The following is a 56,406-nucleotide window of genomic DNA, read 5'->3' as shown; positions in this document are numbered from 1 at the left end:
CTCGTCGGGGACGGCCGTCAGCGCTTCCAGGCGGACCGCCTCCGCCGGGTCCAGGCAGCGTTCGGCGAGGCCCATCACTCCGCTGAAGCTCCAGGGGTAACTGCCCGCGTCGCGCGCGATGTTCAAGGCGTCCACCACGGCGCGGCCCAGTGGTCCGGCCCACGGCACCGCGCAGACGCCGAGCAGCTGGAACGCCTCGGACAGGCCGTGCGCCGCGATGAAGCCGGCCACCCAGTCGGCCCGTTCGGCGGCGGGCAGCGAGGCGAGCAGTTTGGCGCGTTCCGCGAGCGACACGGCGCCCGGTCCCGCCGCGTCGGGAGACGCGGGGGCGCCGAGCAGCGCTCTGGACCAGACCGCGTCCCGTTGCCGTACCGCCGCACGGCACCATGCCGCGTGCAGTTCGCTCCGCCAGTCGTCCGCCACCGGGAGTGCCACGATCTCGGCGGGCGTGCGGTTGCCGAGCCGGGGCTGCCAGGTGGCGAGCGGGGCCGCGTCGACCAACTGACCGAGCCACCAGGAGCGTTCGCCGCGGCCGGTGGGGGGTTTCGGCGTGACGCCGTCCCGCTCCATGCCCGCGTCGCACTCGTGCGGGGCCTCGACGGTGAGCGTCGGCGTGTCCGATGTGTGGTCGAGGGCCACGCAGGAGGCCGCGCGTGCGGACATCCGGCCGGCCAGGGCGGAGCCGGGGAGCGCGGAGAGCAGCTCCGCCGCGGTGGAGCGGACGTTGCGACTGCGGTCGGTGAGGGCCTGCTCCAGGAACGGCTCGTCCTCCGCCGACAGGCCGGTGCGCAGCGAGTCCAGGAACATCAGACGGTCCTCCGCCCGCTCCGTCGACCAGGTGGAGGTGAGCAGGTCACGGGCGGTACGGGCGTCGTGGGCGCGCAGCGCCGTGAGGAGGGCGACGCGCTCGGCGAAGAGGCCCTCCTCCCAGAGCCGGCGGATTTCGAGCTCGTCGTCGGCGGAGGGGAGCGTCACGCCGCCGCCGGGGGTCGCACGGAGTGCGAACTTCCAGTCGGAGTTCAGGCGGGCCAGCCACAGGGCTCGCGGGCCGGCGAAGGTGAGGGCCTGGGGGCGGAGGTCCGTGCGACCGCGTGCCGCGTTCAGGAGGGCGGGCAGCAGTTCGGGCGGCGCGCCGTATCCCCGGGAGTTGGCCAGGGCCAGCCACTGGGGGAGGAGCTCCATCAGGTCCGGCGCCGCGCCCCGGCGGCCGCCGCTGCCGGTTCCGGGCTGGTCGGTGAGGAGCGTCGCCAGCCTGCGCCTTGCGGCGGACGGCACCGGTGGCCTCGGGTCGTCCGCCACCGGTTCGGGCGGGGCGGCGGCCGGAGCCGGGCGCAGTCCGGCCCTGCGGCGCACCGTCTGCACCGCCGCCGCGTCCAGGAGGGCGATCGGCGCCTCCTTGCCGGGCGGGTGCAGTGCGGCCGGAAGGGCGCGCCGGTCGGTGCCCAGCAGCGCCGTTGTCACCAGGTCGTCCCATGACGGGCGGGGGGCGGGGGCGGCGGGTGTGGTGGTCATGTCCGTCTGTCTCCTGGGGTGCGTTCCTCAGAGTTGCCTGTCCTGGGGCTTCGTGTGGCAGGAGGGTCTGCCCTGGGCGAGAGCGTGCCTGCGCCGGGGCGCAGGCGGGGGTCAAAGGCAGGCCCTCAGCACAGCGACACCGTCCCTTCCGACTCCTTCGGCCAGGCCGCCAACGGGGTGAAGCCCTGGTGACCGCACTCGCCGAACACGGTCAGCGGTGCGCCTCCGGAGACGGCTACCAGGCGCCACAGGCCCGGCCTCGACAGGGCGGACGGCGTCAGCGGCAGCGCCGAGCCGCCTCCGGCGTCCGCCAGTTGCCAGGACCCCTCGGCCTGGGTCGGTATCACCTCGGAGAGCGTGACCGGCCACGAGTCCAGCCACGGGTCCCCGCGCAATGCCTCGCCGTACCTGGCGGCTGCCTCGTCCGTCCGTACGCCCGGTGGGCGGTGCGGGGTGGGCGCCGGCGCCGTGAACTGTTCGCCCAGGTCCGCGCGGAGTTGCCCCGCGCCCGGATAGCCGGTCACCTCGGCGTCGAGCGCGAGGCCGACGGGGAGGGCGAGGTCGGGCGCGCGGCCCGCCGCCCCGTAGGAGAGGAGGAGCGCGGTGCGGCCGGATTCCGTGCCGTACAGCCAGATGCGGCGAGTGGTGAGTCTGCTGTCCGCCGTGTCGTACTGCGCGAGGACCAGCCAGCGGTCCCGCACCGGTGGGCCCTCCGGCCGGGCGGGCAGGCCCACACGGGAACGGACCGTCGCGGCCAGCTCGGCCGGCAGCCGGTCGCGGTGGAGCCAGCCCTGGTCGAGGAGGTGGAGCAGCGCGCACTCCTCCAGGAGACGCACCGGCCAGCCAGGACCGGACGACGGTATGGCCCCCAACTCCCTTACCCGCGCCGCCAGCCCCGGGGCCTGGGCGTCGACCATGCGGGCCGCTGTCTCCTCCCACAGTCCGTACCCCGCCTGCTCCGCCGACGCGGTGCCGCCGCGGAGCAGGTCGGACAGGCGCTGCTCCAGCTCCGTCACGCCCGCGGTGATCCGTGCGGCTCGCTTCTCCGCCCTTCTGCGTGCCGCCTCCGGGTCGGCGGGGGCGGTGGGCGCCGGGGCGGAACTCCGGTCGGCCTCCGCTCTCTTACGGCGTGCGGCCAGCCATTCCCCGGCCCAGGCCGGCGGTTCGGCGTTCTCCGGAACCGTGCCGTCCGCCCCCGCCCAGATCAGCAGCAGTCCCAGCGCGTGCTTGCACGGGAACTTGCGGCTCGGACAACTGCATTTGTACGCCGGGCCCGTCGCGTCCGCCAGGTCGACGACCGTCTGATACGGCTTGCTGCCACTGCCCTTGCACAGCCCCCACACCGTCCCCTCGTCGGTACTGCCCGCCTCCGACCATGGGCCGGCGACGCCGAGTTTGCTCCCCGCCTTGCGTGACGGAGCGTCAGGAGCCAGTGCCAGCACCTGATCCGCCGTCCAGCGCACCCCCTGCTGAGTCATGTCTCGAAGGTAGGCGCTGCCACTGACAATCGACCTTGCCATCGGTATCCGGGCAGGTCAGAGCCGTGCGGCGGTCGATTGTCAGTGGCGTGGTGCACGGTGGAGACACATCCGGGCCAGATGCGCCCGGACGAGCTGGAGGGGGATCGCTCCATGACCGTTTCCGTCGACGGTGCGCAGGCCTTGCGGCCGCACGCCGAGAACGCCTTCGCCGCCGAACTGGCCGCGCTCGCCGCGCAGGACGACCGGCCGAGGCCGCAGCGGTGGAAGCTCTCGCCGTGGGCCGTCGCGACGTACCTGCTCGGCGGCACCCTGCCGGACGGCACAGTGATCACGCCGAAGTACGTGGGCCCGCGCCGCCTCGTCGAGGTCGCCGTCACCACGCTCGCCACCGACCGCGCCCTGCTGCTGCTCGGCGTGCCAGGCACCGCCAAGACATGGGTGTCCGAGCACCTCGCCGCCGCCGTCAGCGGCGACTCGACGCTGCTCGTGCAGGGCACGGCGGGCACACCGGAGGAAGCGATCCGGTACGGCTGGAACTACGCCCAGCTGCTCGCGCACGGCCCCAGCCGCGACGCGCTCGTGCCCAGCCCCGTCATGCGGGCGATGGCCGAGGGCATGACGGCGCGCGTCGAGGAACTGACCCGCATCCCGGCCGACGTGCAGGACACGCTGATCACGATCCTGTCGGAGAAGACGCTGCCGATCCCGGAGCTCGGCCAGGAGGTCCAGGCCGTCCGCGGCTTCAACCTCATCGCCACCGCCAACGACCGCGACCGCGGTGTCAACGACCTGTCGAGCGCCCTGCGCCGCCGCTTCAACACCGTCGTCCTGCCGCTGCCGGAGAGCGCGGACGCCGAGGTCGACATCGTCGCGCGCCGGGTCGACCAGATCGGCCGCTCCCTCGACCTGCCGACCGGCCCGGAGGGCATCGACGAGATACGCCGCGTCGTCACCGTCTTCCGCGAACTGCGCGACGGTGTCACGGCGGACGGGCGTACGAAGCTGAAGTCGCCCAGCGGCACGCTGTCCACCGCCGAGGCCATCTCCGTCGTCACCAACGGGCTCGCGCTGTCGACCCACTTCGGAGACGGCGTGCTGCGCGCCGGTGACGTGGCGGCCGGCATCCTCGGCGCCGTCGTGCGCGATCCCGCGGCGGACCGGGTGATCTGGCAGGAGTACCTGGAAGCGGTCGTGCGGGAACGCGACGGCTGGAAGGACTTCTACCGCGCGTGCCGCGAGGTGAGCGCATGACCAACGCGGGGTCGCGGGAACCGCTGCTGCTCGGGGTGCGGCACCACGGGCCGGGCTCCGCGCGCGCGGTGCGGGCCGCGCTGGAGGAGGCACGGCCGGACGTCGTCCTCGTGGAGGGGCCCCCGGAGGCCGACGGACTGGTGGGGCTCGCCGCCGACGAGGGGATGCGGCCGCCCGTCGCGCTGCTCGCGCACGTGGTGGGCGAGCCTGGCCGTTCCGCGTTCTGGCCGCTCGCGGAGTTCTCCCCGGAATGGGTCGCCATCCGGTGGGCGCTCGCGCAGGGGGTGCCGGTGCGCTTCATCGACCTCCCGGCGGCGCACTCGCTCGCCCTGCGTGCGGAGGAGGAGGCGGAGGAGGGCGATGGCGATGGCGATGGCGATGGCGGTGGTGAGGGGAGGGGCGTCGAAAAGGAGGGCGAGGAGGAGGGCGGTGGGGGTGATGTGCGGATCGATCCCATCGCCGTGCTCGCAGCGACCGCGGGGTACGACGACCCCGAGCGCTGGTGGGAGGACGTGGTCGAGCACCGGGGGACAGGGGATGACGCGTTCGCTCCGTTCGAGGCGCTGAGCGAGGCGATGGAAGCCCTGCGCGAGGCCTACGGGGACGGCGGGCACGGCCGTGACCTGGTGCGCGAGGCGTACATGCGGATCCAGGTGCGGGCCGCGGGCAAGGAGTTCGGCGCCGGGCGGGTCGCCGTGGTGTGCGGGGCCTGGCACGTCCCGGCGCTGCGCCGCAGGACCACCGTGGCCGCCGACCGGGCGCTGCTCAAGGGGCTTCCCAAGGTGAAGGCCGAGATGACGTGGGTGCCCTGGACCCACCGCAGGCTCTCCCGCGCCAGCGGGTACGGCGCGGGGATCGACTCCCCCGGGTGGTACGGCCACCTGTTCGGCGCACCCGACCGGCCCCTCGAACGCTGGATGACGAAGGTCGCGGGGCTGCTGCGCGACGAGGACCGGCTCGTCTCGTCCGCGCACGTCATCGAAGCGGTACGGCTCGCCGACACGCTGGCCGCGATGCGGGGCAGGCCACTGGCCGGGCTCACCGAGACGACCGACGCGGTGCGGGCGGTGATGTGCGAGGGGTCCGACGTGCCGCTCGGCCTCGTGCACGACAAGCTCGTCGTCGGGGACGTGCTGGGGGAGGTGCCGGAGGCGGCGCCCGCGGTGCCGTTGCAGCGGGACCTGACGCGGCTCCAGCGCAGGCTGCGCCTGGCGCCGGAGGCGTTGGAGCGGGAGCTTGAGCTCGACCTCCGCAAGGAGAACGACGCCGCGCGCAGCAGGCTGCTGCACCGGTTGCGGCTGCTCGGCATCGGCTGGGGCGAGCCGATGGTGTCCCGGGGGAGCACGGGGACGTTCCGCGAGACGTGGCGGCTGCGGTGGGAGCCGGAGCTGTCCGTGCGGGTCGCGGAGGCCGGGGTGTGGGGGACCACGGTTCTGGGCGCGGCCACGGGCAAGGCCTCGTCCGACGCCGTAGAGGCGCGGGCCCTCGCCGAGGTCACCGCGCTCGCCGAGCGGTGCCTGTTGGCGGAGTTGCCGGACGCGTTGCCCGTGGTGATGCGGGTCCTCGCGGACCGGGCCGCGCTCGACACGGATGTCGGGCACCTCGCGCAGGCCCTGCCCGCGCTCGTACGGTCCCTCAGGTACGGGGACGTCCGGGGGACCGGTACGGAGGCTCTCGGCGAAGTGGCCCTCGGCCTCGCCGAGCGCATCTTCGTCGGCTTGCCGCCCGCGTGCGCGGGGCTCGACGCGGACGCGGCTCTGGAGATGCGGGGGCACGTCGACGCGGTGCACCAAGCGGTGGGCCTGCTGGGGGAGTTGGCGCCACCGGCTTCGGCACCACCGGCTTCGGCACCGTCGGCTCGGGACGGTGTGCGCGCCCGGTGGGTTTCCGTGTTGCGCGTGCTGGCGCAACGCGAGGGCCTCGCCGGGATCGTTCGGGGGCGGTGCGTGCGGCTGCTCCTGGACGGCGGGGAGTTGGGGGACGAGGAGGTGGCCCGGCTCATGGGGCTCGCGCTCTCCCGGGGAAACGCGCCCGCGGAAGGCGCCGCCTGGATCGAGGGGTTCGTCGGGGGCGGCACCGGCGGCGGAATGCTGCTGGTGCACGACGAGCGGCTGCTCGGCCTTGTCGACGACTGGCTGTGCGGGGTGTCGGACGGCGCCTTCACCGACGTACTGCCGTTGCTGCGGCGCACCTTCTCGGCGTACGAGCCGGGAGTGCGGCGGACGTTGGGGGAACTGGTGCGGCGCGGGCCGGTGGCGGCGAACGCGGCGGCGCCGAGCGGCGCCGGCGGCATACCCGGCTACGCCGCGGAGCTCGACCCCACGCGCGCGGACGCCGTCGTGCCGCTCGTGCACCTGCTGCTCGGCCTCTCGGTCGTGCCGCACGGGGAAGCGGAAGCGGAGGGAGAGGCGGCGGGAGGGGGCCGTGCCGACAGCGGCGGTACCCGTCGCGGTCGCGACGGTGGCCGTGCCGGTCGCCGTGGGGATGAGTTCGAGGGGGTGGCGTGATGGCTGAGGTGAATGAGGAGCGGCTGCGGCGGTGGCGGCTCGTGCTGGGGGGTGACGGCGCTGACGGGACGGGGTGCGCGCTCGGTGGCCGGGACGCGGCGATGGACGGGGCGCTGACCGCGCTGTACGGCGGGGCGGGTGAGAAGGACGGCCGGGGGCGGGACCGTTCGGCGGGGCTCGGGGCGTCGGCGCCGTCCGTGGCGCGCTGGCTCGGGGACATCCGGACGTACTTCCCCTCCTCCGTCGTCCAGGTGATGCAGCGCGACGCGATCGACCGTCTCGGACTCTCCGCGCTGCTCCTCGAACCGGAGATGCTGGAGGCCGTCGAGGCCGACGTGCACCTGGTGGGCACGTTGCTCTCGCTCAACAAGGCGATGCCCGAGACGACCAAGGAGACCGCGCGTGCCGTCGTGCGCAAGGTCGTCGAGGAGCTGGAGAAGCGGCTCGCGACCCGCACCCGTTCCGCCCTCACCGGAGCGCTCGACCGCAGCGCCCGCGTCAGCAGGCCGCGCCACCACGACATCGACTGGAACCGCACGATCGCGGTCAACCTCAAGAACTACCTGCCGGAGTACCGGACGATCGTCCCCGAGCGGCTCATCGGGTACGGGCGGGCGTCCAGGTCGGTGAAGAAGGAGGTCATCCTCTGCATCGACCAGTCCGGGTCGATGGCCGCCTCCGTCGTCTACGCCTCCGTGTTCGGCGCCGTGCTCGGGTCCATGAGGTCGCTCGACACCCGGCTCGTCGTCTTCGACACGAACGTCGTCGACCTGACCGACCAGCTCGACGACCCGGTCGACGTCCTCTTCGGTACGCAGCTGGGCGGCGGCACGGACATCAACCGGGCGCTCGCGTACTGCCAGTCGCAGATCACCCGGCCCGCCGACACCGTCGTCGTCCTCATCAGCGACCTCTACGAAGGGGGCATCCGCGATGAGATGCTGAAGCGGGTCGCGGCGATGAAGGCGTCCGGAGTGCAGTTCGTGACGCTGCTCGCGCTCTCCGACGAGGGGACACCGGCCTACGACCGCGAGCACGCGGCGGCGCTGGCCGCGCTGGACGCACCCGCCTTCGCCTGTACCCCGGACCTCTTCCCGGAGGTGATGGCGGCGGCGATCGAGAAGCGCCCCCTGCCCATACCGGACACGGTCACCTGATCGCGGGAGCAACCGGAGCGAACAAGAGGTGTCCGACGCCACAGAGACCGCCCGGTCACCACGGCTGCCGCGGATTTTGCCGCGGTGACCACGCGACCTGTGACCGTCATCACCGCCCAAATGTGACCTGCGATTTAGGGAGGCACGGCCCACGGCGATAACCTGCGAGACGGACATGCCGCGTACCGGACTCCGTCCTACGCCTCCCTTGTGACAGCGCAGTCACGTTGCCCTCCGCGGCACGCCCACGCAGACAGCTGACACCAAAGCAGCGAGATCGCAGCGAGATCACGGATTAGGGACGGACGCGCGTGGACCTGTTCGAGTACCAGGCGAGGGACCTCTTCGCCAAGCACGGTGTACCGGTGCTGGCCGGTGAAGTCATCGACACGCCTGAGGCGGCGCGCGAGGCCACCGAGCGACTGGGCGGCAAGTCGGTCGTCAAGGCGCAGGTGAAGGTCGGTGGCCGCGGCAAGGCCGGCGGCGTGAAGCTGGCGGCGAACCCGGACGAGGCCGTCGCTCGCGCGACGGACATCCTCGGCATGGACATCAAGGGCCACACGGTCCACAAGGTGATGATCGCCGAGCTGTCTCCGGAGATCGAGGCGGAGTACTACGTCTCGTACCTCCTCGACCGCACCAACCGCACCTTCCTGGCCATGGCGTCGGTGCAGGGCGGCATGGACATCGAGGAGGTCGCGGAGAAGACCCCCGAGGCCCTCGCGAAGGTCCCGGTCAACGCCGTCGAGGGCGTGAACATCGAGAAGGCCCGCGAGATCGTGGCCAAGGCGAAGTTCCCGGCCGAGGTGGCCGAGGGCGTCGCCGAGGCGATGGTGACCCTGTGGGAGACCTTCGTCGCCGAGGACGCGCTCCTCGTGGAGGTCAACCCCCTCGTCAAGACCAAGGACGGCCGCATCCTGGCCCTGGACGGCAAGGTCTCGCTCGACGAGAACGCCGACTTCCGCCAGGCCGACCACGAGGCCCTCGAGGACAAGGACGCAGCCAACCCGCTCGAGGCTGCCGCCAAGGCCAAGAACCTCAACTACGTCAAGCTCGACGGCGAGGTCGGCATCATCGGTAACGGTGCCGGTCTGGTCATGTCGACCCTGGACGTCGTCGCGTACGCCGGTGAGGCGCACGGCGGCGTGAAGCCCGCCAACTTCCTCGACATCGGTGGCGGCGCCTCCGCCGAGGTCATGGCGAACGGCCTGGAGATCATCCTCGGCGACTCGGACGTCAAGTCCGTCTTCGTCAACGTCTTCGGTGGCATCACCGCGTGCGACGAGGTCGCCAACGGCATCGTGCAGGCCCTGGAACTGCTCGCCTCCAAGGGCGAGAAGGTCGAGAAGCCGCTGGTCGTGCGCCTCGACGGCAACAACGCGGAGCTGGGTCGCAAGATCCTGAGCGACGCCAACCACCCGCTCGTGCAGCGCGTGGACACCATGGACGGCGCGGCCGACAAGGCCGCCGAGCTCGCGGCCGCGAAGTAAGGGACGAGGGACAGAACAGCCATGGCTATCTTCCTCAACAAGGACAGCAAGGTCATCGTCCAGGGCATGACCGGTGCCACGGGCATGAAGCACACCAAGCTCATGCTGGGTGACGGCACCAACATCGTCGGCGGCGTGAACCCGCGCAAGGCCGGCACCTCCGTCGACTTCGACGGCACCGAGGTCCCGGTCTTCGGCTCCGTCAAGGAGGCCATGGAGAAGACGGGCGCCAACGTCTCCGTCCTCTTCGTGCCGCCGGCCTTCTCCAAGGCCGCCGTCGTCGAGGCGATCGACGCCGAGATCCCCCTCGCCGTCGTCATCACCGAGGGCATCGCCGTCCACGACTCCGCCGCCTTCTGGGCGTACGCGAAGTCGAAGGGCAACAAGACCCGCATCATCGGCCCGAACTGCCCCGGTCTCATCACCCCGGGCCAGTCGAACGCCGGCATCATCCCGGGCGACATCACGAAGCCGGGCCGCATCGGCCTGGTCTCGAAGTCCGGCACGCTGACGTACCAGATGATGTACGAGCTCCGTGACATTGGCTTCTCCTCGGCCGTCGGCATCGGTGGCGACCCCGTCATCGGTACGACGCACATCGACGCCCTGGAGGCGTTCGAGGCCGACCCCGAGACCGACCTGATCGTCATGATCGGCGAGATCGGCGGCGACGCGGAGGAGCGCGCGGCGGACTACATCAAGGCCAACGTGACGAAGCCGGTCGTCGGCTACGTCGCCGGCTTCACCGCGCCCGAGGGCAAGACCATGGGCCACGCCGGCGCCATCGTCTCCGGCTCCTCCGGCACGGCCGCCGCCAAGAAGGAGGCCCTTGAGGCCGCGGGCGTCAAGGTCGGCAAGACGCCGACCGAGACGGCCAAGCTCGCGCGAGCGATCCTCGCGGGCTGAGGTCGCCTCGGCAGTATCTGAAAGCGGGCCCGCACCTTTGGTTGAGGTGCGGGCCCGCTTTTTGTGCTCTGCGGGAGAGTGCTCTGCGGGAGAGCAGGGGCTTGTCGCGCAGTTCCCCGCGCCCCTGAATCAGTCCGGCCGGGGAGCCAGGCGTTCGGGGCCCGTGGACAGTTCTGCCCGGAGTTTGTCGCGCAGGAAGTGGTCCTCGGGGGTGAACGGGCCCGGGCCCATCCGCGGGGGTACGCCGCTGATGGCGGTGCCGGGGGCCAGCGGGGGCTCGTAGTGGGTGGGGGCGTTCCGCAGGGCCAGCGCCGTCGCGCCGACGATCAGGGCCGTGAAACCGATGGCCGCGCGCGTCCAGAACTGGACGTGGTACTCGCTGCCGGCGCGGATGCGCTCGGCCTTGGGCAGCCGCAGCCGCTCGCCCCTGCCGATCTCGCCGAGGCGCCGGTGCAGTACGTCGGGGTCGGCCAGGTCGGGCAGCCGTTCGCTGATCCTCTCGCGCGCGTGCAGCACACGGTTCGCGGTGGCGGGCGTGCTCGCCTCCGTCTCGGCCGCCGTCTCGGGCAGGTCGAGGCCGACGCCGTCGTACAGCATCAGGGCGCGGCGCTGCACGGGCGGCAGGCTCAGGAGCACCTTCAGCAGGGCGCGGTCGTCCTCCGTCGCGGGCGGCGCGTCCGGGTGGCGGCGGCCGGGGCGGTAGCGGTGCCAGGGGGCCATCGCGTACTCGTACGCCGCCGCGCGCACCCAGCCCGCCGGGTCAGGGTCCAGGGCGACATCGGGCCAGCGCTGCCACGCCAGTTGGAAGGCCCGCTCCACCGACTCCTGCGCGAGGTCCCGCCGTCCGGTGAGCGCGTACGCCTGGCGTACGAGGCCGGGGGCGCAGTGGGCGCAGAGGGCGTCGAAGGCCTGGGCCGGGGTGAGGTCGACGGGGCCGGCGGGTTCGGGGACGGTCGGCCGTTCCGGATGCGGGAGGGCGTGACCGGCCACGGCGGGGGCGGCGGGCGCCACGGGTGTCGGGGCCTCGGGTTTCGCCGCGCGCTTGGCCGCGGGCTGCGGTCTCGACCGCGACTTCGCGCCGTCGGCGGCTCTCGCCCATCCGGGCACGCGGCCCCGTTCGGGCGGGGGAGGGTGGGGTGGTCCCGACCGTCGTGACATGGATGGCGAGGACGGTGAGGACGGGGAGAGCGGCGAGGACGGGGAGAGCGGCGAAGGTCTGTCGCGGGGTGGGGCGGGTGCGGCGGGGCCGGTCGTGGCCGGGGCCTTCTCCGGTGCCCCGGCCGGTACCGTGGCCGGCCTCTTGGCCGCCGGTGCCACCGGTGCCGCTGCCGGTACCGCCGGTGCCGCCGCCTGTGGCTTCTCCCGGGTGTCGGCGCATGCCTTCTCGCGGGTCTGCTGCTCCTCCGCGGTGGCGGCCGCGTTCAGGAGCCTCGCGTACGTCTCACGCTTGCGGCCCTGCGGGTCCGTGCGGCCCGTCTCCCAGGAGCGCACTGTTTCGCGGGTGACGCCGATCCGCGTCGCGACGTCGGACTGGCTCAGCGACTTCGCCTCGCGCAGCCTGCGGCGTTCCTTGGGGGACGGCAGAGGCGTGGCAGGGCTCTGGGGCATGTCGGACTCTCCGCACCGTGGGCCGACGTACGGCGACCGGGAGCTGGGCACAGCCGACTCGCCGTACGAAAAAGTACATAAACGTATATTGGGCGACACATCCAATATTCGCCTGTTACGCGGAGAAAGCGCGTGTCGTTGGGACCATGGCCGCGTGACGCAGACGACGGATCCCCACGCCTCAATGCCGCCCGTCAAGCCGCTGCGCGAGCGGGCCCACGATCATTCACCCGGCCTGGCCACCTGCATGCTGAGCGGAGCCCTCGCCGCGTGCCTCGGGCTCGGCGCGTCCGCCGTTCTGGTGCTGACGCTCTGGATCACGTCGCCGTACCCGGACAACGGCCCGTCCGGCGCGCTGCACGTCGCGGCGGGGCTGTGGCTGCTGGCGCACGGCACGGAGCTGATCAGGGCGGACACGCTCTCGGGAGCGCCCGCGCCGGTCGGCGTGACCCCGTTGCTGCTTGCCGCGCTGCCCTGCTGGCTGCTGCACCGGGCGGGGCGGGAGGCGGCGGCCCCGGAAGAGCTCGGGCACGCGGTACGGACGGCGTGGAGCGGGGTGGCGGCCGGTTATCTGCTGGTCGGTACGGCCGCCGCGCTGTACGCGACGGGCGGTGAGCTGCGGCCCGGCTGGTTCAGTGCCGTCTTCCACCTCCCGGCGCTCGCGGTGAGCGCGGCAGGGGTCGGGGTGTGGACGGCCCGTGGCCGCCCGCACGGGCCGCTGCCGGCGTCCCTCGGGCGAGTACGGAACGTTCCCGACGAGGCGCGCGGCACGTTCGCCGCGGGCTTTGTCGTACGCGGTCGGGCGGTGGCCGTCGCACGGGCCGGGGCGGCGGGCGCGGCGGCGCTCGTCGGGGGCGGGGCGCTGCTCGTCGCGGTGTCGCTCGTGTTGCACGCCGGGTTGATGCATATGTCGTTCGCGCAGGTCGCGGACGTGTGGTCGGGACGTCTCGCGGTGCTCGTGCTGGCCCTCGCGCTGGCGCCGAACGCCGCGGTGTGGGGCGCGGCCTACGGCCTCGGCCCCGGCTTCGTGCTCGGTACCGGAACCGTCGTCGGCCCGCTCGCCGCGGAGGCGGCGCCGGCGCGGCTGCCGTCGTTTCCGCTGCTGGCGGCGGTGCCGTCGGCGGGTCCCGGCACGCCGCTGAGCTGGGCGGCCATGGTGGTCCCCGTGGCGGCCGGGCTCACCGTGGCCTGGTGCACGGTCCAGGCGGCGGTGCCTGCCTCCGGGCAACGGGCCGGGGCGTGGTCGCCGGGGCGTACGGCCTCGGGGGCCGCGCTGGCGGCGGTGGTGTGCGGGGTGACGACGGCGGGGCTCGCGGCGCTGGCCGGCGGGCCGATGGGGGTGGCGGTCCTCGCCGAGTTCGGGCCGGTGTGGTGGCAGACGGGGGCGGCGGCGCTGGGGTGGGTGGCGGTGATCGGGGTGCCCACCGCGCTGGGCTTGCGGCTGGTGCGACTGCGGACGCCGTCCGGCGGGGCGCGGCGAGGGTGGTTGCCGTGGTACGCGATGCCTTCGCGGCGGGTGCCTCGGCCGCGGGCGCCCCGGGCCGCGCGGGGGCGGCTTCTCGGGGGCGGACGCACGACTGAGGATGCCGCCGCTCCCGGGGGTGCCCCACCGGGCAGCGGTGCGGCCACGGAGCCGGGCAGGCGGTTTCCGTGGTTCGGGCGTAAGGCGGGTGCGGGTGGGGGTGGGGGTGCGGGTGGGGATGACGGCGTGGCCGGGGCTGCTTCGGTGGGTGGCGGCGTGACCCCGGCATCAGCTCCGGCGCCGGTCGGTCGGCCTGCGTGTACCGGGCGTACCGCCGAAGATGTCGGCGTACCCGCGAGCCTCTCGTCCGAGGACGGCACGGCCGCGGCGCCGGCCGACGCCGCCCGCGTAACGACTGACGATGCCCCGTCGCCCGCCCCGGGCACCCCGCCCGCCCCGGCGACCCCATCGCCCCCGATTGCCCCGCCCACTCCCACCCGGCACGACGAAGACGGAGACGACCCCACCGTCGCCCGGGAGGCGGCCCGCGGTGAACCGCTGAAGGAGGCGGGGGAGCAGCGTCAGGAGAATCGGGAGCCGTCCTGACCCTCCGGCGGCCACCAGCTCCGCCGCCCCGCCCCCTCCTAGTCCTGCTCCCCCAGCAGCGGACGCAGCGGCTTCGGCAGGAGGTCTTCGCAGGACTGCTTCGATACGTTCGTGAGCGCGTCGTCCACGCACGTGTAGTAGTCGCGGTACACCAGCTGCGCCGTGAACGTCGCCGCCACCATGAGCAGCGCGAGGGCGCCCGTCACCAGGCCGCTGATCGCGGCCGTCGTCTGCGGGCGGGTGCTCGACGGGTCGGTCCGGGGCCGGTCGGCGGGGGTGCCCGGAGCGGCGCCGGGAGTGGCGCCCGGAGCGGTGACCGAAGTGGCCGAGCCGGTCGCGGGCGGGGCCGCCGACGCCGCCGGAGCCGTCGGGTCCGGCGTGCGCGGCTTCGCGCGCAGTGACTGGACGGCCCACATCAGCGCGAGCGCGCCGAGCAGCAGCGCCAGGTAGCGCCAGCCGAACAGGGCGAAGAAGAAGCCCCACATGCCGGAGAGCAGGGCGTAGCGCGCGCGGCGCTGGGACGGGTCCGTCGGGTCCCAGCGCATGCCGCCGCCCTGGCCGCCCGGGCCACCCGGTCCCGCGGGACCCTCCCGGTCCCGGTCGGGACCGTTCTGCCGGCCCGGCCGTTCGCCGAAGACGCCGGAGGAGCGGCCCGGCTGGCGGTCGCTCCACTGGCTGCCCCAGGGGGAGCCGCGGTCCGGGTCGTCACCGCCGGAGTCGCCCGAGGGGCGGCGCGGCTGCCACGGCTGGTCCGGTGTCCCCTCCGGCGGCGGCGCGAAGGGATTGTCGTCGTCCTTGCCCGTCCCCTGGGAGCCCGTTTCCTGGGAACCCGTGCCTCGGGACTCCGGCCCCTGGGAGTCGGAGTCCTGCGGTGGAGACGAAGGGCGGCTACGGTCCGGCATCAGGTGTGCGTCTTCCCCTTGGTAGGGCCTCGTGGTGGAGCCGGTGTGCGGCTCGGCAACGCGGCGTTCGTCGGTATTCAGGCGCCTTTCCCACAGACGCTACCTTCCGCCCGCGCCCCCGTCCCGTGAGGGGCGGTTCCGTGTGCCGGTATCGTTGCTGGCGGTCGGCCGCTTCGTAGGGTTCCCCGTATCCAGGGGCCCGAAGCCTTCGTACGACCGTACAAAGACGCACCTTCCGAGAAAGGGCCCCGCCGTGGCCGAGAGCGCTGTGGTCGCTCGCCCCAAGCGACTCGTCGTGCTGGTCTCCGGGTCGGGCACGAACCTTCAGGCACTGATCGACGCCATCCACGCCGAGGGCGCGCGGGCCTACGGCGCCGAGATCGTCGCGGTCGGCGCCGACCGCGACGGCATCGCGGGCCTGGAGCGCGCCGAGCGCGCCGGGCTGCCGACGTTCGTCTGCCGCGTGAAGGACCACGCGACCCGCGACGAGTGGGACGCGGCGCTGGCCGCCGCGGTCGCCGCGTACGAGCCCGACCTGGTCGTCTCGGCCGGGTTCATGAAGATCGTGGGGAAGGAGTTCCTCGCCCGCTTCGGCGGGCGGTTCGTGAACACGCACCCCGCGCTGCTGCCCAGTTTTCCGGGGGCCCACGGTGCGCGCGACGCGCTCGCGTACGGCGTGAAGGTCACCGGCTGCACCGTCCACTTCGTCGACGACGGCGTCGACACCGGCCCGATCATCGCCCAGGGCGTGGTCGAGGTCCGGGACGAGGACGAGGAGAGCGCTCTGCACGAGCGCATCAAGGAAGTCGAGCGCACGCTGCTCGTCGATGTCGTGGGGCGTCTGGCCCGGCACGGCTACCGCATTGAGGGACGAAAGGTTCTTATCCCGTGACCGCCGAAGCTAAGAACGCCCCCGAGGCGCAGCGCCCCATCAAGCGCGCGCTCGTCAGCGTCTACGACAAGACCGGCCTGGAGGACCTCGCGCGCGGGCTGCACGAGGCGGGCGTCGAGCTCGTCTCGACCGGCTCGACGGCCGCGCGGATCGCCGCCGCCGGGGTGCCCGTCACCAAGGTCGAGGAGCTCACCGGCTTCCCCGAGTGCCTGGACGGCCGGGTCAAGACCCTGCACCCCAAGGTCCACGCCGGCATCCTCGCCGACCTGCGCCTGGAGGACCACCGCAAGCAGCTCGCCGAGCTGGGCGTCGAGCCCTTCCAGCTCGTCGTCGTGAACCTGTACCCCTTCAAGGAGACCGTCGCCTCGGGTGCCACGCCCGACGAGTGCGTCGAGCAGATCGACATCGGCGGCCCCTCGATGGTCCGCGCCGCCGCCAAGAACCACCCCTCCGTCGCGGTCGTCACCGACCCCGAGCGGTACGCGGACGTCCTGGCCGCCGTGCGCGACGGCGGCTTCGACCTGACCGCGCGCAAGCGGCTCGCCGGAGAAGCGTTCCAGCACACGGCCGCGTACGACGTGGCGGTGGCCGGCTGGTTCGCGGACGACTACGCGGCGGCCGACGACAGCGGCCACCCCGAGTTCCTCGGCGCCACGTACACGCGCAAGAACGTGCTCCGCTACGGCGAGAACCCGCACCAGGGCGCGGCCCTCTACGTCGACGGCAAGGGCGGTCTCGCCGAGGCCGAGCAGCTGCACGGCAAGGAGATGTCGTACAACAACTTCACCGACACGGACGCCGCGCGCCGTGCCGCGTACGACCACGACGAGCCCTGCGTCGCGATCATCAAGCACGCCAACCCGTGCGGCATCGCGATCGGCGCGAACGTCGCCGAGGCGCACCGCAAGGCGCACGCCTGCGACCCGCTCTCCGCGTTCGGCGGCGTGATCGCGGTCAACCGCCCGGTGTCCAAGGAGATGGCCGAGCAGGTCGCCGACATCTTCACCGAGGTCATCGTCGCGCCGGAGTACGAGGACGGCGCCCTCGACGTCCTCACCAAGAAGAAGAACATCCGCGTGCTGCGCGCCCACCGCGCCCCGGCCAACCCGGTCGAGGTCAAGCAGATCGACGGCGGCGCGCTGCTCCAGGTCACCGACCGCCTCCAGGCCGAGGGCGACGACCCGGCCAACTGGACGCTAGCCACGGGCGACGCCCTGAACGCGGGCGAGCTCGCCGAGCTGGCGTTCGCCTGGAAGGCGTCGCGCGCGGTCAAGTCCAACGCGATCCTGCTCGCCAAGGACGGCGCCTCGGTCGGCGTCGGCATGGGCCAGGTCAACCGCGTCGACTCCGCGAAGCTCGCCGTCGAGCGCGCGGGCGAGGAGCGGGCGCGCGGCTCCTACGCCGCGTCCGACGCGTTCTTCCCCTTCCCCGACGGCCTGGAGATCCTGACCGCCGCGGGCGTCAAGGCCGTGGTGCAGCCGGGCGGTTCGGTCCGCGACGAGCTGGTCGTGGAGGCCGCGAAGAAGGCGGGCGTGACGATGTACTTCACGGGGACGCGGCACTTCTTCCACTGAGCGGACCCGACGTGGAGAGAACGACGGTGGCCGCGCCCCCTGTGAGGGGCGCGGCCACCGTCGTACGTACCCGACTCGCTCAGTAGCGAGGGCGGTTGAACCAGGCGGTGCCGCTGGGGACGACGGGGGCGACGGTGATGATGACGGCGAAGACGACCCAGATCAACGGGCCGATGATTGCGGTCGCGAGGCCCGTGTCCAGACCGACGAAGAGGTAGATCAGACCGACGACACCACCGAGTGCCCCGTACACCACGGTGGTGATCCGCACGCCCTGGGCGCCCCGGCTGAACTTCACGCCGAGCGTGATCGACAGGGCGGCCAGCGCGGCGGCGATGAGCGCGAGGATCACGAAGATGCCGGCGGCCGCGTCACCGAAGTCGCCCGCGTCGTTGAACCCGAGGTCGTCGGCGCCGTCGGAGACGTCGTTGGCGACGGCGGCGCCGTAGAGGCAGCCGATGGCGCTCAGGATCTGCACCGCCGAGATGAGGAACAGGAAGACACGCGCGGTGACCAGGAGCCCCGGCATCGACTGCTGCATCATGTTGCCGCCCGGGTACCCGGGGTACGCGGGCTGCTGCGGGTAGCCGTAGGGCTGCTGCGGCGGGATGCCGGGCGGGGCCTGGGGATAGCCGTATCCGGGAGCGGCCGGGGGCTGCTGGGGCGGCTGCCCGTATGGGTTGTTCGGGTCGCCGAAACTCATGGCGGTCTTCCTCCGTCGGGTGGTGCGGGGACGACGCGGCACATCACGGAGGAATGTTCTACAGATGCGGTCCGTCCCCCCGACACTGCCCGCGGCACTGTGCCGCATATCGTTCTTTAACCCCGGCTTACTTGTCCAGCCGCATTCCATATGTGTTGTGCAAGTGCAACCTCGCTGATCAGGGGTGAGGCTCCGGTGGCACCGGGGAGCGACGCCGGGGGCGCGGGCGGGCGACCTGATTGGTACCGGGCGGGCCTCATCCGGGAAGATGGAGGCATGACCGCCCAGATTCTCGATGGCAAGGCCACCGCAGCCGCGATCAAGTCCGAACTGACCGCCCGCGTGGCGGCCCTGAAGGAGAAGGGCGTCACGCCCGGACTCGGTACCGTCCTGGTCGGCGACGACCCGGGCAGCCAGAAGTACGTCGCGGGCAAGCACCGCGACTGCGCGCAGGTCGGCATCGCCTCCATCCAGCGCGAACTGCCCGCCACCGCCTCCCAGGAGGAGATCGAGGCGGTCGTCCGCGAACTCAACGACGACCCCGCCTGCACCGGCTACATCGTCCAGCTCCCGCTCCCCAAGGGCATCGACGAGAACCGCGTCCTCGAACTCATGGACCCGGACAAGGACGCCGACGGCCTGCATCCGATGAACCTCGGCCGCCTCGTCCTCAACGAGCCGGCGCCGCTGCCCTGCACCCCGTACGGGATCATCCGGCTGCTCCGGCAGCACGACGTGCAGATCAAGGGCGCCGAGGTCGTCGTCGTCGGCCGCGGCGTGACCATCGGGCGGCCCATGCCGCTCCTTCTCACCCGCAAGTCCGAGAACGCCACGGTCACCCAGTGCCACACCGGCACCCGGGACCTCGCCGCCCACCTGAAGCGGGCGGACATCATCGTCGCCGCGGCGGGTGTGCCGCACCTGATCAAGCCGGAGGACGTGAAGCCGGGCGCCGCGATCCTGGACGTCGGCGTCTCGCGCGACGAGAACGGCAAGATCGTCGGCGATGTCCACCCGGGCGTCGCCGAGGTCGCCGGATGGATCTCCCCGAACCCGGGCGGCGTCGGCCCGATGACCCGCGCCCAGCTCCTGGTGAACGTCGTCGAGGCCGCGGAACGCCACGCGCGCTGAACGGAAAAGAGGCGAGGCAAGCCATGAGCGCAGAACCTGGCACGGGCGGCTCCCCGGGCGCTTCACGGGCCGAGGACGCTCTCGGTGTCGACGTCGAGAAGGGCGCCGAGGACGTTCCGCTCGCCAAGGGCACGGTCAGCGCGCCCGGACCGGACGGACGGCCCCGGAAGGTGTCGCGCCGCTTCCCGCTGTTCACGCGCGACACCGCGCGCCCCGAGGGCGGCGGCCGTGCCGCGGCGGGCGACGCCCCCGCACCGGCCAGGCAGTGGCCGCTGATCAGCGTCGTCTCGCTGGTCGGACTCGGCTTGCTGCTCACCGCGTTCGACGTGTTCCGCGTCGGCACGATACTGGTCGGCGTCGCGCTCATCGGGGGCGCCGCGCTGCGCTGGGCGCTGCCTGACGTGGGCATGCTGGCGGTGCGCTCGCGGTTCACGGACATGGTCACGTACGGGGTGCTCGGCGTCGCCATCGTGCTTCTCGCGATGATGGCGCAGCCGGATCCGGTGCTGGAGATCCCGTTCCTGGACGACACGTTGCACTACACGATCTAGGCGGGCGTGCGGCCGTGCGTGCGTGCTGGCGCGCGGGTGGGCGTACGTCGCGGTACGTCGCGGTACGTCGGCAGGCAGGCCCGCGTCGGCGCGAGCAGTGCCTGCCGCGCTCGATGTCTGGCGGTGGCCCGTCTTCCCCCGAGGAGACGGGCCACCGCCAGGTGGACCGGGCGCCCCCGTTCGGTCCCCCCGCGGCCGCGGTCCCGGGCGGCTCCGGCGGTTCGGCCGGTGCCGCGTGGCACTGGTCCCACACGCTACGGGCGGCCGTCGCACGCGTCGTCCCGCGCTGGATTGAACCCCGTCTGCTCCCGGCGCGGTACCCGCCCGGTTCCTACAACTTCCGCTGTACCGCGCCTGGTTGACGTTCCGACGCCCATATGCGCGTTACGCTGCGGCGATGCGGATCCGCCCCCTCGCCGTCGACGCGGTCATCGCGGTCGCCCTGACCACGGTCGCCGTGCTGCTCGGCCAGGAGTCCGCCAAGCAGGGCTGGACCGAACTCGACGCCGTGGGTTACGGATTGGTGGCCCTGGTCAGCCTCCCGGTCGCGGTCCGGAGCAGGGCACCGCTCGCCGTGCTGCTCGTCGTCCATCTGGCGTGGTTCGTGTACGTCACCGCCGGCTACTGGCCCGTGGTCGGCACCTTCGGACCCATGCTCTGCGTCTACACGGTCGCCTCCCTGTGCCCGCCCCGCACCTCGCTCCCCTGCACCGCACTGATGGCCGGGTTGTGGATCTACGCCGGTGCGATCAGCGAGGGCGCCTCCATGCCGTCCGTCGTCGGGCAGGCCGTCGGCTTCTCCCTGGTCCTCTGGCGCTTCGGGCACGTCGCGCGCCGGTCGGCCGAACTGGCACGGCAGTTGAAGCGGGAGCAGGACGAGCGGGCCCGGCGCGAGGTCGCCGAGGAACGCGGCCGGATCGCGCGCGAACTGCACGACGTCGTCGCCCACCACATGTCGGTGATATCCGTGCAGGCGGGCCTCGCGACGTTCGTCTTCGGCTCCGACCCGGCCACGGCACGCGCGGCGCTCGGCACCATCTCGGGGACCAGCGGCGAGGCGCTCGAAGAGCTCCGGCGCATGCTGCGGGTGCTGCGCGCCGAGGGCGGCACGGGTGAGGGCGGGGAGGGTGAGGGCGGCGAGTACGGGCAGTGCGGAGACGGTGGTCCCGCGGCGCCCATGCCCGGCCTGTCCCGTCTTGACGACATGGTCGAGCGCGTACGGGCCGGGGGCACCCGCGTCGAACTGCGCGTCACGGGAACGCCGCGGCCACTGGCGCCCGGCATCGAACTCTGTGCGTACCGCGTCGTCCAGGAGTCGCTGACCAACGTACTGAAGCACGCCCCCGGCGCCGCGGCGACCGTCGAACTCGCCTACCGGCGGCGGCACATCGAGGTCTGCGTCATCAACGACGGACAGGGGGTGATTCAGGACAGAGTGCGGACAGGCAGTGGACACGGCTTGATTGGGATGCGGGAGCGGGCCAAGCTCTACGGCGGGGCGATCAGCATCGGCCCGCTGAGCGAGGGGGGATTCGCGGTGCGCCTCACCCTGCCGACCTCGGCACGGGGGGACGACGCCACGGAGTGACCGGACAGCCGCATGACCGCATGCATCAGAGTGCTCGTCGTCGACGACCAGTTCCTCATCCGAGCGGGATTGGTGGGGCTGCTGCGCGCCGCGCCGGGCATGGAGGTCGTGGGGGAGGCGGGCGACGGCGACGAGGCCGTGGAGCTCGCCGCGCGGACCCGTCCCGACGTCGTCCTGATGGACATCCGGATGCCGGGCATGAACGGCATCACGGCCACCGCGAAGATCCTGCGGCAGGCCCCCGAACCGGCGCCACGCGTGCTGGTGCTGACCACGTTCGACCTCGACGAGTACGTGTACGGGGCGCTGCGGGCCGGAGCCTCCGGGTTCCTGCTCAAGGACTCGGGGCCCGAGCGGCTGCTCGCGGCGGTGACGGCGGTCGGCGGGGGCGACGCGCTCTTCGCGCCCAGCGTGACGCGGCGCCTGGTCGAGGCGTTCGCCCGGCGGGGGGTGGAACCCGACGGCGCGGAACGCAAGCCCCCGCCGGAGCTGAGGGCGCTGACCCTGCGCGAGGTCGAGGTCCTGAAGCTCATCGCCCGCGGCCTGACGAACGCGGACATCGCGGAGCGGCTCTACATCAGCGAGGCCACCGTCAAGACCCACCTCAACCGGACGATGAGCAAACTCGACCTGGACAGCCGGGCGCAGGCGGTGGTGGTCGCGTACGAGACGGGGCTCGTCACGCCGGGGGCGGCGGGCGGTCCGGGCTGACGCGGTGTCCCGCAGACCGCGGCCCGTCCTCTCCCCCGGGATGAGGACGGGCCGCGGGGCCGGGTGGGCGGTGGGCCCGGAAGCGGGCTCATAGGCGGGTTCAGCAGGTGACGACCTTGCCGTAGGAGCCGCGGCCCCAGGTCCACTCCCACTGCTCGTTGTTCTGGTAGGTGAGGCACGGCGAGTCGTTGCCCCAGTCGATGACGACCTTCAGGTGCATGGCCTGGCCGCAGTGGTTGGTCACCTTCACGTACTTCTTGTGCTTGATGACGTCCCGCTTGACGCAGGCCGGGGCCGTTCCCCGGAACGTCGCCGCGGAGGCGACGGAAGTGGTGGTGGGGGTGGCGGAGGTGGTGGACGTGGTGGACGTGGCGGGGGCGGTGGAGGTCGCCGAGACCGTCGGGGCCGTCGCGAGGACGGTGCCGAGGAGGGCGGATGCGGCGATGACGCCGCCGGCGAGCCGCTTGCCGTACTTCATGCCCGGTTCCCTTCGGGAGTACGTGGAGTCCGTGGAGTCCGGAGTCCGGTTCGTGCTGTTGGCCTGAATCCTGCTGTTGCCGCACCGAACTCTGCCGAGCCCTCCGATCGTGGAGGCGCAAGACATGGCCGAAGTCGCCCTTTCGGGGCCGTTCCCCGCCGCGGGAAGAGGCGGTGCCCGCCCTCACCCCCGTGAGAGGGCGGGCACCGCCGTTCGGGGGAGACGGTTCCTGTGTGATTCCCGCCGGAACCTCCCGATATAAGCGGTGCGTTCCGCTCGTGATCCAGAGTCATGGACCCGCCAACCGCGTTCAAGGGATGGTCGGTCCCTGTGGCACGGAGGTGACCATTCCGCAACGGTGTTCGAGCTGTGCAACAGGTGCAACGTGCCTGGTCCGGGGCGTGAAAATCCGAGTACTGAGGGGTGCGGGGGGAGTGGATGCGGGGCCGGGTGCGGGAAGTGGGTGTGGGGCTGGGCGCCGCATTTCGGAAGCATTGGGGCCTATGGGGCCGGTACTCGGGGTTCCGCATCGTGCCGTGGGACGGCGGTGGGACACTGTGCGGACGACCGCAGGGAGCGCGGCGGTGCTCGCCGTGGCCCGAACGCTCCCGTGCGCCCCCACTCCGGGAACTGAAATCCGGGCTCCGCGCATCCCTCTGGGTAGTCCGGCTGGGTGGTTCGTAGCGGGGGGCAGGACAGGCACGTACGGGGGGAACAGGGGGAGCAATGCCTCGTTGGAAGGCGCTACCGGATGAGCTCGACCCGCAGGTCAGGGAGTTCGCCGGCCAGCTGCGGAGGCTCGTTGACCGCAGCGGTCTGAGCATCGCGGCGGTGTCGGACCGCACCGGCTACAGCAAGACGTCCTGGGAGCGCTATCTGAACGGGCGGCTGCTCGCGCCGAAGGGGGCGATCGTCGCGCTGGCGGAGGTGACGGGTACGCCGCCCGTGCATCTCATCACCCTGTGGGAGCTCGCGGAGCGGGCGTGGAGCCGTTCCGAGATGCGGCACGACATGACGATGCAGGCGATACGCATATCGCAGGCTCGGGCGGCGTTGGGGGAGCCTTCCGCAGGTCCCGGGCACGGTACCGGTACCGGCCCCGTGCCCGGTACCGGTACCGGTACCGGTGCAGGGTCCGGGGTCGCCAAGCCTTCGGCGTCCCCGCAGCCTTCCGAGCCGGGCCGTGGGGGTAGCTGGGGCGTCGGTGGCGCGGGCGCCGTGGGGCGGGTGACGGGTGTGGCCGGGCCGGCCGGGGTGTCGCCCACCATGCCGCCGGGGGCGGCGCCGGGTGCGCCGGGTGCGCCGGGTGCGCCGGGTGCGCCGGGTGCGCCGGTGGACGGCGGGGGCACGCCCGATCGGCAGCGGGGCCGCAAGAAGCTGACGATGTTCCTCGCGGGGGTGGTCGGTGCGCTCGTCGTCATCGCCGCCGCGGTCTATCTGGTCGGCTTCGGCGACGACGGCAAGGGCGGCAACGAGGCGAAGCCGTCCGTGAAGCCGACCGCCGGCGACACGAAGCTTCCCGCCGGGGTCGAGTGCAGCGGCGAGGACTGTGCGGGCAAGGACCCCGAGAAGATGGGGTGCGGCGGCGACCTGGCCAGGACGACGGCGCGGACCACGATCGGCAGGACGCTGGTCGAGGTGCGGTACAGCAAGGTGTGCGGGGCCGCGTGGGCGCGGATCACGCAGGCGACGCCGGGGGACGAGCTGACGATCACCGGGGCGGGGGGCGGCGCCGAGGCGAAGCAGAACGGCACGGTGGACGCGGACTTCGACGCGTATACGCCGATGGTGGCGGCCAAGTCGGGCACGGCGGCGAAGGCGTGCGCGACGCTTGTGTCTGGGCGTGGGGGCTGTACGGGGGCGTAGGCGGCTGCGCTTGGGCGGGGTTTTGTGCGGGTCCGTTTGTGCTGGTGCGCCTCGGGTGCGTCTGTGGGGCGGGGCCGCGGGGGTATGTGCGTACTCGCTATCCCTGCGTCACGCTGCACGAACAACGGGGCTACAGGATGCTCGGTGCTCCGTTCGCACATACCCCCACGTCCCCTCCGGCGCGTGTGCGACCGCGGCCCGGTGGGGGTTGACCCGTCCTGCCGTACGTCGCGGGGCAAACGCCCCCCGCCCCCGCCCCTACCTCCGCCGTGCGCTGCGGGGCAAACGGGTGGGTGGGTGGGATACATCCGCCGCGAAGCGGCGGGCCCGTTCGTACCGGCGGACGGAAGGCGGGGGAGCCCCCACCCACCCATCCCGCGAAGCGGGAGATGGTGAAGGGAGTTCGGCCCCCACAAAAATGTGGGGGCCACACGCATGGCGGCGATTTCGCGGGGCAAGCGGACCGTACCCCCACGGGAGTGGTCACACCCCCACGGCGGCCGCCACGCTCCCTCCCCCGAGGTGGCGGCCGCCCCCCCAACAGCGACACGCGAACGCTGTGTGCTGGGCCACACCGACCCGGCGGCCAGGGGTACCCGGGGCGCGATAGCCTGACGGCGGATCTCTCTTGATGCCAAGAGATCGATCATCGCAAGGCGATCGAGGACTCGGCGAGGTGTCGGCGGGGATCCAGGAACCAGGGGATCCACGTATGAAGGACCGGGACCCCACCGCCAGCTGTCTTACGGAGATCGCCATGACCCGCACTCCCGTGAATGTCACCGTCACCGGCGCGGCCGGCCAGATCGGCTACGCGCTGCTCTTCCGCATCGCCTCGGGCCACCTGCTCGGCGCTGACGTGCCGGTCAACCTGCGCCTTCTTGAGATCACGCCGGCCCTGAAGGCCGCCGAGGGCACCGCCATGGAGCTCGACGACTGCGCCTTCCCGCTGCTGAACTCGATCGAGATCAGCGACGACCCGAACGTCGCCTTCGACGGCGCCAACGTCGCGCTGCTCGTCGGCGCCCGGCCGCGTACCAAGGGCATGGAGCGCGGTGACCTCCTCGAGGCCAACGGCGGCATCTTCAAGCCCCAGGGCAAGGCCATCAACGACCACGCCGCGGACGACATCAAGGTCCTCGTCGTCGGCAACCCGGCCAACACCAACGCGCTCATCGCGCAGGCCGCCGCACCGGACGTACCGGCCGAGCGCTTCACCGCGATGACCCGCCTGGACCACAACCGCGCCCTGTCGCAGCTGGCGAAGAAGACGGGCAGCTCGGTCTCCGACATCAAGCGCCTGACCATCTGGGGCAACCACTCGGCCACCCAGTACCCCGACATCTTCCACGCGGAGATCGCCGGCAAGAACGCCGCCGACGTCGTCAGCGACCAGGCCTGGCTCGCCGACGAGTTCATCCCGACCGTCGCCAAGCGCGGCGCCGCGATCATCGAGGCCCGTGGCGCCTCGTCGGCCGCCTCCGCCGCCAACGCCGCCATCGACCACGTCCACACCTGGGTCAACGGCACCGCCGCGGGCGACTGGACCTCCATGGGCGTCCCCTCGGACGGTTCGTACGGCGTGCCGGAGGGCCTCATCTCCTCCTTCCCCGTCACCACCAAGGACGGCAAGTACGAGATCGTCCAGGGCCTGGACATCAACGAGTTCTCGCGCACCCGCATCGACGCCTCCGTGCAGGAGCTCACCGAGGAGCGCGAGGCCGTCCGCGGTCTCGGCCTCATCTGAGCCGTAGCAGCACCCCTCACCCACCGCCCCCGGCGGCCGCTCTTCGCAGCGGCTGCCGGGGGCGGTCGGCGTTCCGGTGTTGCCCAGTTGCTCTCTGATGTAGTACTTCTTATACATGAGCGAGCAAGTGCACAACAGGTTGGCGATGGTGCGCGCCGAGCGAAAGGTGTCGCGACAGAGCCTGGCCGAGGCAGTGGGTGTCCACTACCAGACCATCGGCTACATCGAGCGGGGGCAGTACAACCCGAGCCTCGACCTCGCGCTGAAGATCGCGAAGTTCTTCGCGCTGCCGGTCGAGGCCCTGTTCTCGCTCGAGCCGTTTCGCCCGCTCACGGATCAGGTCTACGGGAGGAACAACTGATGACGGCCGCCGAGCAGCGCCCGCTGACGAAATACGACCGGTGGATGCACCGGCTGATGAACCGCCAGGAGGGGGCCTCCTTTCACGCCACCGCCACCCGCAGGCGAGCCATGGTCGCGCTCCACATGACGCTGACCGCGGCGGCCGTCACGGTCTGGCTGTTCTCCGTCGTCGGTGACGAACGCTGGGCGACGTTCACCCTGCTGGGGCTGCTGTTGCCGTGGTGCTTCGTGACCGGCGTTATCAACAGCTCGATCCGCGGCCTCCTCGATCTGCGGGTGCGCGCGCTGGACGAGCGGCAGCGCGCGGAGCGGAGCCGCGTCGCGGCCATGGCCCAGCGGGTGATGCTGTGGCTGCTTCTCGCGGTCACCGTCGCGGCGGGCGCCGCCGTCCTGAAGGGCCTGGACGTCGAAGGCTTCCTCTTCCCCGTCCTGTTCGCCGTCTTCGTCGTCCACTGGCTGATGCCGCTGTGGGTGGCGGGCCTCACGGTCGCCGACGAGCCGGCCGACGACCCTGTCGACGAGTGGGTCCCCGCCGAGGACTGACTCTCCCGCGCGGGCGGGCCCCCGGCCCGCCCGCGCGACATTCCGGTCTTTGCGTCGCCTACGGGGACAAACCCTGTGTCGAGCGTACGTTTGCCCCGAGCGCCCCCACGCGCAGTGACACAGCGCACTTTCAGCCAAGAGGGTGCATGCTTTCCGCGCCGAAGGGCAGGTGCTCCCGGCTACCGCGAGTGACAGGCGGGGCAAATGACAGGAATGGAAGGCAAACGGGACGTGTCCGCACAACAGACCATCCATGTGGGCGGAGAGTGGCGCGCCGCCGCCTCCGGCGCCACCCGCGAGATCCTCGACCCGGCGGACGCCAAGCCGTTCGCCGTGATCGCCGAGGGCGGAGCGGACGACGCGGACGCCGCCATCGCCGCTGCCCGCAAGGCCTTCGACGAGGGCCCCTGGCCGAGCACGCCGGTCGCCGAGCGCGCCGCGCTGCTGCGCCGCGTCGCCGACCTGCTCGTGCGTGACCGCGAGGAGATCGGGCTCCTGGAGAGCCGCGACGCGGGCAAGACCCTCGAGGAGGGCCGCGTCGACGTCGACTGCGTCGCCGACGCCTTCCGTTACTTCGCCGACCTGGTGATCGGCGAGGGCGCGGGCCGGGTCGTCGACGCGGGATCCGACGACATCCACAGCGTCGTCGTGCACGAGCCCGTCGGCGTCTGCTCGATGATCACGCCCTGGAACTACCCGCTCCTCCAGGCCAGCTGGAAGATCGCCCCGGCGCTCGCGGCGGGCAACACCTTCGTCATCAAGCCGAGCGAGATCACGCCGCTGACGACCGTCGCGCTCATCGAGCTGCTCGTCGAGGCCGGGCTCCCCGCCGGTGTCGCGAACATCGTGACCGGCCCCGGCCACACCGTCGGCGCCCGGTTCGCCGACCACCCCGACGTCGACCTGGTCTCCTTCACCGGCGGCCTCGTCTCCGGCACCAAGGTCGCCCAGGCCGCCGCCGCGGGCGTGAAGAAGGTCGCCCTGGAGCTCGGCGGCAAGAACCCGAACGTCGTCTTCGCCGACGCCTGCGCCACCGAGGAAGGCTTCGACACCGCCGTCGACCAGGCGCTGAACGCCGCCTTCATCCACAGCGGGCAGGTCTGCTCCGCCGGTGGCCGCCTCATCATCGAGGAGTCCGTGCGCGAGCGCTTCGTCGCCGAACTCGCCCGCAGGGCCCAGAAGATCAAGCTCGGCCGCGGCACCGAGGAGGGTGTCGAGTGCGGGCCGCTCGTGTCGCAGCAGCAGCGCGAGAAGACCGAGATGTACGTGGCGTCGGCCCTGGAGGAAGGCGCGGTGCTCCGCTCCGGGGGCAAGCGGCCCGAGCCGAGCGACGTGCGGCCCGCCGAGGGCTACTTCTACGAGCCGACCGTGCTCGACCAGTGCCACCGCGGGATGAAGGTCGTCCGCGAGGAGGTCTTCGGGCCGGTGCTCTCCGTCGAGACCTTCCGTACCGAGGACGAGGCCGTCGCCCTCGCCAACGACACCGAGTACGGCCTCGCGGGCGCCGTATGGACCAGCGACCAGGGCCGCGCCGCCCGCATGGCCCGCCGGATGCGCCACGGCACCATCTGGATCAACGACTTCCACCCCTACCTGCCGCAGGCGGAGTGGGGCGGCTTCGGCAAGAGCGGCGTCGGGCGCGAGCTCGGTCCCGCGGGCCTCGCCGAGTACCGCGAGTCCAAGCACATCTACCAGAACCTGGCACCGCAGCCGGTGCGCTGGTTCGCCGGCTGACCTCCGGCACGCAAGAGCAGTTCGCGCGGGGCGGGAAGTCCGCCCCGCGCAACACGTTCAAGCGCCCCCGCGCAACTCGTTCAAGCGCCCCCGCGCAACTCGTTCAAGCGCCCTCCGCTCATTACGCGCAAGCACCTTGGCACGACCTCGCAGGAAGAGGAGCATCACGCATGTCTGACCAGACCGAGTTCGACTACGTCATCGTCGGTGGCGGTACCGCAGGATCGGTGATCGCGTCCCGTCTCACCGAGGACCCGGACGTCACGGTCGCCGTCATCGAGGGCGGTCCCAGCGACATCGGCCGTGAGGACGTCCTCACGCTGCGCAAGTGGCTCGGTCTGCTCGGCGGTGAGCTGGACTACGAGTACACGACGACCGAGCAGCCGCGCGGCAACTCGCACATCCTGCACAGCCGCGCCAAGGTGCTCGGCGGCTGCTCGTCGCACAACACCCTGATCTCCTTCAAGCCGCTGCCGTCCGACTGGGACGAGTGGGAGGAGGCCGGGGCCACCGGCTGGAACGCCAAGGCGATGGACCCCTACTTCGGCAAGCTGCGCAACAACATCGTGCGCGTCGCCAAGAAGGACCAGAACCAGATCGCCACCGACTGGGTCGAGGCGGCGAAGACCGCGCTCGGCGTCCCCGAGGTCGTCGGCTTCAACGACAAGCCCTTCGACGAGGGCGTCGGCTTCTTCGACCTCTCGTACCACCCGGAGAACAACAAGCGCTCCTCCGCCTCGGTCGCCTACCTGCACCCCCACATGGAGGCCGGTGACCGCCCGAACCTCCACCTCTTCCTGGAGACGTGGGCCACCAAGCTGGAGCTGGACGGCAAGACCGCGCGCGGTGTCCACATCCGCGCCAAGGACGGTGTCGAGAAGCTGTTCACCGCCCGCCGTGAGGTGCTCGTCTGCGCCGGCGCCGTCGACACGCCGCGGCTGCTCATGCACTCCGGCATCGGCCCGAAGAAGGATCTCGAAGCCCTCGGCATCCCCGTCGTGCACGACCTGCCCGGCGTCGGCGAGAACCTCATCGACCACCCCGAGTCGGTCATCGTCTGGGAGACGAACGGGCCGATCCCCGGCAACTCCGCGATGGACTCGGACGCCGGTCTGTTCGTGCAGCGGGACCCGGACCACAAGGGCCCTGACCTGATGTTCCACTTCTACCAGATCCCGTTCACCGACAACCCGGAGCGGCTCGGCTACGAACGCCCCGAGCACGGTGTGTCGATGACCCCGAACATCCCCAAGTCCCGCTCCCGCGGCCGTCTCTACCTGACGTCGGCGGACCCCGAGGTCAAGCCCGCGCTCGACTTCAAGTACTTCGAGGACGAGGGTGACTACGACGGGCGGACGCTCGTCGACGGCATCAAGCTGGCGCGCAAGGTCGCGCAGGCCGAGCCGTTCAAGAAGTGGCTCAAGCGCGAGGTGTTCCCCGGCCCGGACGTCACCGACGACGCCGAGATCAGCGAACTGGTGCGCAAGGCCGCGCACACCGTCTACCACCCGGCCGGCACCTGCCGAATGGGAGCTTCCACTGATGAACTCGCCGTGGTCGACCCGGAGCTGAAGATCCGCGGCCTGGCAGGAATCCGTATCGCGGACGCATCCGTCTTCCCGACGATGCCCGCCGTGAACCCGATGATCGGAGTGCTCATGGTCGGGGAGAAATGTGCCGAGATCCTTGGTGGTGACGGCCGATGAACGAGACCGCCGTGAACACCGCGGACAAGACGCCCCCCTCGCACGAGAAGACCACGAAGGACGACGGGCCCGTCTTCGCCGTCAAGAACCTCTGGAAGGTCTTCGGACCCGGCGCCGAGCGCATACCCGGCAACGAGGAGGTGCACGGCCTCAGCCCCGCCGAACTGCGCGAGCGGACCGGCTGCACCGCCGCCGTGCGCGACGTCTCCTTCGAGGTCAACAAGGGTGAGGTCTTCGTCGTCATGGGCCTGTCGGGCTCCGGCAAGTCCACCCTCGTACGCTGCCTGACCCGGCTCATCGAGCCCACCGCGGGCAGCCTCTCCATCGACGGCGAGGACGTCCTCGCCATGGACAAGGCCCGCCTGCGCGAACTGCGCCGCCACCGCGCCGCCATGGTCTTCCAGCACTTCGGCCTGCTCCCGCACCGCTCCGTCCTCGACAACGTCGCGTACGGCCTGGAGATCCAGGGCGTCGGCAAGGCCGAGCGCCGCGCCAAGGCCCTCGAAGTCGTCAAGAAGGTCGGCCTCGAAGGGCTCGAACAGCGCAAGCCCGGCCAGCTCTCCGGCGGCCAGCAGCAGCGCGTGGGCCTGGCCCGAGCCCTCACCGTCGACCCCGAAGTCCTCCTCTTCGACGAGCCGTTCAGCGCCCTTGACCCGCTGATCCGCCGCGACATGCAGGAGGAAGTGGTCCGCCTGCACCGTGAGGAGGGCCGCACGATGGTCTTCATCACCCACGACCTCAGCGAGGCCCTCAAGCTCGGCGACCGCATCGCGCTGATGCGCGACGGCCAGGTCGTCCAGCTCGGCACCCCCGAGGAGATCGTCGGCTCCCCGGCCGACGACTACGTCCGCGACTTCGTCCGCGACGTGGTGCGCGCCGACGTGATCAGCGTACGCAGCGCCATGCGCCCGGCCGCCGACGACGAGGAGGCCCGCGGCGCGGCCCTGGCGCCCGATGCCAAGGTCTCCGAGGCCATCGAGGCCGTCGCCCGCACCGGCTTCCCGGTGCGCGTGATGGACGGCAAGCGGTGCCTCGGCGTGGTGGACCACGCCGGGCTGCTCGCCGTGGTCGCGGGGACCTCGGCCCCCGCGCGGACCCCAGCCCCCGGCCAGGGCGAGGTGGTCGCCTGATGGCCACCGCCACCGCTTCGGGACCCGTCAGGGACACGGGAATCGGCGCGCTCCTGCGTCACCGTGCCGTCGGCAAGCTCCTGCTGCTCGCCGTCGCCGCGGCCGTCCTCGTGCCGATCGCCAGCGCCAAGTGGGCCTCCGGCGCCTGGCCCGACGCCCTCACCGTCGACCTGACCGAGCCGCTCGGCAGGACCACCGACTGGATCATCGACAACCGCGACAGCCACCCGCTGTTCATCTACTTCCTCGGGCACGTCAGCAACGCCATCGTGCTCTCCGTGCGCGGCGTCTACCTCGTGCTGCTCGCCGCCGGATGGGCCGGTGTGACCATCGGCGCCGGGCTCGTCGCCTGGCGCGTCGCGGGCGTCAAGCTCGCCGTCATGGCGTCCGCCGCGTTCGCCGTCTGCGGTCTGCTCGGCATGTGGGTGCCGACCATGCAGACGCTCGCCCTGATGATCGTCGCGGTCCTCGTCTCCGTCGTGATCGGCCTGCTCCTCGGCCTCGCGGGCGGCCTGAACGACCGGATCTTCCGGATCCTGCGGCCCGTCCTCGACACCATGCAGGTGCTGCCCGCGTACGCGTACCTGCTGCCGTTCGCCCTCGTCTTCGGCATGGGCGTCCCGGCCGCCATCATCGCCACCGTCGTGTACGCGGCCCCGCCCATGGCCCGGCTCACCGCGCTCGGCCTGCGCGGCGCCGACGGCGGCGTGATGGAGGCGGTGACCTCGCTCGGCGCGACCGGGCGCCAGCGGCTCTTCTCCGCGCGCCTGCCGCTCGCGAGCAAGCAGCTCCTGCTCGGCCTCAACCAGACGATCATGATGGCGCTCTCCATGGCCGTCATCGCCTCGGTGATCGGCGCAGGCGGCCTCGGCGACCGCGTCTACCAGGCGCTCTCCACCGTCGACGTCGGCCAGGCGCTCGCCGCAGGCATCCCCATCGTGCTGCTCGCCGTGGTCCTCGACCGCGTCACCGGCGCCGCCGGCGAGAAGGCGGGCGCCAACGCCGACGACCACTCCGCGTTGCGCGGCCGGCGCGGCTGGTCCGTCGCCGCCGCCGGAACGGTCGTCGCCGCGCTCGCCGCCCGCTTCGCGGACCGCGTGGACTGGCCGACCGACTGGGTCGTCAACATCGCCCCTTCGGTCAACACCGGCAAGGAGTGGATGGTCGACCACATCTACACCGGCGTACCCGTCGTCGGCGGCACCGCCGACTGGGCGGCGCACTTCACCACCTGGATCCTCAACCCGGTCAGGGACGGCCTGCAGGGCCTGCCCTGGTGGTCGGTGCTGCTCGTCGTCGCCGCGCTCGCCTGGCTGATCGGCACCTGGCAGACGGCGCTCACCGCCGTCGCCGCGATGGCCGCGATCGGCGTGCTCGGCGTCTGGGACAAGTCCCTCGACACGCTCGCGCAGGTCCTCGCCGGAGTCGCCGTGACGCTGGTCCTCGGCTTCGCGATCGGCATCGGGGCGGCCCGCAGCAAGCGCTTCGAACGGCTGCTCCGTCCGGTGCTCGACGTCTTCCAGACGATGCCGCAGTTCGTCTACCTGATCCCGGTCGTCGCCCTCTTCGGCATCGGCCGCGCCCCCGCGGTCGCCGCCGCCGTCGTCTACGCGCTGCCCGCCGTCGTCCGCATCACCACGCAGGGCCTCGGCCAGGTCGACGCCGCCGCGATGGAGTCCTCGCGCTCGCTCGGCGCCTCCAGCTGGCAGCAGCTGCGCAAGGTCCAGCTGCCGCTGGCCCGCCCGGCCCTGATGCTCGCCCTCAACCAGGGCGTCGTCCTGGTCCTCGCCGTCGTCGTCATCGGCGGACTGGTCGGCGGTGGCGCGCTCGGCTACGACGTCGTGTTCGGCATCGCGCAGGGCGACCTGGCGACCGGCCTGGTGGCCGGTGCCGCGATCGTCTGCCTCGGCCTGATGCTCGACCGCGTCACGCAGCCCACGGCCCGCCGCGCGAAGAAGGGAGCGTGACATGCGAGTACGTCCCATGCGCGTGCGTACCGTGCGCGTTCGTACGCGTGTCATGAGCGCCGTCACGGCAGGCGGGGCGCTCCTCGCGCTCACCGGCTGCGGCGCCGCCGACATGAGCAAGCAGGCGTCCCCGTACGCGAACGCCGAGGGCGCCAAGACCGTGACCCTCTCGGTCCAGTCCTGGGTCGGCGCGCAGGCGGACGTCGCCGTCGCCGAGTACCTGCTCAAGAACGAGCTGGGCTACCGCGTCGACAAGGTCCAGATCGACGAGGTGCCCGCCTGGGACGCCCTCAGCCAGGGCCGCGTCGACGCGATCATGGAGGACTGGGGCCACCCGGACCAGGAGCAGCGGTACGTCAAGGACAAGAAGACGATCGTGCCCGGCGGCGACGTCGGCGTGACCGGGCACATCGGCTGGTACGTCCCGACGTACTTCGCCAAGAAGCACCCGGACGTCACGGACTGGAAGAACCTCAACAAGTACGCGGACCAGTTCAAGACGTCCGAGAGCGGCAGCAAGGGCCAGCTCATGGACGGCTCCCCGTCGTACGTGACGAACGACAAGGCCCTGGTGCAGAACCTGGACCTGGACTACCAGGTCGTCTTCGCGGGTTCCGAGGCGGCGCAGATCACCCAGATCGAGCAGTTCGCCAAGCAGCGGAAACCGTTCCTCACCTACTGGTACAAGCCGCAGTGGCTGTTCGAGAAGGTGCCGATGACGGAGGTGAAGCTGCCCGAGTACAAGGAGGGCTGCGACGCCGACCCCGCCAAGATCAAGTGCGCCTACCCGCACACGCCGCTGCAGAAGTACTTCAACGCGGACTTCGCCAAGAACGGTGGCGACGCCGCGGAGTTCCTGAAGCACTTCAAGTGGTCGGAGGAGGACCAGAACGAGGTCTCCCTGCTGATCGCGGACAAGAAGATGTCGCCGGACGACGCGGCGAAGAAGTGGGTCGACGAGAACAAGTCGAAGTGGAAGGCGTGGCTGCCCAAGTAGGGCCGCGTCGGTGAATCCGGTGCCGGGTGCCCGTCCCCTCGGAACGGGCGCCCGGCACCGTCATGTCTAGGCGAGCCCGTCGACGACGTCGCGCAGGGCCGCCATCGTCCTGTGCAGCAGCCCAGGACCGAACGTGATGCGTGTGGCGCCGAGTTCGCCCAGCTCCCTGAGCGAAGGTCCGTCCGGCCTCGCCACCACGTTGAGCGGCCCCTCGATCCCCGCCCGCAGCGCGGGAATCGCCTCGGCCGGCGCCAGGATCGGGTACACGCAGTCCGCGCCGGCGGCCACGTACGTGCGGGCCCGCTCGATGGCCGCGGCCGGGTCGGTCACGCCCCTGACGAACGTATCCACCCGGGCGTTGACGAAGAGCCGGTCGCCCGCGGCCCCGCGCACCTCGGCGAGGAAGGCGGCCTGCTCCTCGGGGTCCTTGAGGGAGTCGGCACCGCCGTGGTGGCCGCCGGTGGAGTCCTCCAGATTGCAGCCGACCGCACCCGTATCGAGGAGCCGGTCCACCAGCTCCTTCGGCGCGAGCCCGTACCCGCCCTCGATGTCGGCGGTCACGGGCACGGAGACGGCCCGTACGATCCGCGCGATCGCCGCGAACATCTCGTCCGGCGGCACCTGCCCGTCCTCGTACCCGAGGGAGAGCGCGACGCCCGCGCTCGGCGTGGCCAGCGCCTCGTACCCGGCCTCCTCGAACACCCGGGCGCTCGCGGCGTCCCACGGCCCCGGCAGGACCAGCGGGTCACCCGGCGCCCGTCCGTGGTGCAGGGCGCGCAGTGTGTCGACGTGGTTCACCATGCCGGGCCTCCGGGCTCGATGCGGCGGCTGACCATCAGCCGGTTCCAGCTGTTGATGACGGTGATCACCCCGATGAGATGGGCGAGTTCACCCTCGTCGAAGTGTGCCGCGGCCCGCGCGTAGACGTCGTCGGGCACGAAACCCTCGGTGAGTACGGTGATCGCCTCGGTCAGCGCGAGGGCGGCGCGCTCGCGCTCGCTGAAGAAGCCACCCGCCTCGTCCCAGGCGTTGAGGAGGGCGATCCGCTTGGGGCTCTCGCCGTTCTTCAGGGCGATGTCCACATGCATGTCGAGGCAGAAGGCGCACGCGTTGATCTGCGAGGCGCGCATCATCACCAGCTCGGCGAGCGCGGGGTCACCGAGCCCCTGCTTGGCCGCGGCACTCAGCGCGCTCATCGCGCCGGTGACGCCCTTGTCCAAGTGCGTGGTGCGTGCGCTCACTTGGCGCCGCCCGCCTTGTAGTGGCCAGGCACCTGACGGGTGCTGACGCCGAAGCGGTTCCACGCGTTGATGACGGTGATCGCGGCGATCAGCTGGGTCAGCTCGGCCTCGTCGAAGTGCGCGGCCGCCTTCGCGTACACCTCGTCCGGCACGAAACCGTCGGTCAGTACGGTGATCGCCTCGGTCAGCTCGATCGCCGCGACCTCCTTGGCCGTGTAGAAGTGCTGCGACTCCTCCCACGCGCTGAGCTGGATGATCCGCTCGACGCTCTCACCCGCCGCGAGGGCGTCCTTGGTGTGCATGTCGAGGCAGAGCGCGCAGCGGTTGAGCTGCGAGGCCCGGATCTTGACGAGCTCGTAGATCACCGGGTCGAGGCCCTTACGGGCGGCGGCGTCCAGCTTGATCATGGCCTTGAAGACCTCGGGGGCGTGCTGGGCCCAGGCGAGGCGGGGGGTGTGCTCGTGGACGTACCCCTCGGGGGCGGTGGCCGTGCTGTCGGGGGTGGTCGGGTTCGTGGTCATGCTTCGACACTACGGACGCGGTAGCCCACGGGTATGGTCCATTTCCATGGGAGATACATGGGCCACTTCCGCGGAGGGCGCGGCGGCCGGACCGGGCGGCACTCCGGGAAGCACGTCGGGCGGCGTCCCGAACGGCATCCCGGGCGGTGTCCTGGGCGTCGACCTCCATCTGGAGACCGGCGGCGGCGCGTCCCGCCACGGTGTCCGCAAGGGCCTGACGGACGCCCTGCGCGAGGCCGTGCGCGGCGGGCGTCTCGCCCCCGGCACCCGCCTGCCGTCGTCCCGTTCGCTCGCCGCCGACCTCGGCATCGCCAGGAACACGGTCGCCGACGCCTACGCCGACCTGGTCGCCGAGGGCTGGCTCACCGCGCGCCAGGGCTCGGGCACACGCGTCGCCGAGCGCGTCGTCACGCCACCCGTGCGCCCCGCGCCGCCCCGCAGAAGGGGCGGGGCCCCGCTGTTCGACCTCGGCCCCGGCGCGCCGGACCTGTCGTCCTTCCCGCGCACGCAGTGGCTCAAGGCGGCCCGCCGCGCGCTCGCCGCGGCACCTGACGACGTGCTCGGTTACGCGGATCCGCGCGGCCGCATCGAGCTACGCACCGCCCTGGCCGGCTACCTCGCGCGGGCCCGCGGCGTCCACGCGGACCCCGACCGGATGGTCGTCACCGCCGGGTTCGTGCACGGCCTCTCGATCATGGGCCGCGTGCTGCGGGCCCGCGGCCTTCGGGAGGTGGCCGTCGAGTCGTACGGCCTGGACATCCACTGGAACCTGCTGCATCGCGCGGGCCTGCGGACGGTGCCTCTGGACTTCGACGACGCGGGTACCGATGTGGTGGGGCTGGGCGCCGGTTCCGGTTCAAGCTCGAGTTCAAGCACCGGTTCCAGCTCCGGTTCCGGCTCCAGTTCAAGCTCCGGTTCCAGCTCCAGTTCAAGCTCCGGTTCCGGCTCAGCGAAGGCGGTGCTGCTCACCCCGGCCCACCAGTTCCCGATGGGCGTGCCGCTGCACCCCGACCGGCGGGCGGCCGTCGTCGACTGGGCGCGCCGCGAGGGCGGGGTGATCCTGGAGGACGACTACGACGGCGAGTTCCGCTACGACCGCCAGCCCGTCGGAGCACTCCAGGGCCTCGACCCCGAGCACGTCGTGTACCTCGGCACGGCCAGCAAGTCCCTCGCCCCCGGCCTGCGCCTGGGCTGGATGGTGGTGCCGTCCGGCTTGCGGGACGAGGTCCTCGCCGAGAAGAACGCGGCGGGCGCCTCATGCGGTGTCCTGGACCAGCTGACCCTGGCGGAGTTCATCACCTCCGGGGCGTACGACCGCCATGTGCGCGCCGCCCGCCTGCGCTACCGCCGCCGCCGCGACCAGCTGGTGGAGGCGCTCGCGTCCCGTTGCCCCGAGGTCCGCGCCACGGGCATCGCGGCGGGCCTGCACGCGGTCCTGGAACTCCCGCCGGACACCGAACAGTCCATCACCCAGGCAGCCAACTGGGAACACCTCGCGGTCCAGGGCCTGGCCAACTTCCGCCACCCTCTCGCAACGGTGCGACGGCAGGACGCGCTGGTAGTGGGGTACGGGACACCGACGGAGCGGGCGTGGGCGGGGGCGTTGGGGGCGTTGTGCCGGGTGTTGGGGTGAGGGGGAATTTCCAACCCCTCCGGGGAAATTCCAGCCCCTCGGGGAAATTCCCAGTCCCGCCGGTGGGGAAGATCCAGCCCCTCGGGGGAAATTCCAGCCCCTCCGGCGTTTGAGGAGCGGGGTCCGGGGCGGAGCCCCGAGGCGCCCGCCGAAGGTGCCCCAGGGACGACGCCGACCCGAACCCACCCAGGATGGACTACCGAGCCCCGTCCTCCGCCCCCGGCGCCTCGCCAAACCGCACCAACGCCAACGCCCCCGCCACAGCCACCGCGAACCCGAGAACCGCCAGCCACTCCAGCCCGTCGCGCGTACGGTCACCCAGCCACACCACGCCCACCACCGCGGGACCGATCGTCTCGCCGATCACCAGCCCCGCCGTGGCCGTCGTCACCGACCCCCGCTGCAACGCCGAGGTGAGCAGCAGGAAGGCCGCACCACCCCCGACCAGCAGGGCGTACGTCGCAGGGTTGGCGAGCAGCGCACCGGGCGACAGGTCGTCGATGAGGCGTACGGTCACCTCGACGACCCCGAAACCGAACCCCGCTCCCAGGCCGAGCGCCAACGCCCGCCCCCGCCCGGGCAGCCGCCCGGCAACCGTGCCGAGGAGCAGAACGGCGACCGCGACGCCGAGCATCACGTACCGCAGAGTCGTCGAGCCCGTACGGTCGCCCTCGTCACCGGAGGCGAGACCGAGCATCGCGAGCCCCGCGCAGACGACACCCACCGCCCCCCATTCGACGCCGCTGAGCCGCACCCGCAGCATCCGGGCCGCGACCACCGCCGTGACGGCGAGACTCGCGGCGAGCGCGGCGCCCACCGCGTAGATCGGAATGGAGCGCAGGGCCACGATCTGCAGCAGGAAGCCGACCCCGTCGAGGCCGAGGCCCACGAGGTAGCGCCACTGGCGCAGGGCGCGCAGCAGCAGTGCGGGGTCGACACCGGAACCGGTGCCTGGCGCGGTGGCGCGCGCGGCGACCGCCTGAAAAACGGAGGCCGTGCCGAAGCAGACCGCTGAGCCGAGCGCGCAAATCATCCCAAGAGACACGGAGTGACTGTAAAGGAAGGCGAGTAGGCGAAGACGCGAGGGGATTCAAGGCACATTCGGGAAAGACGGCTGGTACGGGGCGCCGTCCCCTACCTACGCTGGACGCCGATCGCGTACGACATCGGGGTCGCGTACGACATCGGAGTCGCCTGCGGCAACGGGATCACGTACGGCAACGGGATCACGTACGACAACAGGATCACGTACGACAACAGGACCGCGTACGACAACGGGGAAGCGTGCCACATGGCGGAGAAGCGACAACGGCGGCTGAGGTCGAGCACGGTAGCGCTCGGCAGCATGGGGGTCCTCGCCGCGGCCCTCACCTCCTGCGGCTCCGACCCGGACCGCCGCTGCGTGGACCGCGACAGCTACGACATCGCCAAGGGCTACCGCGTGGTCAGCGACAGCAAGTGCAAGCCCGGCACCTCGGGCTCCGCCTCCTCCGGCAAGTCCCGCAAAAGCCCGTCCGGCACCGGCAAGACGTCGGGCCGTACCGACGCCGCCTGGTACTACGACGCCGACGTCGACGGCCGCTACGCCGACGACGGCACCTTCAGCCGCAGCGAGGCGGTGGACCGGGACGGCTTCGGCTGCTCGGGCGGCGGCAGCGGCGGCGGCTGAGCGGACGGCACGCGACCGGAACGGACACGTACGCCATGGAACGCCGCACCATCGAACCGCGCCCCGGCTGGCAGCGGACCGTCGAGGAGCAGGGGCTCATCTACCCCCTCACGCGCTACCCCGACGGCACCCTGCGCCCCTACTGGGACGAGAGCGCCTACTACGTCTTCTCGCTCCCCGAGGTCGAGGCGCTCGAAGAGGTCGTGGCGGAGCTGCACGCGATGTGCCTGGCCGCCGCCGAGCACATCGTCGCGCACGACCGCCTCGCCGATCTCGGCATCACGGACCCGCCAGTGGCCGACGCCGTCACCGAGGCCTGGCGCCGCAGGGCCGAACTGCCGTCCCTCTACGGCCGTTTCGACCTGCGCTACGACGGCACCGGCCCGGCCAAGATGCTGGAGTACAACGCCGACACCCCCACCTCCCTGGTCGAGGCCGCGAGCCCGCAGTGGTTCTGGATGGAGGAGCGCTTCCCCGGCGCCGACCAGTGGAACTCCCTCCACGAGCGGCTCGTGGACGCCTGGAAGAAGCAGGCTCCGCTGCTGCCGCCCGGCAGCCCGCTGTACTTCGCGCACTCCGCCGCCGACGAGCTCGGCGAGGACCTGATGACGGTCGCGTACCTGCGGGAGACGGCGGAACAGGCGGGCCTGACCGCCGAGTCCATCTCCATGGAGGACATCGGCTGGGACCGCCTCTCGCGCCGCTTCGTCGACAAGAAGCTCCGTTTCATGCGCGGTTGCTTCAAGCTCTACCCGTGGGAGTGGCTGACCACGGACCGCTTCGCCCCGCACGTCCTGGAGACCCTCGACAACGGTGGCGGCACCGGTTCGACGCTGTGGATCGAGCCCGCCTGGAAGATGCTCCTCTCCAACAAGGCGCTCCTGGCGATCCTCTGGGAGCTCTACCCGGGCCATCCGAACCTCCTTCCCGCCTACCTGGACGGTCCGCGCGAGCTGGCCTCGGAACGCGGATACGTCGCCAAGCCGCTGCTGGGGCGCGAGGGCGCCGGGGTGACGGTGCACGAGCCGGGCTCCGCACCCGTACCTCCCGGCGAACCCTGCTGCTACCAGGAGCTGGCGCCCCTCCCGGACTTCGAAGGCAACCGGGTCGTCCTCGGCGCGTGGGTCGTCGAGGACGAGGCGGCAGGACTCGGCATCAGGGAGTCGTCCGGACTGATCACGGATGAGTACGCGCGGTTCGTCCCCCACGTGATCCTGTGAGCGCGTCGGCGATCCGGTGAGTGCGCCGGTTCGGCCGCCCGCGTCACTCAGGCTCCGGCGTCCGTGCCGGCGTCCGTGCCGGCGTCCGTACCGGCGTGAGTGTCGGCGCCGAGCCGGACCAGCATCTTGCCGGTGTTCGCCCCGCGCAGCACCCCGAGGAAGGCCTCGGGCGCCCGCTCGATGCCGTCGACGACGGTCTGCTCGGTACGCAGGGTGCCGTCGGCGAGCAGCGGCGCCGCCCGGCCGATCCACTCCGGGAACAGGTCGAGGTGGCTGGTGACGAGCATGCCCCGCAGGCTCGCCTCCTGGTGGGCGGCCCGGAAGAGGTTGTCGGGGCCGGGCGGCGGCGTGGTGGCGTTGTACGTGCTGATGGCGCCGACCATGGCGATGCGGCCCCCCGGACGGATCGCACCGATCGCGGCCTGCAGGTGGTCGCCGCCGACCGAGTCGAGATAGACGTCCACGCCGTCGGGCGCCGCCTGCGCGAGCTGCTCGGACAGGGCGCCCTCGCAGTAGTCGATGGCGGCGTCGTACCCGAAGGTGTCGAGGAGCTTCTTCGTCTTCGCCGGGCCGCCTGCCGACCCGATCACCCGGGAGGCGCCGAGCTCACGGGCGATCTGCCCGGCGACGCTGCCGACCGCCCCGGCCGCGGCGGACACGAAGACGACATCGCCCTCGCGCACCGGGGCGGTACGGGTCAGCGCGGCGTACGCCGTCAGGCCCGTCGCGCCGAGCGGACCGAGGTAGGCGGCGGCCGGAGCGAGCGTCGTGTCGATGACCGTCGCGGCGGCGGCGTCGAGCACGGAGTGTTCCCGCCACCCCAGGAAGTGCGAGACGGTCGCGCCGACAGGAACCCCGGGGGCCGTCGACGCGACGACCTCGCCGACCGCGCTGCCTTCGAGCGGGGCGCCGACCTGGAACGGTTCGATGTAGGACGGCGCGTCGTTCATGCGGCCCCGCATGTACGGGTCGACCGACATCCAGGTGTTGCGCACGAGTATCTGCCCCTCGTCGAGCCGCTCGGGAAGCTCGACGGTCGCCAGCTCGAAGTCCGCGGCGCTGGGCTCACCCACGGGGCGGGCGGCGAGACGGATTTCACGGGAGAGGTTCATGGTGACTCCTGAGTCTGGTTCTGGTTCTGGTTCTGGATTTGGTTCTGGATTTGGTTCTGGATTTGGTCACGGATTTTGGTTCTGGATGTGTCCCCGGATCTGGGACCGGTGCGAGCCCGGGGGCCCGTGCTCCCATCTCCGTGACCGCGATGTCGCGTTCGGCGGGGGTCGATCCGCGTTCACAGGGATCAAGGTGCCGGACGGCGCGCACGGAACGCTGACGGTCCACGCACGGCGTTCCGTCAGCGGCGCACGCACCCCGTGCGGGCCGTGGCGACCCCCCGATTAACGTTGCCGCATGCGATTCGAGGTGCTTGGCCCGCTGACGGTGCGCACGCGGGACGGTGCGGCGGCGCCGGCCCCGGAGCCGAAGGTGCGCGCACTGCTGGCCGCGCTTCTCGTACGCATGGGCGGCCCGGTCGCGGCGGATACGCTGGTCGACGACCTGTGGGGCGGGCGTCCGCCCTCCTCGCCCCTCAACTCCCTCCAGACGAAGGTCTCCCAGCTGCGCCGCGCGCTGGAGGCGGCGGAGCCGGGCGGCCGCGGTCTCGTGGCGTACGGCCCCGCCGGGTACGAGCTGCGCATACCGCCCGAGCACGTGGACGCCACCCGTTTCGAGACGCTGACCTCCCGCGCGTACACGGCACACACGGACCCGACGGCCCAGGCATCCCTGCTGACCGACGCACTGGCGCTGTGGCGTGGGCCCGCCTACGCCGACTTCCGCGACGCCGACTTCACACGTGCGGCCGTCACGCACCTGGAGGAGCAGCGCCTCACCGCCCAGGAGACGCTGGCCGAACTGCGTCTGGCACGCGGCGAACACGCCCTGCTGGCCGACGAACTGGCCCCCTTGGCAGCCCGCGAACCGCTCCGCGAACGCCTGCGGGCCGCCCACCTCCGCGCCCTCTACGGCTCCGGCCGCGCGGCCGAGGCCCTGGACTCCTACCGCGACCTGCGACTGCACCTCACCGAGGAACTGGGCATCGACCCGAGCCCCGAACTGGTGGCACTGCACGAGGCGATGCTGCGACAGGAGGTGGACTTGGGTGCGGCGGGTGCGGCGGGTGTGGTGGGTATGGCAGGTGCGGCGGATGTGAGGGGAGTGGCGGATGGAGCGGTGTCTGCGGGCGTGTCTGCGGCAGTGACTGCGACTGCGGCTTCGGCTTCGGTCGCGGCCGGAACCGCGTACACGGCCGGAACCGCGTACACGGCCGGAACCGCGTACACGGCCGGAACCATGCGTGCGGCTGGAGCCGTGCAAGCGGCTGGAGCCGTGCAAGCGGCAGCGGCCGTGGAGCACCCGCCGACCAACCTCCCCGCGCAGGTCACGGACCTCATCGGCCGCGACCGGGCCATCGCCCGCATACGTGACCTCGTCGGCGCCGGACGCCTGGTCACACTCACGGGCCCCGGTGGCGTGGGCAAGACGCGCCTGGCCCTGGCGGCGGCGTCGGGCCTGACGTCGGACTTCCCCGACGGCATCCGCCTGGCCGAACTCGCCGGAATCCGGGGCGAGGGATCGGTCGAGGTGGCGGCCACGGTGGCGGCGGCACTGGGCATACGTGACGACGCACCGGGGGAACCGGTGGCAGAGGCCGACGGGACCGACGGGCCCACGAGAGCCGAGGGAGCCGGGAGAGCCGGGGGAGCCGGGGGAGTCGGGGGAGTCGGGGGAGTCGGGGAAGCCGAAGGGCCCGAGACGCCCGAGCGGCCCGAGGGTCTCCAGGAACTCCAGGGATCCCAACTACTCCAGGGAAGCCCCGAAACAAGCAACATCCACGACGCCAACACCTCCCTCACCCTCACCCCCTCCCCCTCCCCCTACCCCTACCCCTCAGACCTCCCTGCCGCAGCCGAGCGACTCGGCCGAGCCCTGGCCGGACGCCGCCTCCTGCTCGTCCTCGACAACTGCGAGCACGTCCTCGGCCCCGTCGCCGACCTCACCGCCCACCTCCTGCGCAACGCCCCGGGCCTGCACATCCTCGCCACCAGCCAGGAACCCCTCGCCCTCACCGGCGAGACCTTGGAGGCCGTCGCCCCGCTCGGCGAGGAGGGCGCGCTGAGGCTGTTCGCCGTCCGCGCCGCTGCCGCCGCGCCCGGTTTCACCCTGGACGACGGGAACCGTGAGGCCGTCGCCCTCATCTGCCGCCGCCTCGACGGCATCCCGCTCGCCGTCGAACTCGCCGCCACCCGCGTACGAGCCCTCGGCGTGCACGCCCTCGCCGACCGCCTGCACGACCGCTTCCGCCTACTGAACCAGGTACGCCGCGACGCCCCGGCCCGCCAGCGCACGCTCCGCGCAATGATCGACTGGAGCTGGGAACTCCTGACGGCACCGGAGCAACGAGCACTGCGCCGACTCGCCGTGTTCGACGGCGGGTTCACTCTGACCAGCGCGGAAGCCGTCCTGACGGAGACGCACCCGGCGACGGACACAACGGAGGCGCACACCCCGCACCCCGCACCAGAAGCAACCGAGTCGGCGCGGACGCACCCGGCGATGGAACCCGCCCCGGAGGACGACGTCCTCGACCTGGTGACCCGTCTGGTGGACCGCTCCCTCCTCGCTCCGACCACGACCGGCGCCTCCGATCCGCGCTACCGCATGCTCGAATCCGTCACCGCGTACAGCCTCGAACGCCTCGACGACGCAGCCGAGACCACCATGACCCGCGACCGCCACGCCCTCCACTTCGCCTCCCTCGCCGAACGTGCCGCCACCGCCCTGCGCGGCCCCGACCAACGGAATTGGCTACGCCGCCTCGACCACGAGACGGCCAATCTCCGTACCGCCCTGAACTGGTCGATCACCACCTCCGACGCCCCGAAGGCCCTCCGCCTGGTCAATGCCCTGACCTGGTACTGGTTCCTCCGTGGCCGCCTCCGCGAAGCCATGCGCTTCCTGGACCAGGCGCTGAGCCTGCCCCCGGCAGCCGCATCCGGCGAGCACCCCACCGACCTCGCCTCGGCCCGCACCGCCGCCGCCGCGGCACACGCCGCCTTCGCCCTGCTGACCGGCGAACCCGCCTGCGCCCACGGCAACACGTGCGAACGCGAGACCACCACCCCCGCCGACGCCCGTTCCCGCTGGCTGCTCGCCTTCGCCCGCTGCGGGTTCGACGACACGCCGCGCGAGGCCGCTCGGGTCGACGCGCTGCTCGCGGAGTTCCGGGCGGCCGGCGACCGCTGGGGTGAGGCCGCCACGCTCTCCACCCGGGCCACCCGGGCCCTCTACCGCGGTGACCTCTCCGCCCTGCGCCGCGACGCCACCCGCAGCGCCGACCTTTTCGCCGAACTCGGCGACCGCTGGGGCCAGTTGCAGTCCTCCGAGCAGCTCGGCGTGCTCGCCGAGATCGCCGCCGACTACGACGAGGCGGCGCGGCTCCAGCGTGACGGCATGCGCGGCGCCGAAGAACTCGAACTCTGGACCGACCTCTCCTTCCGCCTCTCCCGCCTCGGCCGGGTAGCCCTCCTGACCGGGGACGCCCCCGCCGCCACGGCCTTCCACGAACGCGCCGCCCAGCTCGCTGCCCAGCAGTCCCACCGCCCCGCCCAGCAGTTCGCCGAGACGGGCCTCGCCATCGGCGCCCGCCACCGCGGCGACCTGGACACCGCCGAACAACTCCTGCTGCCGTGGCTCGACTTCAACCGCCGCTTCGGCGTCGCCTCCGGAACGGCCCTGATCCTGGCCCACCTCGGCTACATCGCCGAGCAGCGCGGCGACGCCGAGCGCGGCGAAGAGCTCCACCGGGAGGGCCTGGCCGTCGCCCGCACCACGGGGGACGAGCGTGCCGTGGCCCTGGCCCTGGAAGGCCTCGCGGGCGCCCGCTCCCTGGCCGGCCACCACCGCCACGCTGCCGCCCTCCTCGGCACGGCCGCCCGGATCCGCGAGGCAGAGGGCACACCCCTGCCGCCCGCGGAACGCACCGACATCACCCGAGCCGTACACCGCACCCACACCGCCCTGGGCCCCACCGTCTTCCAGGCCGCATACGACCAGGGGCGCGACGAGGAGGCGGAAGCCAATACGCCCCTTGAAGCGACAGCGACAGCGACAGCGACAGCGGCTGCGGCAGCTACAGCGGAAGCGGCTGCGACCGCCGGGACCGGGACCGGGACCGGAACGGCGCCGGAGCTCCGCGGCCCCGCTAGCTCAACACCGCCCGCAACTGATCCAGGCCCCAGTCCAGGTCCTCCTTACTGATCACCAGTGGGGGAGCGATGCGAATCGTCGCCCCGTGCGTGTCCTTCACCAGCACCCCCTTCTCCATCAACTTCTCGGAGATCTCCCGACCCGTGCCGTACGACGGAGCGATGTCGACGCCCGCCCACAGCCCGCGCCCCCGCACCTGCGTCACCTTCCCCGTACCGGTCAGCAGGCCCAGCTCGGCGTGCAGATGCTCACCCAGCTCCGTGGCCCGCTGCTGGAACTCGCCCGTCGACAGCATGTCGACCACCTCCAGCGCCACCGCGCAGGCGAGGGGGTTGCCGCCGAACGTCGACCCGTGCTCGCCCGGCGTGAAGACTCCGAGCACATCCGCATCGGCGACCACCGCCGACACCGGGACGACGCCTCCGCCGAGCGCCTTGCCCAGCAGATACACATCCGGCACCACGCCCTCGTGCTCACACGCGAACGTGCGTCCCGTTCTGCCGAGCCCCGACTGGATCTCGTCCGCGATGAAGAGGACTCGGCGCTCCCGCGTCAGCTCTCTGACCCCCGGCAGATATCCGGGCGGCGGCACCAGGACTCCGGCCTCGCCCTGGATCGGCTCGATCAGCACGGCCACGGTGTCGTCGGTGACCGCGGCCCGCAGCGCCTGAAGATCTCCGTACGGCACGATCTCGAAGCCCGGTGTGTACGGCCCGAACTCCGCCCGCGCCTCGTCGTCCGTCGAGAAGCTGATGATGGTCGTGGTCCTGCCGTGGAAGTTGCCGGCCGCGACGACGATCTTCGCCTGCCCGTCCGGCACCCCCTTGACCTGGTAACCCCACTTCCGCGCGGTCTTCACGGCCGTCTCGACGGCCTCCGCGCCGGTGTTCATGGGCAGCACCATCTCCTTGCCGCAGAGGGCGGCCAGGCGCGTGCAGAACTCGGCGAACCGGTCGTGGTGGAAGGCCCGCGAGGTGAGCGTCACCCGGTCCAGCTGTGCCTTCGCGGCGTCGATCAGCCGGCGGTTGCCGTGCCCGAAGTTGAGCGCCGAGTACCCGGCGAGCATGTCGAGGTAGCGGCGGCCTTCGACGTCGGTCATCCACGCGCCCTCGGCCGAGGCGACCACGATGGGCAGCGGATGGTAGTTGTGTGCGCTGTGCGCCTCGGCCGAGGCGATGAGCCGCTCGCTGGTCGCGCCGGTGCCGGCCGGCGATGACGGTGATGACGGCGACGAGGATGACGACGATGGCGTGGAGGATGCTGACGTACTCGACACGGGGTCTCCGTTCGTCCTGCGGCGTGGGGCGGGTGTGGCGCCCAGTCTCCATCGTCGCTCGCATCGCGGACGAAGAAACCTGCCGAACCGGCGTGCCCGTTAGGGTGGCTCCGACAGCACGGTGACTGGCGCACGGGGAACGAACCCCGATGAAGCCGTGCGAGGCCCAACCTTCGAGGTGCCGCCCGCCTGGGCACCCCGGGACCACGACCGGACGCTTACCGCTCGCCCCGGAGGACGCCATGACTCTCCCTTCCTCTTCCCCTCAGCACCACCCCGGACTCGCCGCCGAGGACCCCGAACTCGCCGCCCTCATCGGTGCCGAGGAACAGCTGCAGGCCGAGACCCTGCGGCTGATCCCCAGCGAGAACTACGTCTCCACCGCGGTCCTCGAAGCCTCCGGAACCGTCCTGCAGAACAAGTACAGCGAGGGCTACCCCGGCCGCCGCTACTACGAGGGTCAGCAGAACATCGACCCCGTCGAGCGCCTTGCCATCGCCCGCGCCAAGGCCGTCTTCGGCGTCGAGCACGCCAACGTCCAGCCCTACTCCGGCTCCCCGGCCAACCTCGCCGTCTACCTCGCCTTCGCCGAACCGGGCGACACCGTGATGGGCATGTCGCTGCCGATGGGCGGCCACCTCACCCACGGCTGGGGCGTCTCCGCCACCGGCAAGTGGTTCCGCGGTGTGCAGTACGGCGTGCGCCGGACCACGGACGCCGCAACCAACGGCCGCATCGACCTCGACGAGGTGCGCGACCTCGCCCTCAAGGAACGTCCCAAGCTGATCTTCTGCGGCGGCACCGCACTGCCCCGCACCATTGACTTCGCCGCCTTCGCGGAGATCGCCCGCGAGGCCGGGTCCGTCCTCGTCGCCGACATCGCGCACATCGCCGGCCTGATCGCGGGCGGTGCCCACCCCTCACCGGTGCCGCACGCCGACGTGATCTCCACGACCACCCACAAGACCCTGCGGGGCCCGCGCGGCGCGATGCTCATGTCCCGCGAGGAGCACGCCAAGGCCATCGACAAGGCGGTCTTCCCGGGCCTGCAGGGCGGCCCGCACAACCAGACCACCGCGGCCATCGCGGTCGCCCTCCACGAGGCGTCCAGGCCCTCCTTCCGTGCTTACGCCCACGCGGTCGTCGACAACGCCAAGGCCCTCGCCGACGCCCTCCTCGCCCGTGGCTTCGACTTGGTCTCCGGCGGCACCGACAACCACCTGATCCTGATGGACCTCACCCCCAAGGACGTCCCGGGGAAGATCGCCGCGAAGGCCCTCGACCGGGCCGGGATCGTCGTCAACTACAACACCATGCCATTCGACCCGAGGAAGCCCTTCGACCCCTCGGGCGTCCGTATCGGAACCCCCTCCCTGACCTCCCGGGGCCTCGGCACGGAACACATGGCGACCGTCGCCGACTGGATCGACCGCGGAGTCGCCGCGGCGCGCACCGGGGACGAGGACGCGCTGACGAAGATCAGGTCCGAGGTCGCCGACCTGATGGCCGCCCACCCGGCCCCGGGCCTGCCGACCGCCTGACCGCGGTCCCGGCCGCCGCTCCGCCACCTCGTCGGCGGGGCGGTGGGCCGACGAGGTGCGGTCGTCGCCCCGCACCGTCCCCTTGTCGTCCAGTCCCCGCACAGTCCCCTTGCCGTCCGCATACCGTCCCCCAGCCGTCCGCCGCCGCGGTCTTCCGCGCCGATTCACTTCTGGTACACCGCCCGAGCCGTTCGGGTTCCCGATCCGGTCGACCCGATCCGCATCCGAACCGGCTGCCCCTCAGGAAATCGACCTCGCGATCTCCAGTGCCCACTCCTTCGACGGCACGCCCTCCAGCCGCAGGGTCAGCTCCTGCCCCCGCGTCCACAGCAGCGTCGGCCCCGATGCGCGCTCGGATCGCCGCCAGCGGTCGTCGTCGTCCTTCACCAGCCACAAGGTGAGCCGGTGCGGCCGGGCGAACCACAGTCCCGTGTCCGGACCGATCTCCACCCGCTCGGGTGGCACCGGCACGGTCTTGGCGAAGGCGGGGTCGAGCCGGGCCGCGTACTCGTCGAGACGCACGGTCCGGCCGTCCCGGTGCCAGCAGAGGCTGACCAGGACTCGGGAGCCCGGCTCGCGCGTCACGGACAGCGTGTCCGGCGCGCCGAGCGATCTCGGCACCGCGGGCGGGAACCCGGCAAGGCGCCGGGCCTCGGCCGCCGGCACAGGGGCGCCGCACCCGGGCACGGCAGGCCCGGCCGACGGGGTCGCCGACGGGTCATACCGCACCTCGACCCCGCCGAAGTCGAACCACTCGAAGACCGCCGCCCGCACCGGAGGCGTGAGCAGGAGGACGGCGAGCAGCCCGCACAGCGCCGCCGTCGCCGCCCGCCACCGCAGCCGCAGGCCACGCCCCAGCCGACGGAACCGCTCGCCGGGACCGGGCGGCTCTGCTACCGGCACCGGCGCCCCTTCCGCGAGTATCCGCGCGATGACCCGCTCGGCCATGGACCCGCCATCCGGGCCCCCCGCGCTCCCCGCATCCATCGACCGGCCGAGCGCCCGCAGCTCCTCGCGGAGCCGCGCCGCCTCCTGTGCCTCCTGCGCCGCGTCGCCGTCGCCGTGCCGCTCACTCATCTCCCTCACCTCCCTCCGCCGGAAGCAGCCGCTCCAGCTTGCGCAGGGCGCGGTTCAGCCGGGACTTCACCGTGCCGCGCGGCCAGCCGAGCGCCTGGGCCGTCTCCGCCTCGTCCATCTCCAGCAGGTAGCGGTAGGTGACGACCAGGCGGTGATCATCGCCGAGCTGGTCCAGGGCGGTGAGCAGCGCCGTCCTGCGCTCGTCCTCCAGAGCCGCCACCGCAGGATCCGCCGACTCCGGTATCAGCGGCTCCGCTTCGATGTGCGCCGCCTCCCGGCCCACGACCGACCGCTGTCGGCCCGCCGAACGCACTGTGTTCCTCGTCTCATTGGCGACGATCGCGAGCAGCCACGGCTTGAACGCCGAGCCGTCCCTGAACCGTCCGAGTGAGCAGTACGCCTTGAAGAAGGCCTGCTGCACCACGTCCTCCGCGTCCGATCCCGCGCCGAGTGCCGCTGCCGCCCTGAGTGCGATGCCGGTGAACGCGCGCACCAATTCCGCGTACGCCTCCACTTCTCCGGCGCGCACGCGGGCGATCACCGCCCACTCGTCGACGACGCGGCCCCCCTCCAGGACCTCCCCCTGTGCCCTCACACTTTTGATACACCGGCCGCGCCCATTCGGTTCCCACCCGTCACACACCTGTTTCCGAGCTATGAGAGTCACCTGAGAGAATGGGGACCATGGCCTCTGAACGACCTCGTGTGCTCTCCGGAATCCAGCCCACCGCCGGCTCGTTCCACCTCGGCAACTACCTCGGCGCGGTCCGCCAGTGGGTGGCGCTGCAGGAGTCCCACGACGCCTTCTACATGGTGGTGGACCTGCACGCGATCACCCTTCCGCAGGACCCCGCCGCGCTGCGCGCCAACACCCGGCTCGCCGCCGCTCAGCTGCTCGCCGCAGGCATCGACCCGGAGCGCTGCACGCTCTTCGTCCAGAGCCATGTCTCCGAGCACGCCCAGCTCGCCTGGGTGATGAACTGCCTCACCGGTTTCGGCGAGGCGTCGCGCATGACGCAGTTCAAGGACAAGTCCGCCAAGCAGGGCGCCGACCGCGCGTCCGTCGGCCTCTTCACGTACCCGGTCCTGCAGGTCGCCGACATCCTGCTGTACCAGGCGAACGAGGTCCCGGTCGGCGAGGACCAGCGTCAGCACATCGAGCTCACCCGTGACCTGGCCGAGCGCTTCAACGGCCGGTTCGGCGAGACGTTCACCGTGCCGTCGGCGTACATCCTCAAGGAGACGGCGAAGATCTACGACCTTCAGGACCCGTCGATCAAGATGAGCAAGTCGGCGTCCACGCCGAAGGGCCTGATCAACCTCCTCGACGAGCCCAAGGCCACCGCCAAGAAGGTCAAGAGCGCCGTCACCGACACCGACACGGTGATCCGCTACGACGTGGCGGAGAAGCCGGGCGTCAGCAACCTCCTCAGCATCTACTCCACCCTCACCGGCACCGGTATCGCCGAACTGGAGCAGAAGTACACCGGCAAGGGCTACGGTGCGCTGAAGACCGACCTCGCCGAGGTCATGGTCGAGTTCGTGACTCCCTTCCGGGACCGCACCCAGCAGTACCTGGACGACCCGGAGACGCTCGACTCGATCCTGGCCAAGGGCGCGGAGAAGGCTCGTGCCGTCGCTGCCGAGACCCTCGCGCAGGCGTACGACAAGGTGGGTTTCCTGCCCGCCAAGCACTGAGTCTCCGGACCGACGACAACAGCACTGTGCTGCCCACCGGCAGCGACCCCTGCCCAGCGACACGACGACAGGAGTACGACGTGGGGACCGTAACGATCGGCGTCTCGATCGCGGTCCCGGAGCCACACGGCAGCCTGCTCCAGGAGCGGCGCGCGGGCTTCGGGGACCCCGCGGCGCACGGCATCCCCACCCATGTGACCCTGCTGCCGCCCACCGAGGTGGACGCCTCGGCGCTGCCCGCGGTCGAGGCGCATCTCGGCTCGGTCGCGGCGGCCGGGCGCCCCTTCCCGATGCGCCTCTCCGGGACGGGCACTTTCCGGCCGCTGTCCCCTGTGGTCTTCGTCCAGGTGGTGGAGGGCGGGTCGGCCTGCTCCTGGCTGCAGGAGCGGGTGCGGGACGCGTCGGGTCCGGTGGAGCGCGAACTGCAGTTCCCGTACCACCCGCATGTGACGGTCGCGCACGGCATCTCCGAAGAGGCCATGGACCGGGCGTACGAGGAGCTCTCCGCGTACGAGGCCGAGTGGTCCTGCACCGGCTTCGCCCTCTACGAACAGGGCCCCGACGGGGTCTGGCGCAAGCTGCGGGACTTCGCTTTCGGCGGCTCCGTAGTGCCCCCTCAGGCCTCGGCCCCGGTGACCCGGGGCACGCTGCCCACGCGCTGACCCCGAGGCCCCACCAGGAGAGCCCGCCTAGAGCGGCAGCCGCCGGAACACCGGCCTCGGCAGGTGCCGCAGCGCCGACATCACCAGTCGCAGCGCTCCTGGTACCCACACCGTCTCCGACCGCCGTCGCAGGCCGGTCTCGATGGCCTCGGCCACCGCTTCCGGGGTGGTCGCCATGGGCGCCTCCTCCAGCCCCGCCGTCATCTTCGAGCGCACGAAGCCGGGGCGGACGACCATCACGTGCACACCGGTGCCGTGCAGCGCGTCGCCGAGTCCCTGGGTGAACGCGTCGAGGCCCGCCTTGCTGGAGCCGTAGATGAAGTTCGAGCGGCGCGCGCGTTCACCCGCGACGGACGAGAGCACCACCAGGGAGCCATGCCCCTGGGACTGCAGCGCCCGCGCGCAGACCAGGCCGGCCGAGACCGCCCCGGTGTAGTTCGTCTGGGCGACGCGCACCGCCGCGAGGGGTTCGTCCTCGTCGCGTGCCTGGTCGCCGAGGATGCCGAAGGCGAGCAGCACCATGTCGATGTCGCCCTCGGTGAAGATCTTGCCGAGGGACACTTCGTGGGACTCGGAGTCGAGCGCGTCGAAGGCGACGGTGTGCACCTCGGCGCCCATGTCGCGCAGGTCCGCCGCGGCCTCCTCCAGGCCGGGTGAGGGACGGCCGGCCAGCCACACCGTGCGGGTGCGGCGGGCGATGAGGCGCCGGGCGGTGGCGAGGCCGATCTCCGAGGTGCCGCCGAGGACGAGCAGGGACTGGGGGGTGCCGAAGGCGTCTTTCATGAGTACCGGTCTCCTAGGGCCTGTCTTTCGGATCAGGCCGGTCTTGGGTGGCTTTGCCTTGTGTGGGGCTCGACCCCGCGGAGATCCGTCAGAAGGACCCTAGAGGTCGAGGCGGCGGGAGAGGTCCGAGCGGAACACGCCGCGCGGGTCCAGGTCGGCCCGTAGGGCGCGGAAGTCGGCGAGTCGCGGATACATCGCGGCGAGCATCTCCGGCCGCAGGCGCGAGTCCTTGGCGAGGTAGACGCGCCCGTCGGCGGCGGCCACTTCCTCGTCGAGGTCGTCGAGGAAGGCGCCGAGCCCGGGGAGGTTCGCCGGGATGTCGAGCGCGAGCGTCCAGCCGGGCATCGGGAAGGAGAGCCAGCCCGGATCGCCCTCTCCGAAGCGCTTCAGTACGGCGAGGAAGGAGGGACAGCCGCGCTCGGAGATGCGCTGCACGATGCGGCGCAGGGCCTCCTCCTTGCCGTATCCGACGACGAATTGGTACTGCACGAAGCCGCTGCGGCCGTAGATGCGGTTCCAGTGCGGGACGCCGTCCAGGGGGTGGAAGAACGTGGAGATCTTCTGGAGTTCGCCGGTGCGGGAGCGGGGCGCCTTGCGGTACCAGAGTTCGTTGAAGAGGCCCACCGAGGCCTTGCCGAGCAGCCCCTCCGGGAGGAACGACGGGGCCGCGGGGAACTGTCCCGGGCGGAACGCGAGAGGGGCTCTACGCGCGCGTGCCCGCTCCGGAAGGGCTTCCAGTGGGGCGTGGTCGCCGCGGGTCAGGACGGAGCGGCCCATGGTGGCGCCGCGGGCGAGCAGGTCGACCCAGGCGACCGAGTAGCGGTAGCGGTGGTCGGTGGTGGCGAGGCGGGCCATCAGGTCGTCGAGGTCCGTGGCGCGTTCCGTGTCGACGCTCATCAAGGAGGTCTCGACCGGCAGCAGTTGGACCGTCGCCGACAGGATCACCCCGGTCAGCCCCATGCCGCCCGTCGTCGCGTCGAAGAGGGCGCTGCCGGGCTCGATGGTGCGGACCGTGCCGTCGGCGGTCAGCAGGTCCATCGAGAGGACGTGGCGGGAGAAGGATCCGGAGACGTGGTGGTTCTTGCCGTGGATGTCGGCGCCGATGGCCCCGCCGACCGTCACGTAGCGGGTCCCCGGTGTGACCGGCACGAACCAGCCGAGCGGCAGCAGGACTTCCATCAGGTGGTGCAGGGAGACGCCCGCGTCGCAGACGACGGTGGCCGCCGGCGCCCCGGTGTCCGACGTGTGTGTGGTGTCGATGACGCGCACCCGGTCGAGGCCCGTCATGTCGAAGACGGCGCCGCCCGCGTTCTGCGCGGCGTCCCCGTAGGCCCGGCCCAGGCCGCGGGCGATGCCGCCGCGCTCCCCGCAGTCGCGTACCGCTGCCGCGGCCTCCTCCGGGGTGCGGGGTCTCACCAGTTGGGCGGTGGTCGGCGCGGTGCGGCCCCAGCCGGAGACGGAGACGGACGGGACCGGGGCCGGGGGCGCGGCGGAGGTGAGGGAATCGGCGGGGGAGTCGGCAGACATGAAGACGACGGTATCGCCCACAAGTGGGCGGTTAGCGATAAATCGTTCCCGCTCTCACCGAAATGGGTGATTAAGCGAGTGTCACCGTAGATTGACGTAAGTAATACGAGGTTGCCTAGAAGAGTCGAGATGCCCAGCTCTCGGATGTCTTCGGATGTCTTCGAATATCTTCGAAAAAGAGGCGACATGCACGACATGGACCACAGGTTGCTGTCGGCCCTGCGCGACTGCGGCACCGACCCGCGCGTGGCGTCCGCCGCCCGCGCACTCTCCCGTACCGGCGAGCACGGCGCTCTGTGGCTCGTCGCGGGCCTGGCGGGCGCCGCCGTCGACCGCGAGCGCCGCGGCGCCTGGCTGCGCGGCACAGCGCTCACCGCCACCGCCCACCTCGCCAGCATGGGCCTCAAGCGGATCGTCCGCCGTCCGCGCCCCGGCGGCCCGGGCGGCGTCGAGCCCCTCGTACGCGTCGTGGGCAGGCACTCCTTCCCCAGCTCGCACGCCACGTCGGCGGCGGCGGCCACCGTCGCGTACGGCGCGCTGCGCCCCCTCTGCGCCCACCTCGTCCCGCCACTGGCCGCCGCGATGTGCGTCTCCCGGATGGTCGTCGGCGTCCACTACCCCTCGGACATCGCCGCGGGCGCCGCGCTCGGCGCGTTCACCGCGCGCGTGGGCGCCGCCTGGATGAACGGAGGCCACCGCGATGCCTGAACGTATCGCCACAGTCCTGGAGCGGCCCCGTCCGCCCCAGCAGACGCGGCCGGGACCCGTCAGCCTGCCGCTCGGCCTGCTGAAGACCGCACGCCCCCGCCAGTGGGTGAAGAACGTCCTGGTCATCGCGGCCCCCGCCGCCGCGGGCGAGCTCTTCTCACGGCACGCGCTCATCCAAGTCGCCACCGTCTTCGCGCTGTTCACGGCCGCCGCGTCCGCCGTCTACCTGATCAACGACGCCCGTGACGCCGACGCCGACCGCGCGCACCCCACCAAGTGCCGCAGGCCGGTCGCCGCCGGGCAGGTGCCGGTGCCCGTCGCGTACGCCGCCGGGGGGCTCCTCGCGGTCCTGGCGCCCGTGGCCGCCGCGCTCCTGTGCACGCCCCTCACAGCGGCGCTCCTGGCCGCGTACGTCGGCATGCAACTCGCCTACTGCATCAGCCTCAAGCACGTCCTGGTCGTCGACCTCACCATCGTCACGACCGGCTTCCTGATGCGCGCCATGATCGGCGGGCTCGCCCTCGACATCCCGCTCTCCCGCTGGTTCCTGATCACCACGGGCTTCGGCGCGCTCTTCATGGTCTCCGCCAAGCGCTACTCGGAGGCCGTCCAGATGTCCGGAAGCACGGAGAAACCGGGCGCCACGCGCGCGTTGCTCACCGAATACACCACCGGGTACCTGCGCTTCGTGTGGCAGCTGGCCGCGGGCGTCGCCGTTCTCGCGTACTGCCTGTGGGCCATGGAGGCGGGTGGCACGGCCAACGGCCTGCTGCCCTGGCGCCAGCTGTCCATGACGGCCTTCATCCTCGCCATCCTGCGCTACGCCGTATTCGCCGACCGGGGCACCGCGGGCGAGCCCGAGGACGTCGTCCTGCGGGACCGCGCGCTCGCCGTGATCGGCCTGGTGTGGCTCGCGATGTACGGACTCGCGGTCGTGGACTGGTGAGTTGGCCCACCCTGCGCGCACGGCTGCGCCCGCTCGGCCCCGAACTGCTCGGCTTCGCCGTCACCGGGATCTG

48 protein-coding genes and 1 riboswitch (2 of these 49 only partly in view) are annotated in these 56,406 nt (G+C 72.0%); of the genes, 31 read left to right on the top strand and 17 right to left on the bottom strand.

Annotation, left to right across the window (positions count from 1 at the left end; all coding sequences use genetic code 11):
* Together ACFVYR_RS18215 and ACFVYR_RS18210 are read right to left on the bottom strand one after the other, a co-directional pair.
* A protein-coding gene (locus ACFVYR_RS18215) for a DUF5691 domain-containing protein (protein WP_384250260.1) crosses the window boundary here: on the bottom strand, nt 1–1,512 show its 5' portion. Its footprint begins 123 nt before the window's first position; the window shows 1,512 of its 1,635 coding nt (coding positions 1–1,512); its start codon is at nt 1,510–1,512; its stop codon lies beyond the left edge, outside the window.
* Nucleotides 1,513–1,637: 125 nt separating this feature from the next.
* Nucleotides 1,638–2,990, bottom strand: a complete 1,353-nt coding sequence (locus ACFVYR_RS18210; RefSeq protein ID WP_384250257.1) for an SWIM zinc finger domain-containing protein — start codon at nt 2,988–2,990, stop codon at nt 1,638–1,640.
* Nucleotides 2,991–3,143: 153 nt separating this feature from the next.
* Here ACFVYR_RS18210 and ACFVYR_RS18205 point away from each other — a divergent pair, with 153 nt between their 5' ends.
* The 5 genes from ACFVYR_RS18205 to sucD all read left to right on the top strand — a co-directional run bounded on the left by ACFVYR_RS18205 (nt 3,144) and on the right by sucD (nt 10,304).
* Nucleotides 3,144–4,244: an AAA family ATPase gene (locus ACFVYR_RS18205; protein ID WP_384250255.1), complete on the top strand. Its 1,101-nt coding sequence runs from the start codon at nt 3,144–3,146 to the stop codon at nt 4,242–4,244.
* Nucleotides 4,241–6,751 (top strand): DUF5682 family protein, encoded by a 2,511-nt coding sequence (locus tag ACFVYR_RS18200; protein ID WP_384250252.1) that lies wholly within the window; start codon nt 4,241–4,243, stop codon nt 6,749–6,751. Before ACFVYR_RS18205 ends, ACFVYR_RS18200 begins: the two co-directional genes overlap by 4 nt.
* Nucleotides 6,751–7,908, top strand: a complete 1,158-nt coding sequence (locus ACFVYR_RS18195; protein ID WP_384250249.1) for a VWA domain-containing protein — start codon at nt 6,751–6,753, stop codon at nt 7,906–7,908. The genes ACFVYR_RS18200 and ACFVYR_RS18195 overlap by 1 nt, the downstream gene beginning before the upstream one ends.
* Nucleotides 7,909–8,219: 311 nt before the next feature.
* On the top strand, nt 8,220–9,398 hold the full coding sequence (gene sucC / locus ACFVYR_RS18190) for an ADP-forming succinate--CoA ligase subunit beta (RefSeq protein WP_384250248.1): 1,179 nt from the start codon (nt 8,220–8,222) through the stop codon (nt 9,396–9,398).
* A gap of 21 nt (nt 9,399–9,419) precedes the next feature.
* The gene (sucD, locus tag ACFVYR_RS18185; RefSeq protein ID WP_384250247.1) at nt 9,420–10,304 is read left to right on the top strand and encodes a succinate--CoA ligase subunit alpha; all 885 of its coding nucleotides are present in this window, start codon (nt 9,420–9,422) and stop codon (nt 10,302–10,304) included.
* A gap of 129 nt (nt 10,305–10,433) precedes the next feature.
* Here sucD and ACFVYR_RS18180 read toward each other — a convergent pair whose 3' ends face one another.
* Complete coding sequence (locus ACFVYR_RS18180) at nt 10,434–11,912, bottom strand: sigma factor-like helix-turn-helix DNA-binding protein (protein WP_384250244.1); 1,479 nt, start codon at nt 11,910–11,912, stop codon at nt 10,434–10,436.
* A gap of 154 nt (nt 11,913–12,066) precedes the next feature.
* On the opposite strand from ACFVYR_RS18180, the gene ACFVYR_RS18175 reads away from it, so the two are divergent.
* Nucleotides 12,067–13,980 (top strand): DUF6350 family protein, encoded by a 1,914-nt coding sequence (locus ACFVYR_RS18175; protein ID WP_384250242.1) that lies wholly within the window; start codon nt 12,067–12,069, stop codon nt 13,978–13,980.
* 38 nt (nt 13,981–14,018) lie between these two features.
* Here ACFVYR_RS18175 and ACFVYR_RS18170 read toward each other — a convergent pair whose 3' ends face one another.
* The gene (locus ACFVYR_RS18170; protein ID WP_384250240.1) at nt 14,019–14,882 is read right to left on the bottom strand and encodes a hypothetical protein; all 864 of its coding nucleotides are present in this window, start codon (nt 14,880–14,882) and stop codon (nt 14,019–14,021) included.
* Between the two features lie 253 nt (nt 14,883–15,135).
* On the opposite strand from ACFVYR_RS18170, the gene purN reads away from it, so the two are divergent.
* The gene (gene purN / locus ACFVYR_RS18165) at nt 15,136–15,774 is read left to right on the top strand and encodes a phosphoribosylglycinamide formyltransferase (protein ID WP_384250237.1); all 639 of its coding nucleotides are present in this window, start codon (nt 15,136–15,138) and stop codon (nt 15,772–15,774) included.
* The gene (purH, locus tag ACFVYR_RS18160) at nt 15,771–17,348 is read left to right on the top strand and encodes a bifunctional phosphoribosylaminoimidazolecarboxamide formyltransferase/IMP cyclohydrolase (protein ID WP_384250235.1); all 1,578 of its coding nucleotides are present in this window, start codon (nt 15,771–15,773) and stop codon (nt 17,346–17,348) included. Before purN ends, purH begins: the two co-directional genes overlap by 4 nt.
* Before the next feature lie 79 nt (nt 17,349–17,427).
* Here purH and ACFVYR_RS18155 read toward each other — a convergent pair whose 3' ends face one another.
* Complete coding sequence (locus ACFVYR_RS18155; RefSeq protein ID WP_384260572.1) at nt 17,428–18,051, bottom strand: hypothetical protein; 624 nt, start codon at nt 18,049–18,051, stop codon at nt 17,428–17,430.
* Nucleotides 18,052–18,327: 276 nt separating this feature from the next.
* On the opposite strand from ACFVYR_RS18155, the gene ACFVYR_RS18150 reads away from it, so the two are divergent.
* The 4 genes from ACFVYR_RS18150 (at nt 18,328) to ACFVYR_RS18135 (ending at nt 22,032) form a co-directional block, all read left to right on the top strand.
* Nucleotides 18,328–19,182 carry a bifunctional methylenetetrahydrofolate dehydrogenase/methenyltetrahydrofolate cyclohydrolase gene (locus ACFVYR_RS18150; RefSeq protein WP_384260575.1) on the top strand — a complete coding sequence of 285 codons (855 nt, stop codon included), beginning with the start codon at nt 18,328–18,330 and terminating at the stop codon, nt 19,180–19,182.
* Between the two features lie 23 nt (nt 19,183–19,205).
* On the top strand, nt 19,206–19,733 hold the full coding sequence (locus tag ACFVYR_RS18145; protein WP_384260578.1) for a DUF3017 domain-containing protein: 528 nt from the start codon (nt 19,206–19,208) through the stop codon (nt 19,731–19,733).
* 397 nt (nt 19,734–20,130) lie between these two features.
* The gene (locus ACFVYR_RS18140; protein WP_384260581.1) at nt 20,131–21,321 is read left to right on the top strand and encodes a sensor histidine kinase; all 1,191 of its coding nucleotides are present in this window, start codon (nt 20,131–20,133) and stop codon (nt 21,319–21,321) included.
* A gap of 12 nt (nt 21,322–21,333) precedes the next feature.
* The gene (locus ACFVYR_RS18135) at nt 21,334–22,032 is read left to right on the top strand and encodes a response regulator (RefSeq protein ID WP_384260583.1); all 699 of its coding nucleotides are present in this window, start codon (nt 21,334–21,336) and stop codon (nt 22,030–22,032) included.
* 100 nt (nt 22,033–22,132) lie between these two features.
* Here ACFVYR_RS18135 and ACFVYR_RS18130 read toward each other — a convergent pair whose 3' ends face one another.
* Nucleotides 22,133–22,510 (bottom strand): hypothetical protein, encoded by a 378-nt coding sequence (locus ACFVYR_RS18130; protein WP_384260586.1) that lies wholly within the window; start codon nt 22,508–22,510, stop codon nt 22,133–22,135.
* A 726-nt stretch (nt 22,511–23,236) separates the two neighbouring features.
* Between ACFVYR_RS18130 and ACFVYR_RS18125 the strand changes: the two genes are divergently transcribed.
* The 9 genes from ACFVYR_RS18125 (at nt 23,237) to ACFVYR_RS18085 (ending at nt 34,563) form a co-directional block, all read left to right on the top strand.
* Nucleotides 23,237–24,376, top strand: a complete 1,140-nt coding sequence (locus tag ACFVYR_RS18125; RefSeq protein ID WP_384260589.1) for an XRE family transcriptional regulator — start codon at nt 23,237–23,239, stop codon at nt 24,374–24,376.
* A gap of 757 nt (nt 24,377–25,133) precedes the next feature.
* Nucleotides 25,134–26,123 carry a malate dehydrogenase gene (locus ACFVYR_RS18120; protein WP_384260591.1) on the top strand — a complete coding sequence of 330 codons (990 nt, stop codon included), beginning with the start codon at nt 25,134–25,136 and terminating at the stop codon, nt 26,121–26,123.
* A gap of 115 nt (nt 26,124–26,238) precedes the next feature.
* Nucleotides 26,239–26,484 (top strand): helix-turn-helix transcriptional regulator, encoded by a 246-nt coding sequence (locus tag ACFVYR_RS18115; RefSeq protein WP_384260593.1) that lies wholly within the window; start codon nt 26,239–26,241, stop codon nt 26,482–26,484.
* Complete coding sequence (locus ACFVYR_RS18110) at nt 26,484–27,029, top strand: hypothetical protein (RefSeq protein ID WP_384260596.1); 546 nt, start codon at nt 26,484–26,486, stop codon at nt 27,027–27,029. The genes ACFVYR_RS18115 and ACFVYR_RS18110 overlap by 1 nt, the downstream gene beginning before the upstream one ends.
* Nucleotides 27,030–27,242: 213 nt before the next feature.
* Nucleotides 27,243–28,763: an aldehyde dehydrogenase family protein gene (locus ACFVYR_RS18105; protein ID WP_384260701.1), complete on the top strand. Its 1,521-nt coding sequence runs from the start codon at nt 27,243–27,245 to the stop codon at nt 28,761–28,763.
* A 170-nt stretch (nt 28,764–28,933) separates the two neighbouring features.
* Nucleotides 28,934–30,469: a GMC family oxidoreductase gene (locus tag ACFVYR_RS18100; protein WP_384260599.1), complete on the top strand. Its 1,536-nt coding sequence runs from the start codon at nt 28,934–28,936 to the stop codon at nt 30,467–30,469.
* Complete coding sequence (locus ACFVYR_RS18095) at nt 30,466–31,599, top strand: glycine betaine/L-proline ABC transporter ATP-binding protein (protein ID WP_384260601.1); 1,134 nt, start codon at nt 30,466–30,468, stop codon at nt 31,597–31,599. Before ACFVYR_RS18100 ends, ACFVYR_RS18095 begins: the two co-directional genes overlap by 4 nt.
* A complete protein-coding gene (locus tag ACFVYR_RS18090) occupies nt 31,599–33,566 on the top strand; it encodes an ABC transporter permease (RefSeq protein WP_384260603.1) in 1,968 nt (655 codons plus the stop codon). The genes ACFVYR_RS18095 and ACFVYR_RS18090 overlap by 1 nt, the downstream gene beginning before the upstream one ends.
* A 16-nt stretch (nt 33,567–33,582) precedes the next feature.
* Complete coding sequence (locus ACFVYR_RS18085; protein WP_384260703.1) at nt 33,583–34,563, top strand: ABC transporter substrate-binding protein; 981 nt, start codon at nt 33,583–33,585, stop codon at nt 34,561–34,563.
* Between the two features lie 66 nt (nt 34,564–34,629).
* Here the strand turns inward: ACFVYR_RS18085 and ACFVYR_RS18080 are convergent, their stop codons facing one another.
* Genes ACFVYR_RS18080 through ACFVYR_RS18070 form a run of 3 tightly spaced genes read right to left on the bottom strand, consistent with a single transcriptional unit; the run spans nt 34,630 to nt 36,325 of the window.
* On the bottom strand, nt 34,630–35,364 hold the full coding sequence (locus ACFVYR_RS18080; protein ID WP_384260606.1) for an isocitrate lyase/phosphoenolpyruvate mutase family protein: 735 nt from the start codon (nt 35,362–35,364) through the stop codon (nt 34,630–34,632).
* Entirely contained in the window at nt 35,358–35,804 is a 447-nt protein-coding gene (locus ACFVYR_RS18075; RefSeq protein ID WP_384260609.1) for a carboxymuconolactone decarboxylase family protein, read from the bottom strand. Before ACFVYR_RS18075 ends, ACFVYR_RS18080 begins: the two co-directional genes overlap by 7 nt.
* Nucleotides 35,801–36,325, bottom strand: a complete 525-nt coding sequence (locus tag ACFVYR_RS18070) for a carboxymuconolactone decarboxylase family protein (protein WP_384260612.1) — start codon at nt 36,323–36,325, stop codon at nt 35,801–35,803. The genes ACFVYR_RS18075 and ACFVYR_RS18070 overlap by 4 nt, the downstream gene beginning before the upstream one ends.
* 46 nt (nt 36,326–36,371) lie before the next feature.
* Here ACFVYR_RS18070 and ACFVYR_RS18065 point away from each other — a divergent pair, with 46 nt between their 5' ends.
* Complete coding sequence (locus ACFVYR_RS18065; RefSeq protein WP_384260615.1) at nt 36,372–37,958, top strand: PLP-dependent aminotransferase family protein; 1,587 nt, start codon at nt 36,372–36,374, stop codon at nt 37,956–37,958.
* Between the two features lie 196 nt (nt 37,959–38,154).
* On the opposite strand, the gene ACFVYR_RS18060 is transcribed toward ACFVYR_RS18065, so the two are convergent.
* Nucleotides 38,155–38,991, bottom strand: a complete 837-nt coding sequence (locus ACFVYR_RS18060) for a hypothetical protein (protein ID WP_384260705.1) — start codon at nt 38,989–38,991, stop codon at nt 38,155–38,157.
* 101 nt (nt 38,992–39,092) lie between these two features.
* Nucleotides 39,093–39,251 carry a hypothetical protein gene (locus ACFVYR_RS18055; protein ID WP_384260617.1) on the bottom strand — a complete coding sequence of 53 codons (159 nt, stop codon included), beginning with the start codon at nt 39,249–39,251 and terminating at the stop codon, nt 39,093–39,095.
* Between ACFVYR_RS18055 and ACFVYR_RS18050 the strand changes: the two genes are divergently transcribed.
* Nucleotides 39,250–39,627, top strand: coding sequence for a hypothetical protein (locus ACFVYR_RS18050; RefSeq protein ID WP_384260619.1), 378 nt, complete (start codon nt 39,250–39,252; stop codon nt 39,625–39,627). The genes ACFVYR_RS18055 and ACFVYR_RS18050 overlap by 2 nt on opposite strands.
* Nucleotides 39,628–39,662: 35 nt before the next feature.
* Nucleotides 39,663–40,847, top strand: coding sequence for a glutathionylspermidine synthase family protein (locus ACFVYR_RS18045; RefSeq protein ID WP_384260623.1), 1,185 nt, complete (start codon nt 39,663–39,665; stop codon nt 40,845–40,847).
* A gap of 47 nt (nt 40,848–40,894) precedes the next feature.
* On the opposite strand, the gene ACFVYR_RS18040 is transcribed toward ACFVYR_RS18045, so the two are convergent.
* Nucleotides 40,895–41,959: an NADP-dependent oxidoreductase gene (locus ACFVYR_RS18040; protein WP_384260625.1), complete on the bottom strand. Its 1,065-nt coding sequence runs from the start codon at nt 41,957–41,959 to the stop codon at nt 40,895–40,897.
* A gap of 298 nt (nt 41,960–42,257) precedes the next feature.
* Here ACFVYR_RS18040 and ACFVYR_RS18035 point away from each other — a divergent pair, with 298 nt between their 5' ends.
* A complete protein-coding gene (locus ACFVYR_RS18035) occupies nt 42,258–46,166 on the top strand; it encodes a BTAD domain-containing putative transcriptional regulator (protein ID WP_384260628.1) in 3,909 nt (1,302 codons plus the stop codon).
* Here the strand turns inward: ACFVYR_RS18035 and rocD are convergent.
* Nucleotides 46,111–47,292, bottom strand: a complete 1,182-nt coding sequence (gene rocD / locus ACFVYR_RS18030) for an ornithine--oxo-acid transaminase (protein WP_384260707.1) — start codon at nt 47,290–47,292, stop codon at nt 46,111–46,113. The two genes, ACFVYR_RS18035 and rocD, sit on opposite strands and share 56 nt — an antisense overlap.
* A 210-nt stretch (nt 47,293–47,502) precedes the next feature.
* Nucleotides 47,503–47,593: riboswitch (ZMP/ZTP riboswitch) on the top strand.
* Nucleotides 47,594–47,633: 40 nt separating this feature from the next.
* Between rocD and glyA the strand changes: the two genes are divergently transcribed.
* Nucleotides 47,634–48,932 carry a serine hydroxymethyltransferase gene (gene glyA, locus ACFVYR_RS18025; protein ID WP_384260630.1) on the top strand — a complete coding sequence of 433 codons (1,299 nt, stop codon included), beginning with the start codon at nt 47,634–47,636 and terminating at the stop codon, nt 48,930–48,932.
* A 240-nt stretch (nt 48,933–49,172) separates the two neighbouring features.
* Here glyA and ACFVYR_RS18020 read toward each other — a convergent pair whose 3' ends face one another.
* A complete protein-coding gene (locus ACFVYR_RS18020; protein WP_384260632.1) occupies nt 49,173–50,009 on the bottom strand; it encodes a hypothetical protein in 837 nt (278 codons plus the stop codon).
* Complete coding sequence (locus ACFVYR_RS18015) at nt 50,002–50,604, bottom strand: RNA polymerase sigma factor (RefSeq protein ID WP_384260634.1); 603 nt, start codon at nt 50,602–50,604, stop codon at nt 50,002–50,004. The genes ACFVYR_RS18020 and ACFVYR_RS18015 overlap by 8 nt, the downstream gene beginning before the upstream one ends.
* Nucleotides 50,605–50,693: 89 nt before the next feature.
* Here ACFVYR_RS18015 and trpS point away from each other — a divergent pair, with 89 nt between their 5' ends.
* Together trpS and ACFVYR_RS18005 are read left to right on the top strand one after the other, a co-directional pair.
* Nucleotides 50,694–51,707 (top strand): tryptophan--tRNA ligase, encoded by a 1,014-nt coding sequence (trpS, locus tag ACFVYR_RS18010; RefSeq protein ID WP_384260636.1) that lies wholly within the window; start codon nt 50,694–50,696, stop codon nt 51,705–51,707.
* Nucleotides 51,708–51,787: 80 nt separating this feature from the next.
* Entirely contained in the window at nt 51,788–52,369 is a 582-nt protein-coding gene (locus ACFVYR_RS18005; protein WP_384260638.1) for a 2'-5' RNA ligase family protein, read from the top strand.
* A 27-nt stretch (nt 52,370–52,396) separates the two neighbouring features.
* Here ACFVYR_RS18005 and ACFVYR_RS18000 read toward each other — a convergent pair whose 3' ends face one another.
* The gene (locus ACFVYR_RS18000; RefSeq protein WP_384260640.1) at nt 52,397–53,152 is read right to left on the bottom strand and encodes a decaprenylphospho-beta-D-erythro-pentofuranosid-2-ulose 2-reductase; all 756 of its coding nucleotides are present in this window, start codon (nt 53,150–53,152) and stop codon (nt 52,397–52,399) included.
* 99 nt (nt 53,153–53,251) lie between these two features.
* Nucleotides 53,252–54,679, bottom strand: coding sequence for an FAD-binding protein (locus ACFVYR_RS17995; RefSeq protein ID WP_384260643.1), 1,428 nt, complete (start codon nt 54,677–54,679; stop codon nt 53,252–53,254).
* 186 nt (nt 54,680–54,865) lie between these two features.
* Here ACFVYR_RS17995 and ACFVYR_RS17990 point away from each other — a divergent pair, with 186 nt between their 5' ends.
* The 3 genes in view from ACFVYR_RS17990 to ACFVYR_RS17980 are tightly spaced (at most 11 nt apart) and all read left to right on the top strand, a layout consistent with a single transcriptional unit that may run on beyond the window.
* Nucleotides 54,866–55,387, top strand: a complete 522-nt coding sequence (locus tag ACFVYR_RS17990; RefSeq protein WP_384260646.1) for a phosphatase PAP2 family protein — start codon at nt 54,866–54,868, stop codon at nt 55,385–55,387.
* A complete protein-coding gene (locus tag ACFVYR_RS17985; RefSeq protein WP_384260648.1) occupies nt 55,380–56,333 on the top strand; it encodes a decaprenyl-phosphate phosphoribosyltransferase in 954 nt (317 codons plus the stop codon). The genes ACFVYR_RS17990 and ACFVYR_RS17985 overlap by 8 nt, the downstream gene beginning before the upstream one ends.
* Nucleotides 56,334–56,344: 11 nt before the next feature.
* Nucleotides 56,345–56,406 carry the beginning of a GtrA family protein gene (locus ACFVYR_RS17980; protein WP_384260710.1) on the top strand. It continues 406 nt past the right edge of the window, so only the first 62 of its 468 coding nucleotides appear in the window; the start codon lies at nt 56,345–56,347; its stop codon lies off the right edge, out of view.

The organism is Streptomyces sp. NPDC058284, from assembly GCF_042881135.1.
GTDB lineage: Bacteria > Actinomycetota > Actinomycetes > Streptomycetales > Streptomycetaceae > Streptomyces.
Note: the sequence above shows the minus strand (reverse complement) of the source record. Positions and strands in the feature narration are given on the sequence as shown.

Bases quoted from the DNA above. Each gene is read 5' to 3' on its own strand.
- ACFVYR_RS18210 (WP_384250257.1), bottom strand. From the start codon at position 2,990: ATGACTCAGCAGGGGGTGCGCTGGACGGCGGATCAGGTGCTGGCACTG.
- trpS (WP_384260636.1), top strand. From the start codon at position 50,694: ATGGCCTCTGAACGACCTCGTGTGCTCTCCGGAATCCAGCCCACCGCC.
- ACFVYR_RS18125 (WP_384260589.1), top strand. From the start codon at position 23,237: ATGCCTCGTTGGAAGGCGCTACCGGATGAGCTCGACCCGCAGGTCAGG.
- ACFVYR_RS18115 (WP_384260593.1), top strand. From the start codon at position 26,239: ATGAGCGAGCAAGTGCACAACAGGTTGGCGATGGTGCGCGCCGAGCGA.
- ACFVYR_RS18105 (WP_384260701.1), top strand. From the start codon at position 27,243: ATGGAAGGCAAACGGGACGTGTCCGCACAACAGACCATCCATGTGGGC.
- ACFVYR_RS18085 (WP_384260703.1), top strand. From the start codon at position 33,583: ATGCGCGTGCGTACCGTGCGCGTTCGTACGCGTGTCATGAGCGCCGTC.
- ACFVYR_RS18120 (WP_384260591.1), top strand. From the start codon at position 25,134: ATGACCCGCACTCCCGTGAATGTCACCGTCACCGGCGCGGCCGGCCAG.
- ACFVYR_RS18000 (WP_384260640.1), bottom strand. From the start codon at position 53,152: ATGAAAGACGCCTTCGGCACCCCCCAGTCCCTGCTCGTCCTCGGCGGC.
- ACFVYR_RS18095 (WP_384260601.1), top strand. From the start codon at position 30,466: ATGAACGAGACCGCCGTGAACACCGCGGACAAGACGCCCCCCTCGCAC.
- ACFVYR_RS18045 (WP_384260623.1), top strand. From the start codon at position 39,663: ATGGAACGCCGCACCATCGAACCGCGCCCCGGCTGGCAGCGGACCGTC.
- ACFVYR_RS18130 (WP_384260586.1), bottom strand. From the start codon at position 22,510: ATGAAGTACGGCAAGCGGCTCGCCGGCGGCGTCATCGCCGCATCCGCC.
- ACFVYR_RS18055 (WP_384260617.1), bottom strand. From the start codon at position 39,251: ATGTGGCACGCTTCCCCGTTGTCGTACGCGGTCCTGTTGTCGTACGTG.
- sucD (WP_384250247.1), top strand. From the start codon at position 9,420: ATGGCTATCTTCCTCAACAAGGACAGCAAGGTCATCGTCCAGGGCATG.
- ACFVYR_RS18195 (WP_384250249.1), top strand. From the start codon at position 6,751: ATGGCTGAGGTGAATGAGGAGCGGCTGCGGCGGTGGCGGCTCGTGCTG.
- ACFVYR_RS17995 (WP_384260643.1), bottom strand. From the start codon at position 54,679: ATGTCTGCCGACTCCCCCGCCGATTCCCTCACCTCCGCCGCGCCCCCG.
- glyA (WP_384260630.1), top strand. From the start codon at position 47,634: ATGACTCTCCCTTCCTCTTCCCCTCAGCACCACCCCGGACTCGCCGCC.
- ACFVYR_RS17985 (WP_384260648.1), top strand. From the start codon at position 55,380: ATGCCTGAACGTATCGCCACAGTCCTGGAGCGGCCCCGTCCGCCCCAG.
- ACFVYR_RS18080 (WP_384260606.1), bottom strand. From the start codon at position 35,364: ATGGTGAACCACGTCGACACACTGCGCGCCCTGCACCACGGACGGGCG.
- ACFVYR_RS18060 (WP_384260705.1), bottom strand. From the start codon at position 38,991: ATGATTTGCGCGCTCGGCTCAGCGGTCTGCTTCGGCACGGCCTCCGTT.
- ACFVYR_RS18140 (WP_384260581.1), top strand. From the start codon at position 20,131: ATGCGGATCCGCCCCCTCGCCGTCGACGCGGTCATCGCGGTCGCCCTG.
- ACFVYR_RS18035 (WP_384260628.1), top strand. From the start codon at position 42,258: ATGCGATTCGAGGTGCTTGGCCCGCTGACGGTGCGCACGCGGGACGGT.
- ACFVYR_RS18155 (WP_384260572.1), bottom strand. From the start codon at position 18,051: ATGAGTTTCGGCGACCCGAACAACCCATACGGGCAGCCGCCCCAGCAG.
- ACFVYR_RS18110 (WP_384260596.1), top strand. From the start codon at position 26,484: ATGACGGCCGCCGAGCAGCGCCCGCTGACGAAATACGACCGGTGGATG.
- ACFVYR_RS18205 (WP_384250255.1), top strand. From the start codon at position 3,144: ATGACCGTTTCCGTCGACGGTGCGCAGGCCTTGCGGCCGCACGCCGAG.
- ACFVYR_RS18070 (WP_384260612.1), bottom strand. From the start codon at position 36,325: ATGACCACGAACCCGACCACCCCCGACAGCACGGCCACCGCCCCCGAG.
- ACFVYR_RS18145 (WP_384260578.1), top strand. From the start codon at position 19,206: ATGAGCGCAGAACCTGGCACGGGCGGCTCCCCGGGCGCTTCACGGGCC.
- ACFVYR_RS18090 (WP_384260603.1), top strand. From the start codon at position 31,599: ATGGCCACCGCCACCGCTTCGGGACCCGTCAGGGACACGGGAATCGGC.
- ACFVYR_RS18040 (WP_384260625.1), bottom strand. From the start codon at position 41,959: ATGAACCTCTCCCGTGAAATCCGTCTCGCCGCCCGCCCCGTGGGTGAG.
- ACFVYR_RS18170 (WP_384250240.1), bottom strand. From the start codon at position 14,882: ATGCCGGACCGTAGCCGCCCTTCGTCTCCACCGCAGGACTCCGACTCC.
- ACFVYR_RS18150 (WP_384260575.1), top strand. From the start codon at position 18,328: ATGACCGCCCAGATTCTCGATGGCAAGGCCACCGCAGCCGCGATCAAG.
- ACFVYR_RS18135 (WP_384260583.1), top strand. From the start codon at position 21,334: ATGACCGCATGCATCAGAGTGCTCGTCGTCGACGACCAGTTCCTCATC.
- ACFVYR_RS18065 (WP_384260615.1), top strand. From the start codon at position 36,372: ATGGGAGATACATGGGCCACTTCCGCGGAGGGCGCGGCGGCCGGACCG.
- ACFVYR_RS18050 (WP_384260619.1), top strand. From the start codon at position 39,250: ATGGCGGAGAAGCGACAACGGCGGCTGAGGTCGAGCACGGTAGCGCTC.
- ACFVYR_RS18100 (WP_384260599.1), top strand. From the start codon at position 28,934: ATGTCTGACCAGACCGAGTTCGACTACGTCATCGTCGGTGGCGGTACC.
- ACFVYR_RS18200 (WP_384250252.1), top strand. From the start codon at position 4,241: ATGACCAACGCGGGGTCGCGGGAACCGCTGCTGCTCGGGGTGCGGCAC.
- ACFVYR_RS18020 (WP_384260632.1), bottom strand. From the start codon at position 50,009: ATGAGTGAGCGGCACGGCGACGGCGACGCGGCGCAGGAGGCACAGGAG.
- ACFVYR_RS18180 (WP_384250244.1), bottom strand. From the start codon at position 11,912: ATGCCCCAGAGCCCTGCCACGCCTCTGCCGTCCCCCAAGGAACGCCGC.
- ACFVYR_RS17990 (WP_384260646.1), top strand. From the start codon at position 54,866: ATGCACGACATGGACCACAGGTTGCTGTCGGCCCTGCGCGACTGCGGC.